This window comes from Corynebacterium occultum (genome assembly GCF_009734425.1).
GTDB lineage: Bacteria > Actinomycetota > Actinomycetes > Mycobacteriales > Mycobacteriaceae > Corynebacterium > Corynebacterium occultum.
In genome coordinates this window covers 2,406,669-2,464,339 of sequence record NZ_CP046455.1, presented here as the reverse complement: position 1 = coordinate 2,464,339, position 57,671 = coordinate 2,406,669, and the positions used below count along the sequence as shown (strand labels likewise).

At 62.5% G+C, this 57,671-nt stretch carries 44 protein-coding genes, 3 tRNA genes and 3 rRNA genes (1 of these 50 only partly in view); 37 read left to right on the top strand and 13 right to left on the bottom strand.

What is annotated here, in order from left to right:
- Positions 1-151: 151 nt before the first annotated feature.
- A complete protein-coding gene (gene cysK / locus COCCU_RS11315) occupies positions 152-1,087 on the bottom strand; it encodes a cysteine synthase A (RefSeq protein ID WP_156231593.1) in 936 nt (311 codons plus the stop codon).
- A gap of 573 nt (positions 1,088-1,660) precedes the next feature.
- Here cysK and ramA point away from each other — a divergent pair.
- The 5 genes from ramA (at position 1,661) to rrf (ending at position 9,730) form a co-directional block, all read left to right on the top strand.
- Positions 1,661-2,488, top strand: coding sequence for an acetate metabolism transcriptional regulator RamA (gene ramA / locus COCCU_RS11310; protein WP_407924141.1), 828 nt, complete (start codon positions 1,661-1,663; stop codon positions 2,486-2,488).
- Positions 2,489-2,604: 116 nt separating this feature from the next.
- Complete coding sequence (murA, locus tag COCCU_RS11305; RefSeq protein ID WP_156231591.1) at positions 2,605-3,864, top strand: UDP-N-acetylglucosamine 1-carboxyvinyltransferase; 1,260 nt, start codon at positions 2,605-2,607, stop codon at positions 3,862-3,864.
- A 655-nt stretch (positions 3,865-4,519) separates the two neighbouring features.
- Positions 4,520-6,036 (top strand): 16S ribosomal RNA (locus tag COCCU_RS11300).
- 359 nt (positions 6,037-6,395) lie between these two features.
- Positions 6,396-9,470: ribosomal RNA gene (locus COCCU_RS11295) — 23S ribosomal RNA — on the top strand.
- A 142-nt stretch (positions 9,471-9,612) separates the two neighbouring features.
- Positions 9,613-9,730, top strand: a 5S ribosomal RNA gene (rrf, locus tag COCCU_RS11290).
- The 16S, 23S and 5S rRNA genes sit together here, the layout of an rRNA operon.
- A 155-nt stretch (positions 9,731-9,885) precedes the next feature.
- Here rrf and ilvD read toward each other — a convergent pair.
- Positions 9,886-11,610 carry a dihydroxy-acid dehydratase gene (gene ilvD / locus COCCU_RS11285; protein WP_156231590.1) on the bottom strand — a complete coding sequence of 575 codons (1,725 nt, stop codon included), beginning with the start codon at positions 11,608-11,610 and terminating at the stop codon, positions 9,886-9,888.
- A 184-nt stretch (positions 11,611-11,794) separates the two neighbouring features.
- Between ilvD and COCCU_RS11280 the strand changes: the two genes are divergently transcribed.
- Together COCCU_RS11280 and COCCU_RS11275 are read left to right on the top strand one after the other, a co-directional pair.
- Positions 11,795-12,574, top strand: a complete 780-nt coding sequence (locus COCCU_RS11280) for an ABC transporter ATP-binding protein (protein ID WP_156231589.1) — start codon at positions 11,795-11,797, stop codon at positions 12,572-12,574.
- Positions 12,575-12,591: 17 nt separating this feature from the next.
- A complete protein-coding gene (locus tag COCCU_RS11275; protein ID WP_231598758.1) occupies positions 12,592-15,144 on the top strand; it encodes an ABC transporter permease in 2,553 nt (850 codons plus the stop codon).
- 114 nt (positions 15,145-15,258) lie between these two features.
- On the opposite strand, the gene COCCU_RS11270 is transcribed toward COCCU_RS11275, so the two are convergent.
- Positions 15,259-16,263: an alpha/beta fold hydrolase gene (locus COCCU_RS11270; protein WP_156231587.1), complete on the bottom strand. Its 1,005-nt coding sequence runs from the start codon at positions 16,261-16,263 to the stop codon at positions 15,259-15,261.
- A 275-nt stretch (positions 16,264-16,538) separates the two neighbouring features.
- Complete coding sequence (locus COCCU_RS11265; RefSeq protein ID WP_156231586.1) at positions 16,539-17,960, bottom strand: alanine/glycine:cation symporter family protein; 1,422 nt, start codon at positions 17,958-17,960, stop codon at positions 16,539-16,541.
- A gap of 396 nt (positions 17,961-18,356) precedes the next feature.
- Here COCCU_RS11265 and pgm point away from each other — a divergent pair, with 396 nt between their 5' ends.
- The 4 genes from pgm (at position 18,357) to COCCU_RS11245 (ending at position 21,436) form a co-directional block, all read left to right on the top strand.
- Entirely contained in the window at positions 18,357-20,015 is a 1,659-nt protein-coding gene (pgm, locus tag COCCU_RS11260; RefSeq protein ID WP_156231585.1) for a phosphoglucomutase (alpha-D-glucose-1,6-bisphosphate-dependent), read from the top strand.
- 234 nt (positions 20,016-20,249) lie between these two features.
- Positions 20,250-20,975, top strand: a complete 726-nt coding sequence (locus COCCU_RS11255; protein ID WP_156231584.1) for a DsbA family protein — start codon at positions 20,250-20,252, stop codon at positions 20,973-20,975.
- 275 nt (positions 20,976-21,250) lie between these two features.
- Positions 21,251-21,323 (top strand) — tRNA-Ala (locus COCCU_RS11250).
- Between the two features lie 40 nt (positions 21,324-21,363).
- Positions 21,364-21,436 (top strand) — tRNA-Ala (locus COCCU_RS11245).
- Positions 21,437-21,590: 154 nt separating this feature from the next.
- Here the strand turns inward: COCCU_RS11245 and COCCU_RS11240 are convergent.
- On the bottom strand, positions 21,591-22,349 hold the full coding sequence (locus COCCU_RS11240; protein WP_156231583.1) for a DUF6882 domain-containing protein: 759 nt from the start codon (positions 22,347-22,349) through the stop codon (positions 21,591-21,593).
- A gap of 219 nt (positions 22,350-22,568) precedes the next feature.
- Between COCCU_RS11240 and COCCU_RS11235 the strand changes: the two genes are divergently transcribed.
- From COCCU_RS11235 to COCCU_RS11225, 3 genes are read left to right on the top strand one after another with little or no spacing between them, the layout of a single operon-like run.
- Entirely contained in the window at positions 22,569-22,994 is a 426-nt protein-coding gene (locus COCCU_RS11235; RefSeq protein WP_156231582.1) for a pyridoxamine 5'-phosphate oxidase family protein, read from the top strand.
- Between the two features lie 10 nt (positions 22,995-23,004).
- Positions 23,005-23,760 carry a fructosamine kinase family protein gene (locus tag COCCU_RS11230; RefSeq protein ID WP_156231581.1) on the top strand — a complete coding sequence of 252 codons (756 nt, stop codon included), beginning with the start codon at positions 23,005-23,007 and terminating at the stop codon, positions 23,758-23,760.
- 56 nt (positions 23,761-23,816) lie between these two features.
- Positions 23,817-24,095 (top strand): DUF7218 family protein, encoded by a 279-nt coding sequence (locus COCCU_RS11225; RefSeq protein ID WP_156231580.1) that lies wholly within the window; start codon positions 23,817-23,819, stop codon positions 24,093-24,095.
- Here the strand turns inward: COCCU_RS11225 and nadE are convergent.
- Positions 24,092-24,931, bottom strand: a complete 840-nt coding sequence (nadE, locus tag COCCU_RS11220) for an ammonia-dependent NAD(+) synthetase (protein ID WP_156231579.1) — start codon at positions 24,929-24,931, stop codon at positions 24,092-24,094. The two genes, COCCU_RS11225 and nadE, sit on opposite strands and share 4 nt — an antisense overlap.
- A 201-nt stretch (positions 24,932-25,132) precedes the next feature.
- Here nadE and ykgO point away from each other — a divergent pair, with 201 nt between their 5' ends.
- The 4 genes from ykgO (at position 25,133) to nrdE (ending at position 28,811) form a co-directional block, all read left to right on the top strand.
- Positions 25,133-25,255, top strand: a complete 123-nt coding sequence (gene ykgO / locus COCCU_RS11215) for a type B 50S ribosomal protein L36 (RefSeq protein WP_018341343.1) — start codon at positions 25,133-25,135, stop codon at positions 25,253-25,255.
- A gap of 458 nt (positions 25,256-25,713) precedes the next feature.
- Positions 25,714-25,947 (top strand): glutaredoxin-like protein NrdH, encoded by a 234-nt coding sequence (gene nrdH / locus COCCU_RS11210; RefSeq protein ID WP_156231578.1) that lies wholly within the window; start codon positions 25,714-25,716, stop codon positions 25,945-25,947.
- A 154-nt stretch (positions 25,948-26,101) separates the two neighbouring features.
- A complete protein-coding gene (nrdI, locus tag COCCU_RS11205) occupies positions 26,102-26,566 on the top strand; it encodes a class Ib ribonucleoside-diphosphate reductase assembly flavoprotein NrdI (RefSeq protein WP_156232825.1) in 465 nt (154 codons plus the stop codon).
- Positions 26,567-26,699: 133 nt separating this feature from the next.
- Entirely contained in the window at positions 26,700-28,811 is a 2,112-nt protein-coding gene (gene nrdE / locus COCCU_RS11200; RefSeq protein WP_156232823.1) for a class 1b ribonucleoside-diphosphate reductase subunit alpha, read from the top strand.
- Between the two features lie 248 nt (positions 28,812-29,059).
- Here the strand turns inward: nrdE and COCCU_RS11195 are convergent, their stop codons facing one another.
- Together COCCU_RS11195 and COCCU_RS11190 are read right to left on the bottom strand one after the other, a co-directional pair.
- Positions 29,060-29,782: a FadR/GntR family transcriptional regulator gene (locus COCCU_RS11195; protein WP_156231577.1), complete on the bottom strand. Its 723-nt coding sequence runs from the start codon at positions 29,780-29,782 to the stop codon at positions 29,060-29,062.
- A 202-nt stretch (positions 29,783-29,984) separates the two neighbouring features.
- Positions 29,985-30,473, bottom strand: coding sequence for a ferritin (locus COCCU_RS11190; RefSeq protein ID WP_156231576.1), 489 nt, complete (start codon positions 30,471-30,473; stop codon positions 29,985-29,987).
- A gap of 466 nt (positions 30,474-30,939) precedes the next feature.
- Between COCCU_RS11190 and nrdF the strand changes: the two genes are divergently transcribed.
- From nrdF to COCCU_RS11170, 4 genes are all read left to right on the top strand, one after another.
- The gene (nrdF, locus tag COCCU_RS11185) at positions 30,940-31,947 is read left to right on the top strand and encodes a class 1b ribonucleoside-diphosphate reductase subunit beta (RefSeq protein WP_156231575.1); all 1,008 of its coding nucleotides are present in this window, start codon (positions 30,940-30,942) and stop codon (positions 31,945-31,947) included.
- Between the two features lie 457 nt (positions 31,948-32,404).
- A complete protein-coding gene (gene ctaD / locus COCCU_RS11180; RefSeq protein ID WP_156231574.1) occupies positions 32,405-34,156 on the top strand; it encodes an aa3-type cytochrome oxidase subunit I in 1,752 nt (583 codons plus the stop codon).
- Between the two features lie 98 nt (positions 34,157-34,254).
- Positions 34,255-35,544, top strand: coding sequence for a phosphoserine phosphatase SerB (gene serB, locus COCCU_RS11175; protein WP_407924140.1), 1,290 nt, complete (start codon positions 34,255-34,257; stop codon positions 35,542-35,544).
- A complete protein-coding gene (locus COCCU_RS11170) occupies positions 35,545-36,291 on the top strand; it encodes an aminoacyl-tRNA hydrolase (protein WP_156231572.1) in 747 nt (248 codons plus the stop codon).
- Between the two features lie 40 nt (positions 36,292-36,331).
- Here the strand turns inward: COCCU_RS11170 and COCCU_RS11165 are convergent, their stop codons facing one another.
- Positions 36,332-38,308, bottom strand: coding sequence for an ATP-dependent DNA helicase (locus tag COCCU_RS11165; RefSeq protein ID WP_231598757.1), 1,977 nt, complete (start codon positions 38,306-38,308; stop codon positions 36,332-36,334).
- A gap of 214 nt (positions 38,309-38,522) precedes the next feature.
- Between COCCU_RS11165 and COCCU_RS11160 the strand changes: the two genes are divergently transcribed.
- Both COCCU_RS11160 and COCCU_RS11155 read left to right on the top strand, forming a co-directional pair.
- Positions 38,523-38,765 (top strand): hypothetical protein, encoded by a 243-nt coding sequence (locus COCCU_RS11160; protein WP_156231571.1) that lies wholly within the window; start codon positions 38,523-38,525, stop codon positions 38,763-38,765.
- Between the two features lie 138 nt (positions 38,766-38,903).
- Complete coding sequence (locus tag COCCU_RS11155; protein WP_156231570.1) at positions 38,904-39,167, top strand: hypothetical protein; 264 nt, start codon at positions 38,904-38,906, stop codon at positions 39,165-39,167.
- 31 nt (positions 39,168-39,198) lie between these two features.
- On the opposite strand, the gene COCCU_RS11150 is transcribed toward COCCU_RS11155, so the two are convergent.
- Positions 39,199-40,551 (bottom strand): nicotinate phosphoribosyltransferase, encoded by a 1,353-nt coding sequence (locus tag COCCU_RS11150; RefSeq protein WP_156231569.1) that lies wholly within the window; start codon positions 40,549-40,551, stop codon positions 39,199-39,201.
- A 186-nt stretch (positions 40,552-40,737) separates the two neighbouring features.
- Between COCCU_RS11150 and clpS the strand changes: the two genes are divergently transcribed.
- The 5 genes from clpS to COCCU_RS11125 all read left to right on the top strand — a co-directional run bounded on the left by clpS (position 40,738) and on the right by COCCU_RS11125 (position 44,235).
- Positions 40,738-41,037, top strand: a complete 300-nt coding sequence (clpS, locus tag COCCU_RS11145; protein ID WP_231598756.1) for an ATP-dependent Clp protease adapter ClpS — start codon at positions 40,738-40,740, stop codon at positions 41,035-41,037.
- A 6-nt stretch (positions 41,038-41,043) separates the two neighbouring features.
- Positions 41,044-41,586 carry a DUF2017 domain-containing protein gene (locus tag COCCU_RS11140; protein ID WP_156232818.1) on the top strand — a complete coding sequence of 181 codons (543 nt, stop codon included), beginning with the start codon at positions 41,044-41,046 and terminating at the stop codon, positions 41,584-41,586.
- A 1-nt stretch (position 41,587) separates the two neighbouring features.
- The gene (locus COCCU_RS11135; RefSeq protein ID WP_156231568.1) at positions 41,588-42,529 is read left to right on the top strand and encodes a P1 family peptidase; all 942 of its coding nucleotides are present in this window, start codon (positions 41,588-41,590) and stop codon (positions 42,527-42,529) included.
- A gap of 111 nt (positions 42,530-42,640) precedes the next feature.
- Positions 42,641-43,489, top strand: coding sequence for a serine hydrolase (locus COCCU_RS11130; protein WP_156231567.1), 849 nt, complete (start codon positions 42,641-42,643; stop codon positions 43,487-43,489).
- Between the two features lie 62 nt (positions 43,490-43,551).
- On the top strand, positions 43,552-44,235 hold the full coding sequence (locus tag COCCU_RS11125) for a rhomboid family intramembrane serine protease (RefSeq protein ID WP_156231566.1): 684 nt from the start codon (positions 43,552-43,554) through the stop codon (positions 44,233-44,235).
- A gap of 25 nt (positions 44,236-44,260) precedes the next feature.
- Here COCCU_RS11125 and COCCU_RS11120 read toward each other — a convergent pair whose 3' ends face one another.
- Entirely contained in the window at positions 44,261-45,211 is a 951-nt protein-coding gene (locus tag COCCU_RS11120; protein ID WP_156231565.1) for an aldo/keto reductase, read from the bottom strand.
- A 199-nt stretch (positions 45,212-45,410) separates the two neighbouring features.
- On the opposite strand from COCCU_RS11120, the gene COCCU_RS11115 reads away from it, so the two are divergent.
- The 5 genes from COCCU_RS11115 (at position 45,411) to rdgB (ending at position 49,057) form a co-directional block, all read left to right on the top strand.
- Positions 45,411-45,890 (top strand): MarR family winged helix-turn-helix transcriptional regulator, encoded by a 480-nt coding sequence (locus tag COCCU_RS11115; protein ID WP_156231564.1) that lies wholly within the window; start codon positions 45,411-45,413, stop codon positions 45,888-45,890.
- A complete protein-coding gene (gene murI / locus COCCU_RS11110) occupies positions 45,883-46,731 on the top strand; it encodes a glutamate racemase (RefSeq protein WP_231598755.1) in 849 nt (282 codons plus the stop codon). The genes COCCU_RS11115 and murI overlap by 8 nt, the downstream gene beginning before the upstream one ends.
- A gap of 109 nt (positions 46,732-46,840) precedes the next feature.
- Positions 46,841-47,608, top strand: a complete 768-nt coding sequence (locus COCCU_RS11105) for an MBL fold metallo-hydrolase (protein ID WP_156231562.1) — start codon at positions 46,841-46,843, stop codon at positions 47,606-47,608.
- A gap of 79 nt (positions 47,609-47,687) precedes the next feature.
- Complete coding sequence (gene rph / locus COCCU_RS11100) at positions 47,688-48,434, top strand: ribonuclease PH (RefSeq protein ID WP_156231561.1); 747 nt, start codon at positions 47,688-47,690, stop codon at positions 48,432-48,434.
- A complete protein-coding gene (gene rdgB / locus COCCU_RS11095; protein ID WP_156231560.1) occupies positions 48,434-49,057 on the top strand; it encodes an RdgB/HAM1 family non-canonical purine NTP pyrophosphatase in 624 nt (207 codons plus the stop codon). Before rph ends, rdgB begins: the two co-directional genes overlap by 1 nt.
- A 52-nt stretch (positions 49,058-49,109) precedes the next feature.
- On the opposite strand, the gene COCCU_RS11090 is transcribed toward rdgB, so the two are convergent.
- Both COCCU_RS11090 and COCCU_RS11085 read right to left on the bottom strand, forming a co-directional pair.
- A complete protein-coding gene (locus COCCU_RS11090; protein ID WP_156231559.1) occupies positions 49,110-49,484 on the bottom strand; it encodes a DUF3817 domain-containing protein in 375 nt (124 codons plus the stop codon).
- Positions 49,484-49,933: a hypothetical protein gene (locus tag COCCU_RS11085; protein WP_156231558.1), complete on the bottom strand. Its 450-nt coding sequence runs from the start codon at positions 49,931-49,933 to the stop codon at positions 49,484-49,486. The genes COCCU_RS11090 and COCCU_RS11085 overlap by 1 nt, the downstream gene beginning before the upstream one ends.
- A 72-nt stretch (positions 49,934-50,005) precedes the next feature.
- Between COCCU_RS11085 and COCCU_RS11080 the strand changes: the two genes are divergently transcribed.
- From COCCU_RS11080 to COCCU_RS11070, 3 genes are all read left to right on the top strand, one after another.
- Positions 50,006-50,087 (top strand) — tRNA-Leu (locus tag COCCU_RS11080).
- Between the two features lie 123 nt (positions 50,088-50,210).
- Positions 50,211-50,408 carry a hypothetical protein gene (locus COCCU_RS11075; RefSeq protein ID WP_156231557.1) on the top strand — a complete coding sequence of 66 codons (198 nt, stop codon included), beginning with the start codon at positions 50,211-50,213 and terminating at the stop codon, positions 50,406-50,408.
- Between the two features lie 237 nt (positions 50,409-50,645).
- Positions 50,646-57,671, top strand: the 5' portion of a protein-coding gene (locus COCCU_RS11070) for a type I polyketide synthase (RefSeq protein ID WP_156231556.1). 2,061 nt of this gene lie beyond the right edge of the window; only the first 7,026 of its 9,087 coding nucleotides appear in the window; the start codon lies at positions 50,646-50,648; its stop codon lies beyond the right edge, outside the window.

The window sequence follows — 57,671 nt, the reverse complement described above, 5'->3', positions numbered from 1 at the left end:
TAGATTCAAAGCCCCGCTTATCGACGGCCCCCGCTGCCGGGGAGGGTGGGGAGGGCGCCGAGGACCAGGGATGCAGAAACGCCCGCCGTGCCAGCATGGGCTGACACGACGGGCGTTCATTTATCCCCGATGTGGGGGAGTTAACCGCAGACTAGTCGCGGATATCCTCGTAGAGGATGGTGGAGACGTAGCGCTCACCGTAGTCGCAGACGACAGTGACGATGGTCTTGCCCTCGTTCTCCGGGAGCTTGGCCAGTTCCAGGGCTGCCTTGACGTTGGCGCCGGTGGAGATGCCGCCCAGGATGCCGTCCTTGACGCCCAGCTCGCGGGAAGTGGCGATGGCGTCCTCGTTGGAGACCAGCAGGACGTCGTCGAGGATCTTGCGGTCCAGGACCTCCGGGATGAAGTTGGCGCCCAGGCCCTGGATCTTGTGCGGGCCAGCCTTGCCGGAAGTCAGCAGCGGGGAAGCTTCGGGCTCAACGGCGTAGATCTTCACGTCCGGCTTGCGCTCCTTGAGGACCTGGCCGACACCGGTGACGGTGCCGCCGGTGCCTACACCTGCGACAAAGAGGTCAATCTTGCCCTCGGTGTCCTCCCAGATCTCCTCAGCGGTGGTGGCGCGGTGGATGGCCGGGTTGGCCTCGTTCTCGAACTGGCGGGCCAGGATGGCCCCCTCACGCTCAGCGACGATCTCATCAGCCTTGTCCTTGGCGCCCTGCATGCCGGCGGCACCCGGGGTCAGGACGATCTCGGCACCATAGGCGCGCAGCATGACGCGACGCTCATTGGACATGGTTTCCGGCATGGTCAGCACGACGTTGTAACCGCGGGCAGCGCCGACGAGGGCCAGGGCGATACCGGTGTTACCGGAGGTGGCCTCGACGAGGGTGCCACCAGGCTTCAGCTCGCCGGACTCCTCAGCGGCGTTGATGATGGCCAGGCCGATGCGGTCCTTGACACTGTTGGCGGGGTTGAAGGATTCGATCTTAACCAGGACCTCTGCCTTGAGGCCCTCGGTGATCCCGTTCAGTCGAACCAGCGGGGTGCGGCCGATGGTTTCGGTGATGTTGCCGTAGATCTTGCCCATCTTGGTGATGCTCCTTTTATATCGGGTGTTGAGAATTCAACGGATTTTTCCTGGGGGACCACTGTTGCGCCCCGGGTCGAGGTGTCCCGGCCTACGGATCGCTCCTGTGATCTCACCCAACAAGGAGTCATAGTACACCACCAAACTAGACAGCATGGTATGAAACTGGCAGACTGACCGGGATAGGGGTGGGGTCTCTGGCCCGGTGTTGGTTTCCGGATGGGTTTTTGTGGAATCCGGGGTTGGCGGCCTAGATCCCAATTTGTGGAAACGTTTGCAGTCTGAACGGGGTGTCCGGCGGTTCCTGTAACCCTCATAACATTTCAACCTGCTAAAAAGCTGGGAGGGACTTGGGCGCTGGCTATCATTTGTGCCGGTGGGGGGCCTCAATTCCACATTTTGTGTATCTATTAATTAATTAGTTGGCCGACAACATGCCCGGTACCGGTTTCGCTTACCCCCGTTGAAGCTATATACTTCACACTTATTAGTGATTTCAGCTCCCAAAGGGGTGTAGCAGTGGTTACACCTAGAAGGGTGTAAAGCAGGATGGTAACGGTGGATTCTCAGCGCATGAATGAAGATGAAGAGGCTATCCGGGTGGCATTGACCTCCCTGAAGACCGCCACGGGTATTCCGGTGACCATGTACGCCAGCCTGTTGGCAGACAATCGTCTCCAGATCACTCAGTGGGTGGGTCTTCGTACCCCGGCTCTTCATAACCTGATCCTTGAACCGGGTGTGGGTGTCGGTGGGCGTGTGGTCTCAACCCGCCGTCCGGTGGGTGTCAGTGACTACACGCGTGCCAGCGTGATCAGTCACGAGTATGACCGAGCGATTCAGGATGAGGGACTTCACTCCATCGTCGCGGTGCCGGTGATCGTCCAGCGTGAGATTCGCGGCGTGCTCTATGTCGGTGTCCACTCTCCGGTGCGGCTCGGTGACAAGGTCATTGAGGAAGTCACCATGACAGCCCGCTCCCTTGAACAGGATCTGGCGGTGAACTCCGCGCTGCGTCGTACCGAAGGTGGCCGCGCCGGCGCGAATAAGCAGGGGCGTGTCATGAACGGCGCCGAGTGGGAGCAGGTTCGCTCCACCCACTCCAAGCTCCGCATGCTCGCTAACCGGGTTGACGATGAGTCCCTGCGTAAGGAACTTGAGGTTCTCTGTGACCAGATGGTCAGCCCGGTCCGGGTCAAGCAGTCAACCAAGCTCTCTGCCCGCGAACTCGATGTGCTCTCCTGTGTGGCCCTGGGGCACACCAATGTCGAGGCCGCCGAGGAAATGGGCATCGGTGCGGAGACCGTGAAGAGCTACCTGCGCTCGGTGATGCGCAAGCTTGGAGCACATACCCGCTATGAGGCGGTTAATGCAGCCCGGCGTATTGGCGCACTGCCCTGATCCTGGCTGATCAAAACCTGAAACGACCCGGAAAATTCTCCGGGTCGTTTTTTGTATTTCCGGGACATTGCGCTTCCGCTCCCTCCGCCGTGCCAAAACCGCTACGCTGAGGAACCGTGAAGGAAAGTTTTCTGGTTAAAGGCGGAGCCCGCCTGCAGGGCTCGGTGAAGGTCGACGGTGCCAAGAACAGCGTTCTCAAGCTGATGGCGGCGGCGCTCCTCGCTGAAGGAACCACCACACTGAGCAACTGTCCGGAGATCCTTGATGTCCCGCTGATGCAGAAAGTGCTCGAAGGGCTCGGCTGTGAGGTTGAGCTTGAGGGGCCGGTTGTCCGGATCACGGTGCCACAGACGATCAAGAGTGAAGCCGACTTCGATGCGGTCCGGCAGTTCCGCGCCTCGGTCTGTGTGCTTGGCCCACTCACTGCGCGCTGCGGCAGAGCGGTGGTGGCTCTCCCCGGTGGTGATGCCATCGGAACCCGGCCGCTGGATATGCACCAGACCGGTCTGGAGAAGCTCGGAGCCAGCACCCGGATCCAGCATGGTGCCGTGGTTGCGGAAGTTGATCAGCTGGTCGGTGCCAATATCTCCCTGGATTTCCCCTCGGTCGGCGCCACCGAGAATATTCTCACCGCCTCGGTCATGGCCCAGGGCACCACTGTCCTGGATAACGCTGCTCGCGAACCCGAGATCATCGACCTCTGCAACATGCTCAACTCCATGGGTGCCCAGGTGGAAGGGGCGGGTACCAGCACCATCACCATCACCGGTGTGGAAAAGCTGCACCCGACCGAACATGAGGTCATCGGGGATCGCATTGTGGCCGGCACCTGGGCCTATGCCGCAGCCATGACTCGTGGAGATATCACTGTCGGTGGAATCTCTCCGACCCATCTGCACCTGGCGCTGGAAAAGCTCAAGGTCGCCGGAGCTGAGGTGGAGACCTTCGCCAATGGTTTCCGTGTGCAGATGAACCAGCGTCCCCTGGCGGTGGACTATCAGACCCTGCCTTTCCCGGGATTTCCCACCGACCTGCAGCCCATGGCGATCGGTATCGCCTCCATTGCTGAGGGGATGAGCGTGATCACCGAGAATGTCTTCGAATCCCGCTTCCGTTTCGTGGATGAGATGGCACGGCTCGGTGCCGACGCCACCGTCGACGGCCACCATGTGGTCATCCGGGGAATAGAGGAGCTCTCCTCTACAGAGGTGTGGAGCTCTGATATTCGCGCCGGCGCTGGACTGGTGCTTGCCGCACTGGTCGCTGATGATGAAACTCGGGTGCACGATGTCTATCACATTGATCGTGGCTACCCGTACTTCGTGGAGAACCTCCAGAAGCTCGGTGCAGATATCCGACGAGTCACCCATAAGTAGATAGGGGAGCCGCTCCTTGCGGGCCCCTTGGGAATGCCAGAACTGCCCACAACGCATCCCCGTGATGATGACGTGAAAGTCATTGTCGCGGGGATTGATCCTTTGAGCAGTGGTTTTGTGTTTTCTCGGGTGGGTGTGTAACTTTATGTGAGTCAGCGAGACCGACAACGCCCCGGAGCACAGTGTGTTCCTCGTGTGGCGGTAGGAAAACATTCTTCGTTGGCGGGATAATTAACGAGCTGCAGGGATCCTCATTGACTGTCACTGTGTGGTGGTGGGTGTGGGTGGTGTGGTTGTGTTGTGTGAGAACTCAATAGTGTGCCATTTTATTTTTTGTTTGTCGTGGCCTGCCTGCATCCGGTTTGGGTGTGGTGGGTCGGGTCATACCGGGTGTGAGAGATCGTTGCTTGCACTGTAAATCATGGGCCGCATCTTTCGGGGTGGGGTCAGTCGGTATGGTTGACTAAGTTTTTATGTCGGATCCCCGTTTGTTTTTCCCCGTCAGGGAAGGGGGGGTCTGATGGTTGATCAGTAATTTTTTGGATGAATTGCCAGTGGCCTGTTCCTCTTTGTGGGGGGTGGGTCGTGGTTTGTTTGTCAGGTTGTCGGGCTTTTCAGTCTGATTGATCGGCGTCCTTCGGGGTGTTGGTTGTCTTTTATGGAGAGTTTGATCCTGGCTCAGGACGAACGCTGGCGGCGTGCTTAACACATGCAAGTCGAACGGAAAGGCTCCTTCGGGGGTACTCGAGTGGCGAACGGGTGAGTAACACGTGGGTGATCTGCCCCGCACTTCGGGATAAGCCTGGGAAACTGGGTCTAATACCGGATAGGACCGCATCGTGGAGGTGTGGTGGAAAGATTTTTCGGTGTGGGATGAGCTCGCGGCCTATCAGCTTGTTGGTGGGGTAATGGCCTACCAAGGCGTCGACGGGTAGCCGGCCTGAGAGGGTGGACGGCCACATTGGGACTGAGATACGGCCCAGACTCCTACGGGAGGCAGCAGTGGGGAATATTGCACAATGGGCGGAAGCCTGATGCAGCGACGCCGCGTGGGGGATGAAGGCCTTCGGGTTGTAAACTCCTTTCGCCAGGGACGAAGCCGCAAGGTGACGGTACCTGGATAAGAAGCACCGGCTAACTACGTGCCAGCAGCCGCGGTAATACGTAGGGTGCGAGCGTTGTCCGGAATTACTGGGCGTAAAGAGCTCGTAGGTGGTTTGTCGCGTCGTCTGTGAAATTCCGGGGCTTAACTCCGGGCGTGCAGGCGATACGGGCATAACTTGAGTGCTGTAGGGGAGACTGGAATTCCTGGTGTAGCGGTGATATGCGCAGATATCAGGAGGAACACCAATGGCGAAGGCAGGTCTCTGGGCAGTAACTGACGCTGAGGAGCGAAAGCATGGGTAGCGAACAGGATTAGATACCCTGGTAGTCCATGCCGTAAACGGTGGGCGCTAGGTGTAGGGGACTTCCACGTCTTCTGTGCCGTAGCTAACGCATTAAGCGCCCCGCCTGGGGAGTACGGCCGCAAGGCTAAAACTCAAAGGAATTGACGGGGGCCCGCACAAGCGGCGGAGCATGTGGATTAATTCGATGCAACGCGAAGAACCTTACCTGGGCTTGACATGGACCAGATCGGCGTAGAGATACGTCTTCCCTTGTGGCTGGTTCACAGGTGGTGCATGGTTGTCGTCAGCTCGTGTCGTGAGATGTTGGGTTAAGTCCCGCAACGAGCGCAACCCTTGTCTTATGTTGCCAGCACGTTATGGTGGGGACTCATGAGAAACTGCCGGGGTCAACTCGGAGGAAGGTGGGGATGACGTCAAATCATCATGCCCCTTATGTCCAGGGCTTCACACATGCTACAATGGTCGGTACAGCAGGTCGCGAACCCGTGAGGGTAAGCTAATCCTTCAAAGCCGGCCTCAGTTCGGATTGGGGTCTGCAACTCGACCCCATGAAGTCGGAGTCGCTAGTAATCGCAGATCAGCAACGCTGCGGTGAATACGTTCCCGGGCCTTGTACACACCGCCCGTCACGTCATGAAAGTTGGTAACACCCGAAGCCAGTGGCCCAACCGTAAGGGGGGAGCTGTCGAAGGTGGGATCGGCGATTGGGACGAAGTCGTAACAAGGTAGCCGTACCGGAAGGTGCGGCTGGATCACCTCCTTTCTAAGGAGCTTTAGAAAATCCTTTCATCCACTGTGTGGGTGGGGTACACCGGTTGGTGGTCACGTTTGTTGGCCCGCCGGCATTTTAATCGGGTGGATATGATTCCCCACGCTTGGATGCGTGGTCGATGAGCAAAAGATAACTCACTGTCTGACGGTGGTGGGGTGGCATGCTGTTGGGTGTCTGGGACAACATTTTTGTTCCGTGACTGATCATCTACGTATCAGGTGTCTCGTCTTCGGGTGGGGTGTGTGGTGGTGGGTGGTGTGTTGTGTGAGAACTGTATAGTGGACGCGAGCATCTTTATTCTTGTTGTAAGTAAGCAATTTCATCGCGACCTTGTCGTGATAGAAGTTTTGTGTGTGTTTTTTAAGGGCACACGGTGGATGCCTTGGCATACTGAGCCGATGAAGGACGTGAGAGGCTGCGTTATGCCTCGGGGAGTTGCCAACTAAGCGTTGATCCGAGGATGTCCGAATGGGGAAACCCGGCTGTCGTTATGGGCGGTCACCCTTCCATGAATTCATAGTGGTTGTGGGGGTTACGCGGGGAAGTGAAACATCTCAGTACCCGCAGGAAAAGAAAACAATAGTGATTCCGTGAGTAGCGGCGAGCGAAAATGGATTAGTGGCTAAACCTGTGATGTGTGATACCTGGTAGGGGTTGCATTGTGGGGGTTGTGGGATTTAAGCGTGTCTGGTCTACCAGCCGGGCGCAGGGTGCACGGTGTTAGCGGAAGTGGTTTGGGATGACCTGCCGGAGAGGGTGAGAGTCCCGTACGTGAAGACACTGTGTTTCTTGTTGTTTATGTCCCGAGTAGCAGCGGGCTCGTGGAATCTGCTGTGAATCTGCCGGGACCACCCGGTAAGCCTGAATACTCAGTATGACCGATAGCGGATTAGTACCGTGAGGGAATGGTGAAAAGTACCCCGGGAGGGGAGTGAAATAGTACCTGAAACCGTGTGCTTACAATCCGTCAGAGCTGTAATAGGTGATGGCGTGCCTTTTGAAGAATGAGCCTGCGAGTCAGCGGCATGTCGCGAGGTTAACCCGTTGAGTGGGGTAGTCGTAGCGAAAGCGAATACTAACTAGTGTGTTTTAGTGGCATGTCCTGGACCCGAAGCGGGGTGATCTACCCATGGCCAGTGTGAAGCGATGGTAAGACGTCGTGGAGGCGCGAACCCACTTAGGTTGAAAACTGAGGGGATGAGTTGTGGGTAGGGGTGAAAGGCCAATCAAACTCCGTGATAGCTGGTTCTCCCCGAAATGCATTTAGGTGCAGCGTTGTGTGGTGCTTGCCGGAGGTAGAGCTACTGGTTGGTTGAGCGGGACTACAATCTTAGCAATGTCAGCCAAACTCCGAATGCCGGTTTAAGTTAGCGCAGCAGTGAGACTGTGGGGGATAAGCTTCATAGTCGAGAGGGAAACAGCCCAGATCGCCGGTTAAGGCCCCTAAGGGTGTACTAAGTGGAAAAGGATGTGGGATCGCGAAGACAGCCAGGAGGTTGGCTTAGAAGCAGCCATCCTTGAAAGAGTGCGTAATAGCTCACTGGTCGAGTGGTTCTGCGCCGACAATGTAGTGGGGCTCAAGTACACCGCCGAAGCCGCGGCAATGATATTTATATTATTGGGTAGGGGAGCGTCGTGCACGGGGTGAAGCGCTTGGGTGACCGGGTGTGGACTGTGTGCGAGTGAGAATGCAGGCATGAGTAACGAATTGATGAGTGAGAATCTCATCCGCCGGATGACTAAGGGTTCCTGGGTCAAGTTCGTCTTCCCAGGGTGAGTCGGGGCCTAAGGCGAGGCCGTCAGGCGTAGTCGATGGATAACGGGTTGATATTCCCGTACCCGAGTGTGTGCGCCCATGGTGAATCAGTGATACTAACCACCCATAATCCTTCGGATGTCATCTTTGATGGTGTCTGTCGGGGCGTGCGTGGAGCCTGAGCTGGTAGTAGCTAAGTGATGGGGTGACGCAGTGAGGTAGCCGAGCCACTTATTGGATTGTGGTGTAAGCGTGTAGCACGGGTTGGTAGGTAAATCCGCCGGCCCAGGTGTGTGAGGCGTGATGCGTAGCCCTTCGGGGTGATGTTGGTGATCCTGTACTGTCGAGAAAAGCCTCTAGCGAGTGCACATTCGGCCCGTACCCTAAACCGACACAGGTAGTCAGGTAGAGAATACTAAGGCGTTCGGGTGAACTGTGGTTAAGGAACTCGGCAAAATGCCCCCGTAACTTCGGGAGAAGGGGGGCCATGGCTGGTGACGGGTTTTACACCTTGAGCTGGTTGTGGTCGCAGAGAATAGAGGGAAGCGACTGTTTATTAAAAACACAGGTCCGTGCGAAAACGTTTAAGTTGAGGTATACGGACTGACGCCTGCCCGGTGCTGGAAGGTTAAGAGGACCGGTTAGCTCATTTATGGGCGAAGCTGAGAATTTAAGCCCCAGTAAACGGCGGTGGTAACTATAACCATCCTAAGGTAGCGAAATTCCTTGTCGGGTAAGTTCCGACCTGCACGAATGGCGTAACGACTTCCCTGCTGTCTCAACCACAGGCCCGGTGAAATTGCAGTACGAGTAAAGATGCTCGTTACGCGCGGCAGGACGAAAAGACCCCGGGACCTTCACTATAGCTTGGTATTGGTGTTCGGTTCGGTTTGTGTAGGATAGGTGGGAGACTTAGATCACATGACGCTAGTTGTGTGGGAGTCGTTGTTGAAATACCACTCTGATCGGATTGAACATCTAACTTTGGCCCATGATCTGGGTTGGGGACAGTGCCTGGTGGGTAGTTTAACTGGGGCGGTTGCCTCCTAAATGGTAACGGAGGCGCCCAAAGGTTTCCTCAGCCTGGTTGGTAATCAGGTGGTGAGTGTAAGTGCACAAGGGAGCTTGACTGTGAGAGTGACAGCTCGAACAGGGACGAAAGTCGGGACTAGTGATCCGGCACCTACTTGTGGATGTGGTGTCGCTCAACGGATAAAAGGTACCCCGGGGATAACAGGCTGATCTTCCCCAAGAGTCCATATCGACGGGATGGTTTGGCACCTCGATGTCGGCTCGTCGCATCCTGGGGCTGGAGTAGGTCCCAAGGGTTGGGCTGTTCGCCCATTAAAGCGGCACGCGAGCTGGGTTTAGAACGTCGTGAGACAGTTCGGTCTCTATCCGCCGTGCGCGTTGAAACTTGAAGAAGGCTGTCCCTAGTACGAGAGGACCGGGACGGACGTACCTCTAGTGTGCCAGTTGTTCCGCCAGGGGCAGGGCTGGTTGGCTACGTACGGGAGGGATAACCGCTGAAAGCATCTAAGCGGGAAGCCTGTTTTGAGATGAGGTTTCTTTTGAGGTTCCCTATAGATTATGGGGTTGATAGGCCGGATCTGGACGCATCGTAAGGTGTGGAGGTGACCGGTACTAATTTACCGATAACACACATATATCTGCTGGCCCTTGGGGTTGGTGGTTGTGCGTAACTTGTAACGAGTGATCTTGAGGGTTGCTTCGCGTCCACTGTGCAGTGTCTGACACGACACGCATCCCCCTGTGTGGTGGGGTGTGGTTGGTTCGTGTTGTTTGAGTGTGTTGGTGGTTTATTGCGGCGGGGTCACGCCCGGTCCCTTTCCGAACCCGGAAGCTAAGCCCGTTCGCGCTGATGGTACTGCACCTGGGAGGGTGTGGGAGAGTAGGTCGCTGCCAACCTTTAACTTCATGCAAGAAAAAATAAGGGGTAGGCCCCGGGAAGAGAACATGGTTTCTCTTCCCGGGGCCTACCTCTTTTTTCGTATCCCACAAAAACCTGGGACACCCCCCACCAGGACGGGAAACTGACTTCCCGTCCTGGTGGGGGAGGGGGCCTAGGTGGTTACTGCGCCCAGGGAGGCGGACTGCACCAGCTTGGCGTACTTGCCGAGCACCCCGTGCAGACGGGGGTTCTCGGGGACCTGCCATGCCGCCCTGCGCTTCGCCATCTCTTCCTCAGAGATGTCGACGTTGATGCTGCGCTCCGGGATGCTGACCCGGATGGGGTCGCCATCCTGAACGAAGGCGATGGGACCGCCATCCACGGCCTCCGGGGAAACATGGCCGATGACCAGTCCGGTGGAGCCGCCGGAGAAGCGGCCGTCGGTGATCAGCAGAACATCCTTGCCGATGCCGGCACCCTTGATGGCGCCGGTGATCGCCAGCATCTCACGCATGCCGGGCCCACCTTTGGGCCCTTCATAGCGGATGATCACCACATCACCCTTCTTGAGTTCCCCATTCAGGACGGCATCCATGGCGGGCTGCTCGCGCTCGAAGACGCGGGCGGTGCCCTCGAAGACATCGGCGTCGAAACCGGCGGTCTTGACCACCGCGCCCTCCGGAGCGAGACTGCCCTTGAGGATGGAGAGTCCACCACTGCGGTGGATGGGGTTGTCCAGGGCACGCAGGATCTTGCCGTCCGGGTCCGGGGGGTTGATGCCCGCCAGGTTCTCGGCGACTGTCTTGCCGGTGACGGTGATGCAGTCCCCGTTGATGAGCCCGGCGTCGAGAAGCGCCTTCATGACCACCGGGATGCCACCGATCTTGAAGACGTCATTCATCACGTATTCGCCGAAGGGTTTGAGGTTGGCCAGGTGGGGAACCTTGTCGGAGACCTCGTTGAAGTCCTCCAGGCTCAGCTCCACCTCCGCCTCCTTGGCGATGGCCAGGAGGTGCAGCACGGCGTTGGTGGAGCCGCCCAGGGCCATCACCACGGCGACGGCGTTGAGCAGGGATTCACGGGTGATGATGTCCCGTGCGGTGATGCCCTTCTCCAGGAGACCGAAGACCGCCTCGCCGGACTTGCGGGCGTACTCGGTGCGGTTGCGGTGGATGGCGGGGGGAGCGGCAGAGCCCGGCAGGGACATGCCCATGGCTTCCGCGGCAGAAGCCATGGTGTTGGCGGTGTACATGCCACCACAGGCACCTTCACCGGGGCAGACGGCACGCTCGATGGCATCCACATCCTTTTCCGACATATTGCCGGCCCGGCACGCACCGACCGCCTCGAAGGCGTCGATAAGCGTGACCTCCTTCTCGCTGCCGTCCTCGAAGCGGGCGGTGCCGGGCATTGTGGAACCGTTGTAGAGGAAGACACTGGAGAGGTCGAGGCGGGCGGCGGCCATCAACATGCCGGGGATGGACTTATCGCAACCTGCCAGGAGCACGGAACCGTCGAGGCGCTCCGCGGACATGACCGTCTCCACGGAGTCGGCGATCACTTCACGGGAAACCAGGGAGTAATGCATGCCCTCATGTCCCATGGAAATGCCGTCAGAGACGGAGATGGTGCCGAACTCGAGGGGATAGCCACCGGCGGCGTGCACGCCTTGCTTGGCGAACTCAGCGAGTTTCTTCAGGGTCAGGTTGCAGGGGGTGATCTCATTCCAGGAGGAGGCCACGCCGATCTGAGGCTTGACCCAGTCCTCGTCACCCATGCCCACGGCGCGGAGCATGCCGCGGGAGGCGGTGGATTCAAGACCGTCGGTAACATCCCGGGAGCGGGGTTTGATATCAGGTGTGTCATCCCCGATAGGGGAGTTGGGCTGCTTAGTCATGTAGCCAGTCTATGGCAGAGCATGAGTATGTGATCGAAAATACAGGAACAGCCCTTCAGCTGCGCAAAGATCCGGGTATCCCCTGATATCCGAAATGTACACTGTGGGATAATTTAATAGGCAGCATTTCAGGTCCGAACCCAGCTGGACCCATCCAGACATCTTCCAAAGGAGACATCTTCACATGCCAGAGTCAGAGCAGCGCCCGAACACCGGAACAACCCCGCTCACCGGGGAGGCAGCTGCCCGCGCGGTGAACCTGCACAAGCAGTACGGTGCCGGAGATACCGGGGTCACGGCACTCAAGAGTGTGAATGTCGAATTCGTGCGTAATGAGTTTACCGCCATCATGGGGCCCTCCGGTTCCGGCAAATCCACCCTGATGCACTGCATGGCAGGTCTGGATTCCGCGACCTCCGGCCAGGCCTTCATCGGTGACACCGACCTGTCCACCCTGAAGGACCGTGAGATGACCAACCTCCGGCGTGACCGTCTGGGCTTCATCTTCCAGTCCTTCAACCTGGTGCCCACCCTCACCGCCCGGGAGAACATCACCCTGCCCACCGATATCGCCGGCCGCAAGGTCGATGCGGCATGGTTCGACTCCATCACGGATCGTCTGGGGCTGAGCCAGCGACTGACGCACCGCCCCGCGGAGCTGTCCGGTGGTCAGCAGCAACGTGTGGCCTGTGCCCGGGCCCTGGTGTCCCGCCCGGAGATCATCTTCGGCGATGAGCCCACCGGTAACCTCGACTCCAACTCCTCCCGTGAGGTGCTGAATATTCTGCGCACCGCCGTTGATGAGGACAATCAGACCGTGGTGATCGTCACCCACGACGCCAAGGCCGCCTCCTATGCGGACCGCGTCATCTTCCTGGCAGACGGGGAGATCGTCAATGAACTCCGCGACCCGGAGATCAACACCATCCTGGACACCATGGCCGGAATCGAGCGCAAGAACTGATGGCCAAGGACACCACCATGCGGAAAGTGAGCCTCCGCAGTCTCTCGGCCCATAAACTCAGGATGGCGCTCACCGTCATCGCGGTGGTATTGGGCACCGCCTTCATCTCGGGTGCCTTCATGTTCACCAACGCTCTCTCGAACACCTTCACCTCGGCGGTCTCCAGCGCCTATGAGGGAGTGGACGCGGTGGTCAGCCCGGACCGTGAGGCCGGCGTCATGGGCATCACCCCCGAGGTGCACCAGTCCCTGCTGGGCAATCCCGACATCGAGAAGCTCAACTTCTCCGCCTCTACCTCCGTGGTCCTGGCGGACACCGAGGGCAACACCATCCAGACCGCGGGCATCCCCTCCTCGGTCGGTATCTGGTACGACCCGGCAGACTCCGTGGTTGAGGGTGCCGGGATCCTCGAGGGCAACGCCCCACAGGGTGGGGATGAGATCCTGATCAATGATGTGGCGGCTGAGAAATTCGACATCAGCGTCGGCACCGAACTCCTGGTGGTTGACCCGGTCCAGCGCAACACGGTCACCGTCTCCGGTATCTTCCGTCCCGCCGTCGACTCCGGCCCGAGCATCAGCCTCGCCATGGCTGAGGCGGACTACCTGGAGCGCTACAGCGATGGGGCGAACCTGCCCGATATCGCGGTTGCGGCCGTGGCCGGTGTGGAACCGACCCAGCTGGTTGATCAGCTGCGCGGGGAGCTGGGGGGTGTCACCGTGGAGACCGGTGAGAAGCTCGCCGCGGATGCCAGCCAGATGATGGAGATGGCGCTGAGCTTCATCAACTACTTCCTGGTGGCCTTCGGACTGGTGGCCCTGCTGGTGGGCACCTTCCTCATCGCCAACACCTTCTCCATGATTGTCGCCCAGCGCACCAAGGAGTTCGCCTTGCTGCGCGCCCTGGGTGCCGCCCGCAAGCAGATCACCCGCTCGGTGGTTTTCGAGGCTCTGCTCGTCGGTGTCATCGGTTCCGCCATCGGCGTGGTGGTCGGTCTGGGCATGGTTCAGGGCATCAAGGCGGCACTCGCCTTCTTCGACCTGGAGCTGCCGGATTCCGGCCTGGGTCTGACCCCGACCTCCGTGATCGTGCCCATCCTGCTGGGCACCGTGGTCACCGTGCTCTCCGCTTGGGCCCCCGCCCGTCGGGCAGGTGCGGTGCAACCGGTGGAGGCCATGCGCACCACCGAAACCGCGGCCGGTTCCTCCCTCAAGGGACGCACCCTCATCGGTGTTCTGCTCATCCTGATCGGTGCGGCCGCCGCGATCGGCGCGGTCCTGATGGAGGAGGCCGCCACCGGCACCCGGGCAAGTCTGGTCGGGGTGGGTGCCCTCGGTGTGATCACCGGTTTCTTCCTGGCCGGCCCGGCCATGTCCCTGCCGGTGGTACCGGGCATCGGAAAGGTGATCGGCGCGCCCTTCGGGGCCGTCGGCAAGCTGGCTGCCACCAACTCCCGTCGCAGCCCGCGACGCACCGCCACCACCGCCTTCGCCCTGACCCTGGGGGTTGCCCTGGTGACCTCGATCGGCATGCTGGGTGACACCATGAAGTCCTCGATCTCCGACATGATCGAGGAGGACTACCAGGCGGATTATTTCCTGGCGGGTCCCACCAACGGTAGTTTCCCGGTGCCTCTGGAGGCCCTGGACGTGGTCCGTGAGACTGAAGGTGTGGGTGAGGTGGCCACCCTGGGCATGGCCCCGATCTACGTTGAGGATCAGGCCACCTACGGCCCCGGCGGGGTGGGTTCGACCAATGTGGTCGGGGGAGATATCTCCGCGATCATCCAGACCGTGCTCGTCGACGGTGAGCTCGACATGAACGGCACCGAAGGCGTGGCGGTGGACTCCAACTTCGCCGCCGAGAACGGCTGGGAGGTCGGTGACACCGTCTCGGTGACCTCCCCGGTCTCCCCGGATCCGGTGGAGACGCAGGTGCGCGCCATCTTCGAACCGAACTTCACCCTGGGCGGCATGTTCGTCAGCCAGAGCCTGGCGGACAGCATGTTGCCTGCGGAGGCCCAGCAGCTGATGAATATCGGTGTGCTCGGCGACGGCAGCGTGGACACTGAGCAGCTGCGGGAGAACCTGGAGAATGCGGTCAATGACTTCATCGTGGTGCAGGTGATGGACAGCCAGGAGATCTCCGGGCAGTCCACCCAGGCGATCGATCTGATGCTCAACATCCTCTACGCCCTGCTGGCCCTGGCGGTGATCATCGCGGTGCTCGGTATCGTCAACACCCTGACCCTGAATGTGATTGAACGACGTCAGGAGATCGGTATGCTCCGCGCGGTGGGCAGCCAGCGCGCGCAGGTGCGCACCATGATCACCCTGGAGGCGGTCCAGATCGCCCTCTTCGGCGCGCTCATGGGTGTATTGATCGGTCTCTTCCTCGGCTGGTCCTTCGTCACGGTGCTGGCCGGGGAGGGACTGAGCTCGGTGACCATCCCCTGGGACAACATCGGCTGGATCTTCCTCGGTTCCCTGGTGGTGGGTATCCTCGCCGCCATCTGGCCGGCGCAGCGCGCAGCCAGCACCCCACCGCTGGATGCCATCACCGACGAATAACAACCCCTGCCGCGACACTCCCCGTCGGGCCGCGCCTCCTTAAAGGTGCGGCTGGCGGGGAGTTTCGTTGTGTGCTGCCGTGCTTATCGACGCCCCCTCCCCGGGGATGTCGCCTCAGTCGTGCCGCTCCCAGAACTCCAGCAGCACGGGGCTGAGTGCCGCCCGCTCATCCATGGGCAGGGAATGGGTGGCCTCCGGCCAGTAACCGAACTCTCCCTCAGGGAGCAGGGCTTCCAGCCGTTCGAGGCCCTCCTGCCCACCCGCCAGGGAGGAGGTCCCGGCGATATCCACCCGCAGCGGCACCTGGATGCTGCGCCACTGCTCATCAGAGAGCCTGCCCGGGGTGGGTAGTGCGGTGCGGTAACCACTGGCGGCGGCATCGATCATCTCTGACATGGGGGTTCTTTTCTGCACCTCTTCCACGGTGGTGCCGCCAATTTCAGCCAGGGCACGGTCCCGCCAGGACTGGGGCACGGGAAGTTGGGTGAGGGTGGCCCAGAAGAAAGCCGAGACAGGCAGCCTCTCGATGATCATCACCGGTTCCAGCAAGGTCAGCGAGGCGATCTGTTCGGGATGCTGTAGCGCGAAGTGTGCGGCGTTGGCACCCCCGAAACTATGCCCCAGGACATGCACCTCTTCCACCGTCATGGCCTGGAGCACCTGGCTGATCCAGATTCCCTGATCCGCCGGGGAGTTCAGGGGGAGTTTCTGGCTGGAGAAACCGGCATCCCCCAGCGGGTCAGGGGCGATGATGCTGCGCTGGCCGATGAAATCAGGCAGGTTCTCCGCCCACATCGGGGCCCCGGAACTGTGCCCGGGCAGGAGCAGCAACGGGGGAGCGGGGTTCTCGCTCTCCCAGACCAGGACATGGACCGCACCGAAATCGGTGTCCACCAGACGGGACTCCGCTTCCGGCAGCCCCGCGAGCAGTTCGCGGTAGGAGCTTTCATAGTCCTGCTGTGCCTCAGGCGAGGACCAGTGGCCCACCTGTGGTGGCGGGAAGAAGAGAACTCGGCCCTTGTCCACCAGGAGCAGCACCAGCAGCAGGCTGAGCAGGATGACACCCAGGCGGAGGCGGCGACGGGGACGGCGAGGTGTGGGCGGATGGGGTTGGGACATGGCGGGGAATCCTCCTGGGATCGCTGCGGCGTCCTTGCCACCCCAACCCTATCCCCGGTTCAGACCCCAACCCAGAAGAGTGCCGAGACAGATAGCCAGGGGGTGTACACCGCGGCGTCGATAAGCGCCGGCCTGATCTCCCCAGGGGGTGACCAGACCAGGGGACACCGCTCCCGCACCTTCACACCCCCGGCAAAACAAATCGGGCCCGGTGCCGCCCCATATGCGGCACCGGACCCGATGTTCAGGACTTCCCGGATCATTCCCGACAGAGATTATTGCCAGACCATCTGCTGTTGTTCACGGAAGCGGATGACCTCGGCCTCGCTGGCGCGAAGCTTCGGATCGAACTTGAGGTAGGCCTTGGTTTCCTTGGCGACGAAGCCGGAGAGGATCAGCAGGCCGATCAGGTTCGGCAGGGCCATCAGGCCGTTGGCCAGGTCCGAGAAGTTCCAGACCATGGTCAGCTCGGTGGTGGCGCCGATGAACACGAAGATGGTGAAGAGGATGCGGTAGGGCAGCGACCAGCGTCGACCCAGGAGGGAGACCACATTGCGTTCCCCGTAGTAGGACCAGCCGATGATGGTGGAGAAGGCGAAGAAGACCACGGAGAGGGCGACGATGGTGCCACCCCATTCTCCGGGCAGCCCCTGGCTGAAGGCCACGGCGGTCATGCCACCCGCGCGGTCCGGACCCAGGTCCCAGACGCCGGTGGTGATGATCACCAGACCGGTGATGGAGACGACGATGATGGTGTCGATGAAGGTCTGGGTCATCGAGACCAGGCCCTGACGCACCGGGTGGGAAGTCTTCGCGGCGGCGGCGGCGATGGCGGCGGAACCCATGCCGGACTCATTGGAGAAGATACCGCGGGCGACACCGAACTGGATCGCCATCATGATGCCGGAGCCGATGAAACCACCGGTGGCGGCGGTGCCGGTGAAGGCATCGGTGAAGATCAGTGCCAGGGCAGCGGGGATGTCCTCGGCCAGGATGATCAGGACGACGATGCCGGAGACCACGTAGATGACGATCATCATCGGGACGAAAGCGGCGGTGACCTTACCGATCGCCTTGATACCACCCAGCAGCACGGCACCGATACCGACGAAGAGGATCGAGCCGGTGAGGAAGGGGCTGACACCGAAGGTGGTCTCCATGCCGGAGGAGACCGCGTTGGACTGGGTCATGTTGCCGATGCCGAAGGAGGCGATGATGGCGGCGATGGTGAAGAAGTAGGCCAGGAACTTACCCAGGGGGCCCTTGATGCCCCGCTTGAGGTACTCCTGGGGGCCGCCGACCTGCTCACCCTTTGAGTCGGTGGTGCGGAAGCGGACACCCAGGTAGGCCTCGGTGTACTTCGAGGCCATGCCCAGCAGGCCGGTCACCCAGATCCAGAAGAGGGCACCCGGGCCACCGATGCTCAGCGCGGTGGCCACACCGACGATATTGCCCACACCCACGGTGGCGGCCAAGGCGGTGGTCAGGGCCTGGTAGTTGGAGATGTCGCCCTTGGATTCCTCGCCTTCACTGCCGTCAAAGAAGGCATGGCGCATGGCGCGGCCGAGAGTGCGGAACTGGAGGAAACCGAGCCGGAACGTCAGATAGGCGCCGGTGCCGAGCAACAGGGGAATGAGGAGAAAAGGTCCCCAAACAATGGAGGCCAAATCGCCAAAGAGATCGGATAACGCTTGCATCCGCTTATACCTTTCCGTGTGAGGGGAAATGCCCTGGGGAAATCGAGGGAAGCTACTCCGCAGCGATGCTGCTCCAGCGGTGATTTTTCTGTTCCTCAGGCAGTTACTGTGACTTAAGATACACAATCGTTTGCACAGTGTCCCGCTAATCGGGAGGCAATTAACAGTCTCTTTAAATTCATTTGCAGGATGTCCCTCCCACTGCGCCGGGATCCCAGGGAGAGACTTCCTTGCAGCTGCGGACACGTCCCCTGCGCCAGGTGTCCGAAGGGTCCGGGCGGTGGGGGTGCCGGTTGCCCCCGATGCCGCCTGCGGAAAGGTCCATTTCGGGGAATGATGGGGAAGGAAACTAGGACCCATTGTTCTACCGCAGCACCTGTATTGAAGGAGAGTTCCATGGCTCATGACCGCGCCGGCCAGCCCGCCCGCCCCGAGGACCTGATTGACATCGCCGAACTGGTAACCGCGTACTACACCCGCACCCCGGATGTGGCGAACCCGGACCAGCAGGTGTCCTTCGGTACTTCCGGTCACCGCGGCTCCTCCCTGGACAGCGCCTTCAATGAGAACCACATCCTGGCCACCACCCAGGCCATCGTGGACTACCGTCGCGCACAGGGCATCGGCGGGCCGGTCTACATCGGCCGCGACACCCACGCCCTCTCTGAACCGGCCATGGTCTCCGCCCTCGAGGTCCTGCTGGCCAACGATGTTGAGGTGCTTGTCGACGCCGCGGGCCGCTACACCCCAACCCCGGCGATCTCCCACGCCATCCTCACCCACAACGCCGGCCTCAGCGGGGGCACCCACGGTGGGCCCGTCCGGCACGCCGACGGGATCGTCATCACCCCCTCCCACAACCCGCCCCGCGACGGTGGTTTCAAGTACAACCCCCCGAGCGGTGGGCCGGCTGACACCGACGCCACCGACTGGATCGCCGAGCGCGCCAATGAGCTGCTGCGGGAGGACCTCAAGGACATCCGCCGCACCTCCGTCTCCGGGGTGCTCGATGAGCGCGCCGGGCGCCATGACTTCCTGAACAACTACGTCAAGGACCTGCCCAGTGTCCTCAACCTGGATGTCATCCGGAATTCCGGCCTGTCCATCGGCGCTGACCCGATGGGTGGTGCCTCGGTGGATTACTGGGGTGCGATTGCCGAGACCCACGGCCTGAACCTGACGGTGGTCAACCCCCTGGTGGACGCCACCTTCCGTTTCATGACCCTGGACACTGACGGCAAGATCCGCATGGACTGCTCCTCCCCGAACGCCATGGCTTCCCTCATCGCCAACCGTGACAAGTACGATATCGCCACCGGCAATGATGCCGACGCCGACCGCCACGGCATCGTCACCCCGGATGCCGGTCTGATGAACCCGAACCACTACCTGGCCGTGGCCATCGAATACCTCTTCGCCAACCGCCCGAACTGGGGTTCCGACACCGCAGTGGGCAAGACCCTGGTCTCCTCCTCCATGATTGACCGCGTGGTGGCCAAGCTGGGTCGTCGCCTCAATGAGGTGCCGGTCGGATTCAAGTGGTTTGTTCCCGGTCTGGTCGACGGTTCCGTCGGTTTCGGTGGCGAGGAATCCGCCGGAGCCTCCTTCCTCCGTCATGACGGCACCGTCTGGTCCACCGACAAGGACGGGCTCATCCTCGACCTGCTGGCCGCGGAGATCACCGCCACCACCGGAAAGACCCCCTCACAGCGCTATGCCGAGCTGGCTGAGGAGTTCGGGGCCCCGGCTTATGCGCGTACCGACGCCCCCGCCAACCGGGAGCAGAAGGCGCTGCTGAAGAAGCTCTCCCCGGAGCAGGTCACCGCCACCGAGCTGGCCGGCGAGGCGATCACCGCCAAGCTGACCGAGGCACCGGGCAATGGTGCCGCCATCGGTGGGCTGAAGGTCACCACCGAAAACGCCTGGTTCGCGGCCCGTCCCTCCGGCACCGAGGACAAGTACAAGATCTACGCGGAGTCCTTCCGTGGGGAAGATCACCTCAAGCAGGTTCAGGCTGAGGCCCAGGCTGTGGTCTCCCAGGTGCTGGGCGGCTAGAACCCCCCGGCTCAGCTGGCCCGATGCCTCTGGTGTGAGGGGCCGGTCGAGGATGATGGTGGGATGGCGGATCCCGGTTACCCAGGTGGTGGCCGGGATTGCGTCTTTCTGATCTGTGACGTGGCCATTAAATCGGATAAAGTCGGAAACGTTGAATCATAAGGGGAGCAATTCCCCGGGGCAGGAAGGGAATTGAACCCCCACCCCCAGAACCGAGAGACAGCAAGGTGCACAGTGAGTAACAAGATCAAGTCGCCCAATGAGAAGAGCAACGGGTTCATCTGGGCGATCGTGGCCGTTCTGGTCATCGCGGTCATCGTCGTCGGCTATATCGTCTACTCCGGTAAGGATGCCAAGACGGAATGGATCGCTGAGCGTGAGTTCCAGGATGTGCAGTTCGAGGCGGAACTGGATGGTGATGCAGTCATCCTCAAGGCGGACTCCGCCACTGAGGGCACCCCTTCCGCCAACCTCTTCGAGGACTTCAGCTGCTCCTACTGCTCCCAGCTGGCGATCGCCACTGACGGGCAGATGAAGGATGCTGTCGAGGGTGGTGAGCTGGTGGTTCATGTCCAGCCGCTGCACTTCCTGGATCGTGACAATGCCAGCGGTAACTCCCACCGCGCCTTGGCTGCTTCCCTGGCCACCCTGGAGTACGGTGACGCCGACCTCTACTGGAACTACCGCAGCCTCCTGCTGGAGGAGCAGAGCGAGATCGCCAACCAGTGGAGCGATGAGGATTATGCTGCTGCGGCCGGCGCCATGGGTGCCTCCGAGGAGGTTGTCAGCGCCATCGAGAACGGTGAGTTCATGGAGCAGGCCGCCACCATCGGTGATGCCAACGGCACCTACCTGCAGGAGGAGACCGGATCGCTCTCCTCCCCGCGGGTCCTCCAGGATGGCAAGGACATTGCCGAGGACAACATTCAGGCCTGGGTGGAGATCGCCAAGCAGGGTTAATTCCCACCTCTCGGGGAGATACCGGGGGTCCTCGGGTCGGCGACAGCTGGTGCAGGGACCCCCGGTTTTTCTGCTCGGGTCGTCATTGGTGAGGGTCTGGGGGAGGGCCCCCGGGGAGAGTCGAAAATCTCCGCGAAAAGTTTCGGAGCCAGCGGTGGGGGCAGGGGTTGTTCGCCCTCCCCGGAGCATTCCGGCCCCTACTCACCGGCAGGACTTCTACCAGCGGATTTGGTGTGTATTGAAGTCTACGTGTATCTTCATAGGAGTTGTTTCAAGGGGCTATGGCGCAGCTGGTAGCGCACCACACTGGCAGTGTGGGGGTCAGGGGTTCGAATCCCCTTAGCTCCACTGTGATCTCCATTCATGGTGGGTCACACAAATTAAATAAGGGGCTATGGCGCAGCTGGTAGCGCACCACACTGGCAGTGTGGGGGTCAGGGGTTCGAATCCCCTTAGCTCCACGGATAGGGAAAACCTCCACTCCGGATCTTAGAGAGATCCAGGGGTGGAGGTTTTCTCATTGTCAGGCCCTTCGACCCGGCCCCATTCACGCTGCCGCCACTCGAAGTGAGGGCAGCATGAACGTCTCAGATATGGCTCAGCAGCTGAACCGGCTCAGGATTTCAGCTGAATATTGTTCAGCTGGCCCTGCTCGTCATACTCCACCCCGATCTGCAGAAGCTGAGCATCCTCGCTGACCAGCAACCAGGTGTCGGGGGAGGGGAGCGCCTCGAAACGCCAGCCCAACAGATGCGACAGCCCCGCCAGGGACCAGCCGATGTCATCACAGTCGGGGAGCAGCCGGGGCAGCCTGGTAACCACATCCCCGAACTCGGTGCCCGGCGGGTTCTGGGAGAAGTTGCTGTGCAGATAAACCGCGCAGGAACCGGCGGTGCCGGTGGGAACCACGGAATAGAGAATGGCTGGACCGAAGATCTCCACCGCGCCCTGCCCCAGATCATCGCCCAGGGCGCTCAGCTGCGCCTTCAGTTCCTCCGGATCCGAAGACTTAGAAGTGAGCTCATGTGAGAATTCCGGGGTGCTGAAAGCCTCGAGATTCTGCTGCAGGCCGAATTGGCGGATCCCCCGGGCCGCCGGGTTCGGCCCGGTCTCCGACTCATGCGCCTCAGCGAAACCCCAGCGCAGGGTGGGCGGATCCACGGCGATGGTGGCCAGGAGGAAAGGCTCGCTGAGGATCTCGGTGGTGCCGGTGGGGCTGTGCTCCTTACTGTTGAAGGAGCAGGCCTGCTGGTCCAGGTCGATGAAGTAGTTGTAGTCACCCAGCTGCTCAGTGAGCCATTCCTGGAAGATTTCCTGACGGATCTGGGAGAAGAGGGTGGCGCGCTGTGCGACGCGACGGATCTGCGCAATCATGTGGCCAGGTTAAGGGAAAAAGGGCGGGTGGGTAATTCCTGCCCCGATCCCGCTGCAACCCGCGGTGAAGATGAGGTGCCCAAAACCACCCCGAACCTTCCGTGAACTCCCTCACCTTTTCCCCTGCAACGGGGAGATCTGCCCTGCAGTGACCCTCAGGCCGGTGGGTGGTGTTCCGGAAATCTCCCCCAGACCTGCGGAAAGGGGGATAATAGAGGTATGACTACCAATGACGCTGTTTTCCAGAAGCTGACCCCCGAAGAATGCCGTGCGAAGTTGGGCTCCGTGGAGCTGGGCCGCATCGTGGTGCGCCGCAGCGAGGACATGGACATCTTCCCGGTGAACTACGTCCTCGATGATGAGGGACGCATCTACCTGCGTACCGCCGAGGGCAATAAGCTCTTCACCGTCAACCTCAACCCCGATGTGCTCTTCGAGGCAGATGAGGTCAAGGATGGTTTCGCCTGGTCCGTGGTGGTCAAGGGTAAGGCTGAGATCCTCACCTCCGCAGCGGACATCCACTTCGCGGACTCCCTTCCGCTGAAGCCCTGGGCACCGACCCTGAAGTACAACTACGTGCGTATCAGCGCCACGGAGATCAGCGGTCGTTCCTTCCCCATCGCCGAGGAGCCGGAGCGCTACTAAAGTTCTCCCCATGGTCGAGACCTTCCGCAAATGTCCAGCTGAGCCCCACTCAGCTGAAGCTGAGGCCGCCGGACTGCGCTGGCTGAGGGAAGCCAGTGAAGCGGTGGCCAGGGTTCATGCGGTGACCGGAAACTGCCTGGAGACCATCAATATCCATACGGTGCGCCCCAGCCCAGAGGCCGCCCGCCGGGCAGGCCGGGAACTGGCCCTGATCCACCGCGCCGGGGCGCCTGCCTTCGGTAGCCCACCCGCCGGCTGGGAGGGGCCGAACTATATCGGCACTCAACGCCAGGAGTGCACCCCCACCGCACACTGGGGGCAGTTCTATGCGCAGCAGCGCGTGCTGCCCTTCGCCCGGGCCGCGCAGCGGCGCGGCAACCTCAGCCCAGCCGGGCTGGAGCTGGTGGAGCGGGCTGCGACGTCGATAAGCACGGGGGAGTGGGACATCACCCCGGCCCGGATCCACGGTGACCTCTGGGCCGGCAACCTGCTCTTCGGGGAACAGGGGCCGGTGTTCATCGACCCGGCCGCGCACGGCGGGCACCCCCAGACCGACCTGGCGATGCTCGACCTCTTCGGCGCACCTCATCTGGCTGAGATCCGCGCCGGGTATCAGGAGATCACCGCCCTGCCCGCGGGGTGGTTGGAGTTCACTGCGGTGCATCAGTTGCACCCCCTGGCGGTGCATACCCTGACCCACGGGGCGGGTTATGCCCCGGCGCTCATGAACGCGGCCCGGAAAACCCTGGAGTTGCTCCCTGGTTGAGGGGTATCCTCATCGTTAACGGGAACCCCCCAGATCTCCCAGTGAGGTGGAACAGCATGGCCGAGAAGAAGAAGGAAGATCCCGGACCGAGCGTCAAGGACAAGGAGCTCTACGAAGAGCTGCGGGAGGATGGTGCCAGCAAGGGCAAGGCCGCCAGGATAGCCAATGCGGCAGCCAAGACCTCCCGGGAGGAGGTGGGCCGCAAAGGCGGTGAGGCCGGCTCCTATGATGACTGGACTGTTGAGGAACTCAAGGAACGTGCCCGCGAGCTAGAGATCGAAAGCCGCTCCACGATGAACAAGCAGGAGCTTATCGACGCCCTGCGCAACAGCTAGGCGCGCCACCAGCTGTCCTGCGGGGCAGCTGGCAGGTGCCGCTTGTGCTGTCCGATCCGCCAGAGGTGCTCCAACCGCTCCCGGGCGGCGGGGGGCACCTCTCTGCCTTCGAGGTAGTCATCGATGTGCTCATAGGAGACCCCGAGGGCGACCTCATCGGGCAGGGCGGGGCGATCATCCTCCAGATCGGCGGTGGGCACCTTCTCCCAGAGCGGCGCCGGGGCACCGAGGTGGCGCAGCAACGCCACGCCCTGGCGCTTGTTCAGCCCGGCCAGGGGCGTCAGGTCCGCAGCGCCATCGCCATGTTTGGTGAAGAATCCGGTGAGGTTCTCGGCGGCATGATCGGTGCCGATCACCAGCAGTCCCTTTTCCCCGGCCAGGGCGTACTGGGCGATCATCCGTTGGCGGGCCTTGACATTGCCCCGGTTGAAATCCCCCAGGGTCGGTTGGTCGAGGGTGGCGGCCACCTCGCCGGCGATGGCGGTGGTGGCGGTCTGGACATTGACCGTGGCCTCATGGTCGGGGTTGATGAACTTCAGAGCCTGACGGGCATCATCCTCATCAGCCTGCACCCCATGCGGCAGACGCGCCGCCCAGAACGCAGCCTGGCCGCCCTCCGCCCGGATCTGTTCCACCGCCAGCTGTGCCAGTCGGCCAGCCAGGGTCGAGTCCTGCCCACCGGAGATGCCCAGGACGAAGCCCTGCAGTCCGGTGCTGCGGAGATAGTCGGCGAGGAAGCGCACCCGGGTGGACACCTCCTCGCCCGGATCTATGTCAGGTCGGACGTGGAGGGCGGCGATGATCTGGGACTGGAGTGAGTCAGAGTGAGCAGACATGTACCCACTCTAGATGAGTATTTCCGGCGCTTCGCCGGGTGAAGGAAAAGGGCTTTTGTGGTTTTGGGGTGAGCTGGGGTAACATTTCCCCTCGTGTCATGGCTGTGAATTCGCCGGATTTATCCGGACTCGAGTCATAGGCCAATGAAAAGTTAACCCAGTCGCAAGATTCAACTTCGCGCAGAAAGAAAGGAGCGCCCGATGAAGGTTCGTAAGTCACTTCGGTCGCTGAAGAACAAGCCGGGCGCCCAGGTTGTGCGTCGCCACGGTAAGGTTTTCGTGATCAACAAGAAGGAGCCGCGTTTCAAGGCCCGTCAGGGTTAAGATAACGGTTTCCCCCTAAGCCATCCATCCCTTTTTGGGGTGGGTGGCTTTCGGCTTGCCTGGGGGTCCTCAGGGGTTCACACTCCGCACTCCTGTGCGCTTGGCAATGCCTTATCGACAGGGGGGTTGGCGGGGTAATATAACGATTGGATAACGGGAAATCCGCGTTCCTGCGGAAATGACAGGATTGTTATTTCAAGGCTCCGGGGAGGTCTCTGAGGCAGGGGCTAGATGTAGTCCCGGGCCGGCTGTCATCCTGGGAATTCCATCGGTGTAACTACTACATGTAGTGTCGTTTGCGGTAACTGGGCACAAAGTATAGTGTCGGATGTGTCGCCAGGAAGGTACGGCAGAACCTGCGGAATAGCCGCTGAACTTGAAGTCTGCCGATACCACTCAAACATTTCCTGGCCGGAATTACTCAGTGCCCCAGCGCTAACCAGAGGACGGAATCACCCATGGCAATCACTCTCTACACCAAGCCCGCCTGCATGCAGTGCAACGCCACCAAGAAGGCACTGGATCGCGCCGGCCTTGAGTACGAGGCCGTCGACATCAGCCTTGACGATGAGGCCCGTGACTATGTCCTGGCCCTCGGTTACCTCCAGGCCCCGGTCGTTGAGGTCAACGGCAAGCACTGGTCTGGCTTCCGCCCGGAGCGCATCCGCGAGCTGGCCACCCAGGCCGCCTAAAGTCACGCCACCCCGCGCCGGAGCCTGATCCGGACCCCGGGGACAGCTGCGGCAGCCGCGGGGCGTCGCCAAGCACCTGCTACCTGCTGTCCCCACCCCCCACGCCGCCGCTTGATTTTCGGGCGGTTTTCTCAGTTGAAGGGAAGTGATCGAAGTGTTGGTCGTGTACTTCTCCTCCGTAACGGAGAACACGCGGCGCTTCGTGGACAAATTGGATCTGCCCGCCGCGCGGATCCCCTTGTATCGGGAAGACGAACCCCTGGTGGTCAATGAACCCTATGTTCTTGTCTGCCCCACCTATGGTGGGGGAGCCGGTATGACCCACCAGAATTCCCGGCCGGTGCCGCCCCAGGTCATCCGTTTCCTCAATAACGAGCACAACCGCAGCTTCATCCGGGCGGTCGCCGCCGGTGGAAACACCAACTTCGGCTCTGATTACGGGCTGGCCGGGGAGATCATCTCCGCCAAGTGCAAGGTGCCCTATGTCTACCGTTTCGAGCTGATGGGCAATGACGAGGACGTCCGGGTCTTCCGCTCCGGCCTGGTTGACAACGCCGAAGCCCTCGGCCTGGAGCCCCTTGCGGACCCGGCTGTGGCAGAGTCGGTGAGTGGTTCCTAGAATTGCCGGAGTATCCCCCCGGAAACCCCGCCCCTGAGCCCTCATAACTTAAGCACTAAAAGTTCTAAAGCACATCGAAAGGTGCCAAAACGTGTCTCCCCAGGAAACCGCTGTTGTTGAGTCCATAAAGCCGATGGATCTGGACTATCACGCACTGAACGCCCTGCTCAACCTCTACGATGAGGACGGCCGGATTCAGTTCGACAAGGACCGGATGGCTGCCCGGCAGTACTTCCTGCAGCACGTCAACCAGAACACCGTGTTTTTCCACAACCTGCGGGAGAAGCTGAACTACCTGGTTGAGAACAACTACTACGAGCCTGAGGTCCTCGAGCCCTATGAGTTCGAGTTCATCAAGGCACTCTTCAAGCGCGCCTACGCACACAAGTTCCGTTTCAAGACTTTCCTGGGCGCCTACAAGTACTACACCTCCTACACCCTGAAGACCTTCGACGGCAGCCGCTACCTGGAGCGCTTCGAGGACCGCGTCTGCATGGTCGCACTGACCCTGGCCGCCGGCGATAAGGAGCTCGCCGAGAACCTCGTCGACGAGATCATGAGTGGGCGTTTCCAGCCCGCCACCCCGACCTTCCTGAACTCCGGTAAGGCACAGCGCGGCGAGCCCGTCTCCTGCTTCCTGCTGCGCATCGAGGACAACATGGAGTCCATCGGCCGCGCCATCAACTCCGCCCTGCAGCTGTCCAAGCGCGGCGGCGGTGTCGCCCTGCTGCTCTCCAACCTGCGTGAGGCCGGCGCCCCGATCAAGAAGATCGAGAACCAGTCCTCCGGTGTCATTCCGGTGATGAAGCTGCTGGAGGATTCCTTCTCCTACGCCAACCAGCTCGGTGCCCGCCAGGGTGCCGGCGCGGTCTACCTCAACGCCCACCACCCGGACATCATGTCCTTCCTGGACACCAAGCGTGAGAACGCCGATGAGAAGATCCGCATCAAGACCCTCTCCCTCGGTGTGGTCATCCCCGACATCACCTTCGATCTGGCACGTCGCAACGACGACATGTACCTCTTCTCGCCCTATGATGTCGAGCGCATCTACGGCAAGCCCTTCGGTGATATCTCGGTCACCGAGCTCTACGACGAGATGGTCGAGGACGACCGGATCCGCAAGACCAAGATCAACGCCCGACAGTTCTTCCAGACCCTGGCGGAGGTGCAGTTCGAGTCCGGTTACCCCTACATCATGTACGAGGACACCGTGAACCGCGCCAACCCGATCGAGGGCCGGATCAACATGTCCAACCTCTGCTCCGAGATCTTCCAGGTCAACACGCCCTCCACCTACCATGAGGACCTGACCTACGAGGAGATCGGTGAGGACATCTCCTGCAACCTGGGTTCCCTCAACATTGCCATGACGATGGACTCCCCGGACTTCGCCCAGACCATCGAGACCTCGATCCGTGGCCTGACCGCCGTGACCGAGCAGACCTCCATCGACTCCGTGCCCTCCATCCGGGTGGGCAATGAAGCCTCCCGCGCCATCGGCCTGGGCCAGATGAACCTGCACGGTTATCTCGGCCGCGAGCACATCTACTATGGCTCGGAGGAAGGCCTGGACTTCACCAACGCCTACTTCGCGGCAGTCATGTACCAGGCGATCCGTGCCTCCAACAAGATCGCCCGGGAACGTGGCACCACCTTCGGCGGCTTCGAGACCTCGGAATACGCCTCCGGGACCTTCTTCGACCGTTATGATCCGGCTGAGTTCGCCCCCACCACGGAGAAGGTCAAGCAGATCTTCGCTGAGTCCTCCATCGAGACCCCGAGTGCCGAGGACTGGGCACAGCTCAAGGCCGATGTCATGAAGTACGGCCTGTACAACCGCAACCTCCAGGCGGTCCCCCCGACCGGCTCGATCTCCTACATCAACAACTCGACCTCCTCGATCCACCCGATCGCCTCCCAGATCGAGATCCGCAAGGAAGGTAAGATCGGCCGCGTCTACTACCCGGCTCCGCACCTGGACAACGAGAACCGCGCCTACTTCCAGGACGCCTATGAGGTCGGCTACGAGAAGGTCATCGACACCTATGCGGTGGCCACCAAGTACGTCGATCAGGGTCTCTCCCTGACCCTCTTCTTCAAGGACACCGTCACCACCCGTGACATCAACCGGGCCCAGATCTACGCCTGGCGCAAGGGCATCAAGTCCCTGTACTACATCCGCCTGCGCCAGATGGCCCTGGAAGGCACCGAAATTGAGGGATGCGTCAGCTGCACCCTCTAAGCCCTCGGAACGGCTGAAACAGCCTTTCTGAAGGGTTGCCGGGCGGGGCTCTCCTCGGGGTCCGCCCGCCTGAACCACCAAGACATCCTCATCCCGGAACTGCCGGGGTGGGGGAGTGGCCGGCTGTGCTTAGCGACGCCCCCTCGGCACAACCCACAACGCCGCCCACATGATCCTGTTGATCATGTGGGCGGCGTTGTTTCTGCGTCCCCCGGGGTCCCGGGTTGCAGATAATCTACCGGGGCGGCTCAGTGGCTTTCCGGGGAGAGGAACTCACGAACTTCCTGGAGCAGCTTCTGAGAGAATTTCTCGGCAGCGGCCCCATCTCCGGATTGGATGGCCAGGGCTAGCCGGAGATGCAAGTCCAGGGTTTCCTCTTCCGGATTATCCGGTTGCAGGCCGAAGACGGTACGCCCCCGGAGCACACTGGTCACCGAGGGGATCAGCGCCATGAACATCTCATTGCCGGAGGCCTCCAGCAGCCTGCTGTGGAAGGCGATGTCCAATTCCAGGAACTCCTCGGAGGCGCCCTTTCCGGAGTGCCCCAGTTCGGCCAGTTCCTCGGCGATCTGCACCAGCCTGATCCGGTCAGCGGGGGATGCCTGCTCCGAACAAAGACGGGCGGCCACCGGCTCGATGCCGATTCTCAGCTCATTGAGAGAACGGAGCTGGCCGCGGCGTTCTGCCTCGCATTCCAGGCGCCAACCGATGATCGACTCATTGAACACGACCCAGCTGGACCGGGGCTGAACGGTGATGCCCACGCGCCGAGAGGAGGAGACGAGCCCCAGCTGCTCCAGGGCACGCATGGCTTCTCGGGCGACGGTGCGGGAGATGTCGAATCTTTGGCTGAGATCCTGAAGGGTGAAAGTCTTTCCTTCAGGAAGGACTCCCTGAATGATCTCCCGGCCCAGCCGATCCAGGACACTGTCCAGGAGTGGGACGGCAGAACCATGACGGGGGCTCGTCATAGGATTCTCCTCTACTAGAAAGAACCTGGATATTAGGGCTGACAGTCTGGAGTATTCCCCGGTATCTGCTGCGGCACAGCGGATACCTCGGAGTAATTCCAACTGTGAAATTTATCCAGGTTAGTTAATAACTATAATAGTACTCCCCTCGGGTAAGGCCCGAGGGGATTCAGGAAAATCGAGGGAGTACCATTGCCGGGCTTTAGCGGTCGCCGAGCTCGCTATCGATGCGCAGCAGGCCGGAGCCGGAGTTGCCGACAATCTTCAGGCGGTCGAGGATCTCATCGATGGTGGCCTCTTCCTGGATCTGCTCCTGGAGGAACCAGTCGATGAGCGGACGGGAATCGTAGTCCTTGTGGGTGATCTGAAGCTCGGCGAGACGACGGATGCGCTCGGAGATCATCTTCTCGTGGTTGAAGGCGGCCTCGAAAGCTTCGACGGCGGACTCGATCTTGATGATCGGGGCGGAGATGTTGCCGATCTGGGGCAGAACGTCGCGGTCGAGCAGGTGTTCGGCGAACCTGGCGGCGTGCTGCTGCTCCTCCTTGTACTGAGCCTTCATCCAGTCACGCATGCCGACCAGGCCAAGGTCGTCAAGAGCGTAGGAAAGCTGGAGGTAGACGAGGGAGGCTTCGAGCTCTGCACTGATCTGCTCGTTGAGGGCCTGCTGGAATTCTTCGTGGATGGTCATGCAATGAATTCTAGGGGAGAAAAGGTCAGGTGTCATCTAAGGTAAGGCCAGCTTAAGTGCCTTTTTTGACAGAATTATCGGGCAATGCTATCCAAACTTAGGTTTGGCTGTCCAATAGGATTTGCTCTACAGGGCTTCTGATGGGCAATTTTTGGGCACTCCAGAGCCGGTTTCGGACATTGGGTGTCATGATGTGGCTCATCTTTCTTAAAGCGTGAGCGGATTGATCACATTATGGAAAAGTTATCCGGAACACCCCACCTTCTCCTCTTTGGCAGTGATTCGGACCTGCGTGCCGAAGGGGGTTCAACGCCCAGGACTTGTTTCTGGCGGTCCCGAAACTGCGCTTTAGTGGGGCTTTCTGGGGCGGGAGTGGAACGCCTGGGGTTTCGGCTAGGATTTCAGGGAGTAATGGCCCCGGCATTTCGTCGGGCCACCACTTTTGTGAATAAGGGGAATAGATTTAATGTCCGATGATTCTGCCCCGCAGGATGGATACACGCCTTATCTCGAGGCCAACCCGAAGCCCGTTGAGGCCATCAACTGGAACGAGATCACCGATGAGAAGGACCTTGAGGTCTGGGATCGCCTGACCTCGAACTTCTGGCTCCCGGAAAAGGTTCCGGTCTCCAATGACGTCAAGACCTGGAAGACGTTGACCGAGGTCGAGAAGCGGGCCACGATGCGTGTCTTCACCGGCCTGACCCTGCTGGACACCATTCAGGGCACTGTCGGCGCGGTTGCGCTGCTCCCGGATGCCAAGACCATGCATGAGGAGGCGGTGTACACCAACATCGCCTTCATGGAGTCGGTGCACGCCAAGTCTTACTCCAATATCTTCATGACCCTGGCCGCCACCCCGGAGATCAATGACGCCTTCCGCTGGTCCGAGGAGAATGAGAACCTCCAGCGCAAGGCGAAGATCATCCTCTCCTACTATGAGGGTGAAGATCCGCAGAAGCGCAAGATCGCCTCCGTGCTGCTAGAGTCCTTCCTCTTCTACTCCGGTTTCTACCTGCCGATGTACTGGTCCTCGCATGCGAAGCTGACCAACACCGCCGACATCATCCGCCTTATCATCCGTGATGAGGCTGTGCACGGTTACTACGTGGGCTATAAGTATCAGAAGGCGCTGGAGAATGAGACTCCGGAGCGTCGCGAGGAGCTCAAGCAGTACGCCTTCGATCTGCTCTATGACCTCTACGAGAATGAGACCCAGTACTCCGAGGATCTCTATGATGAGCTCGGCTGGACTGAGGATGTCAAGCGCTTCCTGCGCTACAACGCCAACAAGGCGCTGAACAACCTCGGTTATGAGGGCCTCTTCCCGGCCGATGAGACCAAGGTGTCGCCGGCGATCCTCTCCGCACTCTCTCCGAATGCCGATGAGAACCACGACTTCTTCTCGGGCTCCGGCTCCTCCTATGTCATCGGCAAGGCTGAAAGCACCACCGATGATGACTGGGACTTCTAGTACCCCGAATTAGCTTCCTTTCAAGGCGCACCGCCCCAGCTGGGGTTGTGTGCCTTGAATCATTTCCGGCCGCTGCTTGTCCGGATGTCCCCTGGCCTTTCGGTGATGGGGGAGGGCCCCAACCTCAGGGGGTGTGCCGATGAGGCTGACCAGTCAACCTTTAGGTTGATACATACCGGGGGTATGTTGCTGCTGTTGCTCATGATGTTTTCCGGTGTTTTGGAAAAGTCCGGTGTGATGCCAATCACCTGAAGGGTGGGCGGGGCTCCGGAACCGCCAGTGGGAAGGCCGCTGGGGGTATGGTCAACTACCTGAACTCGGGATTCGCCGTTAGACTCGGTTCTGTCTCCGGCCCCCCGTGGCTGGAAAAAATTCTTACGCTTCCTTTAAGATAAGGCGGTGTAAAACTTGGACGGCCCTGATCTTCGCAGGGTTGTCTCGTAGTCAGGAGGAATCTATGACCGCTGTGGCGCCGAGGCTTGACGATTACGTCGAGCCGACAAGGCCTACACCGACTGGGCATGCGCGCAAGGGCTCGAAGGCTTGGCTCATGCTCACCACTACCGACCATAAACAGCTGGGCATCATGTACATCATCATGTCCTTCATGTTTTTCTTCATCGGTGGTCTGATGGCACTGCTGATCCGTGCGGAGCTTTTCACGCCGGGTCTGCAGTTCCTGTCCAATGAGCAGTTCAACCAGCTCTTCACCATGCACGGCACCATCATGCTTCTGGCGTATGGCACCCCGATCGTCTGGGGCTTCGCCAACTTCGTGCTGCCGCTGCAGATCGGTGCCCCGGATGTGGCTTTCCCACGTCTGAACTCCTTCGGTTTCTGGATCACCGGCGTCGGCGGACTTCTGATGCTGTCCGGTTTCCTGACTCCGGGCGGTGCCGCCGACTTCGGCTGGACCATGTACTCCCCGCTGTCCGATAAGATCCACACCCCGGGTGTGGGCGCGGACCTGTGGATCCTGGGCGTTGGCCTGGCCGGTATCGGTACTGTCGCTTCCGCGATCAACATGCTGACCACCATCCTGTGCCTGCGTGCTCCCGGTATGACCATGTTCCGCATGCCGATCTTCACCTGGAACATCTTCGTCACCTCCGTGATCGCCCTGCTGATCTTCCCGCTGCTGCTTGCCGCAGCTCTGGGTGTCCTTTATGACCGTAAGCTCGGTGGCCACATCTACGACCCCGCCAACGGTGGCGCCATCCTGTGGCAGCACCTGTTCTGGTTCTTCGGCCACCCCGAGGTTTATGTCCTGGCGCTGCCCTTCTTCGGCATCATCTCCGAGATCATCCCGGTCTTCTCCCGTAAGCCGATGTTCGGCTACATCGGCCTGGTCTTCGCAACCCTGGCAATCGGTGCACTGTCCATGGCGGTGTGGGCGCACCACATGTTCGTCACCGGCGCGGTGCTGCTGCCCTTCTTCTCCTTCATGACCTTCCTGATCGCCGTTCCGACCGGCGTGAAGTTCTTCAACTGGGTGGGCACCATGTGGAAGGGCCACATCTCCTGGGAGACCCCGATGATCTTCGCGGTCGGCTTCATGGGAACCTTCCTCTTCGGTGGTCTGACCGGCATCATGCTGGCCGCCCCGCCGCTGGACTTCCACCTGGCTGACTCCTACTTCCTGATTGCGCACTTCCACTACACCCTCTTCGGTACCGTGGTGTTCGCTTCCTACGCCGGTGTTTACTTCTGGTTCCCGAAGATGACCGGTCGTATGCTGGATGAGCGTCTGGGTAAGATCCACTTCTGGCTCACCTTCATCGGTTTCCACGGCACCTTCCTGATCCAGCACTGGCTGGGCAACATGGGTATGCCGCGTCGTTACGCCGACTACCTGGATTCCGACGGTTTCACCCTCTTCAACCAGATCTCCACGGTTGCCGCTTTCATCCTGGGACTGTCCGTCATTCCCTTCATCTGGAATGTCTTCAAGTCCTGGCGCTACGGCGAGGTTGTCACCGTCGACGATCCCTGGGGCTACGGCAACTCCCTGGAGTGGGCCACCTCCTGCCCGCCCCCGCGCCACAACTTCGTTTCCCTGCCGCGTATCCGCTCTGAGCGCCCCGCGTTCGAGCTGCACTACCCGCACATGGTGGAGCGCATGCGTACCGAGGCACACGTCACCAAGCACGATGCACGTGCCGAGAAGACGCAGTCGCCGACCCCTGCAGAGGTCCGCGGCGACGCCTAACAGGACTCTTGTTCCCTGACTAAGACACAACCCCTGGGTGTCCCTCACCCGGGGGTTTTGTCGTGCATATTTAACTCAACATGGAAGAATCTAAAAGCGTGACACTTAATGAGATAGTTGAACAGGATCATAGCGGCGAGTTCTCCGTCGCACTGCGTGAAGGACTGACCCCTGCGGTCATCACGGTGACGGGGCGTAACCGGCCCGGTGTCTCCGCCGCTTTCTTCAGGGTGCTCTCCGCCCATGATGTCCAGCTGCTCGATGTTGAGCAGTCCGTATTCCGGGGGCACATGTCCCTGGCCGCCTATGTCGGTGTCGACAGCACCCGGGTGGATCTCCTCACCGAGGGGGTGACCGAGACCCTCAAGGGCTATGGCCAGAAGGCGACCATTGAGCTGGAGGAGGAGATCATCTCCGCCCGCCCGCGTTCCAGCCACGTTCTGGTCATCCTGGGTAACCCGGTCAATGCGGAGGACGTGTCCCGCGTCGGCCAGGTGCTGGCGAACTATGACGCCAATATCGACAAGATCCGGGGCATCGCGGATTATCCGGTCACCGGCCTGGAACTGAAGATCACCGTGGCCAACACCGAGCCGGGTGGCGGCCAGGCACTGCGTAAGGCGCTTGCCGCGCTGACTCCGGAGCTGGGTGTGGACATCGCCATTGAGCGTGCCGGACTGCTGCGCCGTTCCAAGCGTCTGGTCTGCTTCGACTGTGACTCCACCCTGATCACCGGGGAGGTCATTGAGATGCTCGCCGCCTATGCCGGCCGTGAGGCTGAGGTCGCCGCGGTCACTGAGCGTGCGATGCGCGGCGAGCTGGATTTCGAGGAGTCCCTGCGGGAACGGGTTAAGGCGCTGGCGGGTCTGGATGAGTCCGTCATCGCGGAGGTCGCCAAGGAGATTGAGCTGACCCCGGGTGCCCGCACCACCATCCGTACCCTGAAGCGGATGGGTTACACCACCGCTGTGGTCTCGGGCGGTTTCATCCAGGTTCTGGATGGCCTGGTCGAGGACCTGCAGATCGACCATGCCCGGGCCAACACCCTGGAGATCGTCGACGGTAAGCTCACCGGCCGGGTCATCGGTGAGATTGTGGATCGTGCCGCCAAGGCCCGTCTCCTGGCCGAGTTCGCTGAGGAATCCGGCTTGAAGATGTTCCAGACCGTGGCTGTGGGGGATGGCGCCAACGACATCGACATGCTCTCCGCGGCGGGCTTGGGCATCGCCTTCAACGCCAAGCCGGCACTGAAGGAGATCGCCGACACCTCGGTGAACCACCCCTTCCTCGATGAGGTGCTCTACATGCTGGGTATCCCGCGTGAGGAGATCGAGGCCTCCGACCTGGAGGACGGCACCTACCGTCGGGTGTGGCTCGAGCAGAGCTAGATGATCGACGAACCCCAGCTGAAGCTGGCGCATTCTCTTCTCGCGGCGCGGGTCTCTGACCGCCCACGGGGTGAGGACCCGGATCGCCCGGAGACGGTGCAGGCGATGCAGATCGCATTGCACATCCCCAAGGCCACCCCACCCCAGCGGGATGAGTTGTTGGAAGCCGCAGCGGTCGCGGTGCTCAAGGTCTGTCTCGATCCCCGGGTCAGCACTGACCCGGAGTTCCGGGCCAGCCTGGAGAACTGGTACGACCACCTCATCCGGAAGGTCACCCGCCGCGCCCGGAACAAGAGCTGGGAGATGGTCCAGCAGTTACCCGGGGTGACCGTCGAGGTGGGCGGCGCCCAGGCCCGGGCCTTTGTGCCGAGTGCGGTGTCCGAGGTGCCCCCGGAGATCAGGAAACTGCAGATCTCAGGTACTGAGCTGCCAGCCACCGAACCAGTGGAGATGCCCGCCCACAGTGGTGATCTCCCGCGGATCTACATCGACGCCGGCCTGGCCATGACCACCGGCAAGGCGGCCGCCCAGGTGGGGCATGCCTCCATGCTGCTGGCAGCACACCGGGACTTCATGTGGGTGCGGCGCTGGGCGGAGCGGGACTTCGGGCTGCATGTGCTTGAGGTGGACACCGCTCTTTTTCACCGTCTTTCGGAACACCCGGATGCCGTGGCGGTCCATGATGCCGGTTTCACTGAGGTGGCACCGAACTCGAAGACGGTTTTCGCCCTCCCCGGGCGAATCTGACCCCCTGCCCCTTGTGGGAGCAGGGGGCGTCGATAAGCGATCAGCGGGCGGTGAGCCGCTTCAGGGCACCCCGGGTGACCTCACCATCGGTGGTGGTCCAGAAATTCGGCATCGAGGCCCGCAGGAAACTGCCATAACGCTTGGTCACCAGACGGTTGTCCAGGACGGCAACCACCCCGCGGTCATCCACACTGCGTAGCAGTCGGCCCGCACCCTGGGCCATGAGCAGGGCAGCGTGGGTGGCGGCGACCTCCATGAAACCATTGCGGCCCTCCGCGTCGGCGGCTTCCTTGCGGGCCTGGAGCAGGGGATCATCGGGGCGGGGGAAGGGGATGCGGTCGATCAGCACCAGGGAGAGGGAACGGCCCGGGACATCCACACCCTGCCAGAGGGTGAGGGTGCCGAAGAGGCAGGTGTTCTCGGACTGGGAGAATTTCTTCACCAGCGCACCGGTGGAATCATCACCCTGGCAGAGCACATCGAAGGGGAGCCGCTTGCGCATCTCCTCGGTGGCCTGGACCGCGGCCCGTTTAGAGGAGAAGAGCCCGAGGGTACGGCCCCCGGCGGCCATGACCAGATCATGGATCTCATCCAGGGTCTCCTGGGGTAGTCCATCCCGGCCGGGCTGGGGCAGATGCCGGGCGGTGTAGAGGATCCCGGACTTGCGGGGATCAAAGGGGGTTCCGGCATCCAGGGAATCCCAGGTTCCCTTGGACAACCCCCAGCTGGCGGCCATGGCATCGAAGTTGCCGCCGATGGTCAATGTGGCGGAGGCCAGAACCACGGTGTTCTCGGCGAAAAGTCGGGTGTTGAGCAGCCCGGCCACCGAAAGGGGAGCCACGGTCAGCGCGGTGAAACTCTCGCTGCGGCGTTCATCGCGGCGCAACCAGACCACGTCCTGCTGTTTGGCGGCATCTGATTCGGCGAAGACCTCCAGGATGCGCACGATGGCATCATGCTGCTCCTGCAGGTGGTTGCTCAGGTTCTGGCGTTCAGCGAACCTCTCCGGATCATTGGCGGCCTCACCCTCCACGGGGCGGCCGATGGTCTCACGCACCGACCACAGGCCATCCCGGACGGCCACCAACTGGGACTTGATGGACTCATCAAGGTCCTCCCAACGTCCCTCCGGCAGTGCCGCCAGGGTTTTCTCCCAGTCCTCGGCCAGCTCGGTGAGCCGCTCATCCCGACCCTCCGCACCGAGTTTCCCGGCGCGCTTGGCGGAGAGTTTGAGGGTGCTGGCGGAAATCTCGGCGGTGGCCACGGCGGTGATGCGGCCATCGAGTTCATGGGCCTCGTCAACGATGACCACATCATGCTCGGGGAGGATATTGGTGTCGGCCAGGGCGTCAATGGCCAGCAGTGCGTGGTTGGTGACCACCACATCGGCTTCCCGGGCCTTGGCCTTGGCCAGTTCGGCGAAGCATTCCTCGCCGTGGGGGCAGCGGGAGGCGCCGAGGCATTCCTGGGCGGTGACGGAAGCCTGTTTCCAGGCGAGGTCGGGGACCCCTGGTTCCAGGTCATCGCGGTCACCGGTGTCGGTGTCCTGGGCCCATTCGTTGATTCGGACCACGTGTTTGCCCAGCCAGGAGAGGTCCTCCTCGGGGATCAGGGAGTCTTCCGACTCGGTTTCGGCCCGGCCGATTTTGTTCAGGCAGACGTAGTTGGAACGGCCCTTCATGATGGCGAAGCTGGGTTTGTGCGGCAGGACCGGCTCCAGGGCTTCCGCGAGGCGGGGCAGGTCCCGGTTGACCAGCTGGCGTTGCAGCGCGATGGTGGCGGTGGAGACGATCACCGCTTCTTTATTGGCCTGGGCGTGTTTGATGGCGGGCACCAGGTAGGCCAGTGATTTGCCGGTGCCGGTGCCGGCCTGAACCGCCAGGTGGCGTTCGCTGTCCAGGGCTTTTGTCACGGCCTTGGCCATGGCGACCTGGCCCTCACGGCGGGCACCACCGAGTGCCGTCACGGCGGTGTTCAGTAGGGCTTCGGTGGATTGGGGGTCAGGTTGAGCGCTCACGGTGGCCCAGTCTATCGCCAGGATCGGACACCCCCTAAAACACTGCGTGGATGTGGAAGGGGGAAGGTCCGAAAGAGTAACAATCTGCTAAATCTTCCTTGCTGAGCGCCAGGGGAGGCAGGAGGGCCGGATAGCGTGAAGATCACCACCCCAGGGGTGGCGGCTGGCAGCAAACCGGTTCCGCCAAACCCCGAACAACGGAAAGGCCTTCAACATGAGGATCCCGAAGCAGATGCTGGCCGTGGGAATGGCCGCTGCCCTCTCTTTCTCAGCGCTCAGCACACCATCTGCGATGGCTCAGACCCGACAAGAGGTCGATGTCATGAACTCCTCAGGCTCTGGTGGGGTCACCCAGTTGCCGGCCATGAGTCTGATCACCGTGGCGATGCTGCCCTGGATGATCAGCTGCGCCATCAAGGGGCAGCTGGGCATTGAGGACCCTGGCTGCATCATCTGAGGTCCGGACTGGAAGACACCACCCCCTGGGAAACAATGAGGAGACCTCCAGCGATTGAAAAAATAGCGGTGGAAGTACTGGTACATCATGAATCTCAACTGCTTTCCCGGCCCGAACCCTACTTTGAAAGGCAAGACCATGAAACTCCGTAGTACCCTGCTCGCCCTTGGCGCAGCCACCGCGCTGAGCACCGCCGCTGCCGCACCTGCGCTGGCGCAGACCTCTGATGAGCTCTACTACCAGAGCGCAGTGACCAGCTCCGAGCTTTACCTGGATGCTTTCGAGAATCCCCTGACTCAGGGCAGCGTTGTATTCGCCACCGTCGGCTCAGGTGGGCTGTGGCTGATCGGTTGCATGATCCAGGATTTCATCGCGCCAGGCACCGCCAACTGCACTTTCTAGCATCGCCGAAAGACGCTCTCTGCCGGAGGGTTTATTCTGCCGGGAAGCCGAGGAAGCGGGTGTTCAGTGCCGGTTCATCCCGGGAGAGCGCGAGGCCTTCCCAGGGCAGGGTGACCAGCTGGGCGGCCAGATAGTCGCGTGATTCATCCAGGCTGGGCAGACCCTCGATGACTTCACCATCACGCATCAGGGGGATGCTGAGCTCGGTGTAGTTGAGCTTGCCGCAGTCGGGGCGTTCGCCTTTGAAGGGGTAGACGATCTCCTCGATGGCGGTGCCGGAGGTGCGGTGGGTACGCAGTGCCTTCTTCGCGCCCCCCTGCATGGCTTTGCCGCGGGAACGCTTGGCCACCGGTTTCTCATCCACCTCGACGAGTTTGTAGACCATGCTGGCGGTAGGGGCGCCGGAACCGGTCACCACCGAGGTGCCCACACCGTAGACATCCACCGGGTCGCCGCGCAGACCGGCGATGGCGAACTCATCCAGGTCGGAGGAGACGACGATCTTGGTGTTGTAGGCCCCGAGCCCATCCAGCTGCTTGCGCACCCTGCGGGTCAGCGCCCCCAGATCACCGGAGTCGATGCGGACCCCGCCGAGCTCGGGGCCGGCAACCTCGATGGCGGTCTCGACACCCTGGGTGATGTCATAGGTGTCCACCAACAAGGTGGTGTCAAGGCCGAGGGACTCAATCTGGGAACGGAAGGCAGCGGCCTCATTGGGTGTGCCGTCCTCGTTGATGTGCAGCAGGGTCCAGGCGTGGGCTGAGGTGCCGGAAGCCGGGATGCCATAACGGTAGGAGGCCTCCATATTGGAGGTGGCGGCAAAACCGGCGAGATAGGCGGCCCGGGCGGCGGTGACCGCAGCATATTCATGGGTGCGACGTGAGCCCATCTCGATGATGGGGCGACCATCAGCAGCGGTGACCATGCGGGCGGCTGCGGAAGCGACCGCCGAGTCGGCGTTCATGATCGACAGGATCACGGTCTCCAGGATCACGCATTCCGCGAAGGTGCCGCGGACGGTGAGGATGGGGGAGTAGGGGAAGTAGAGCTCGCCCTCCCGGTAGCCGTCGACCTGGCCGGAGAACCGGAAGTTGCGGAGATAATCAATGGTGCTTTCGCTGAGGAAGTCCAGGGTGGCCAGCTGCTCCTCGGTGAACACATAATCCTGGATCGCCCGGATCACCCGGGCGGTGCCGGCGACCACCCCATAACGGCGCTCATTGGGCAACCTTCGGGAGAACACCTCGAAGGTGCAGTTTCGCTGTGCGCTGCCGTCGGCCAGTGCGGCCTCCAGCATCGTCAACTCATACTTGTCCGTCAGGAAGGAGGTGGAGCGCTTCGACGGCAGGGAGGACTGGTCAGAGGAATTCACAACCTCCACCATAATGCAGGTGGGTGGGAGAACTCCCTCCAATCCCACATCGGAGTGTGCCCTGTTCCACAACTTCCTTTCGCCTTGACTAGGCTGAGGGGTATGAAAGGGCCAATAAACAGCAATTCGGAACAGCCTGCGACGGCCGGTCCGGGGCACACCCCCGGATCTGGGCGCAGGGCCCCCGAGGTTCACCTGATGGGTTCGCCGATGGCCACCCCCGAGCTGGATGAACAGCTTGAGGTCAATGTCGCTTCGGCGGAGAATCTGCCCTGGTTGTGCATCGTCTGGGATGATCCGGTCAACCTGATGAGCTATGTGACCTATGTCTTCCAGACGGTCCTGGGTTACAGCCGTAAACGGGCCAATGAACTGATGATGCAGGTACACAGTGAAGGTAAGGCGGTGGTCAGCTCCGGCGAGAAGGACAAGGTCGAGGGTGATGTGAAGAAGCTGCATACCGCTGGTCTCTGGGCCACCATGCAGCAGGCAGGATAGTTGAGTATGCAGGCGTGGAAGAAAAAGAAGGGGCTCATGCGGGCGGCGAAGTTCAGCTGCACCCTCGAGCCCATGGAACGCGAGGTGCTGGGGGATCTCTCCGCCACGGTCTCGGAGGCACTGATCCAGCGGGCGCAGGCCGTGCCCAAGGATGATCTCTCGGAACTCACCGGGATCCCCTCGGGCCACAAGGAGGCCCCCAAGGATCCCTCCCTGGCCCGGCTGTTGCCGGATTTCGAGCGGGATGGCGATGAGGAGTATGACGGGGATAATTCGCTGCTGCGTTCCCTCCACGAACATGACATCACCAAGGCTAAGCTGGCGAACCTCCAGGTGATCAACACCGCCCTGGGCCCGGATGGTGGGGTGGCCGTCACCCTCAACGAGGCGGAGGCGCAGGCCTGGGTCGCCGCGATCAATGACATCCGGCTCTTCGTCGCCGCCGGTGATGTCCGGGGTGGGGAGGCCGCTGAGCAGGACCGCGACACCCTGGTTGAATGGTTGGCCTTCAACCAGGATTCCCTGCTCACCGCCATGATGGGTAATTAATGTGAGCTCGCTTGTCGACGTCCCCGGTATCCGGCTCGGGCATCACAGCCGGGGCGACACCGGGGTCACCGTCATCGCCGCCCCCGACGGGGCGGTCGGGGCCGTGGATGTGCGGGGTGGGGGACCCGGTACCCGGGAAACTGATCTGCTTGAAGCCCACAACACCGTCGAAAGGGTGCATGCCATCGCGCTGTGCGGCGGTTCCGCCTTCGGGTTGGCCGCCGCTGATGGGGTGATGCAGGAACTGGAGCGGGAGGGGATCGGCTTCCCGGTTTTCGGCCCGGGACAACCTGGCCCCATCGTGCCGATTGTGCCGGCCGCGGTGATCTTCGACCTGGCGGTCGGTGACCCGGCCAACCGCCCCGGCGCGGCGGATGGGGTGGCAGCCACCCGGGCTGCGCTGCACTCCGGTGGGGCAGCGACCTGCGGTTCGATCGGTGCCGGTTGCGGCGCCACCGCGGGCCGGCTGCGGGGTGGTTTCGGCCAGGCCCTCGCTGAGGTGGGGGAGTGGAAGATCGGTGCCGGGGTGGTGGCCAACCCGGTGGGTGAGGTCATTGATCCGGAGAGCGGGCGCTTCTACGGTGATGCCACCCTGCCCGGGGTGGATCCGGAGAAGTTCTCCGGGTTGCCCGGAAAAATGGCACAGCTCAACACCACCATCGGGGTGATTGCCACGGATGCTCCCCTGAGTAAGGCACAGGCCAAACGGGTGGCCATCGCCGCCCATGACGGAATTGCCAGGGCGGTGCGCCCCTCCCATCTGCCGATGGACGGTGACACCCTTTTCGTGATGGCCACCGGTGATGGTTCCGGGGTGGAGGTGGCCGAGCTGGCGCGGCTCTGTGCCGCGGCCGCCGAGTTGGTCACGGCGTCGATAGTGAAGGCGGTGCGGGCGGCGGAACCTGGCCTGGGATTGAGCTCCTACCGAGAACTCAGCGCTTAGCCACCCAGTGTGCCGGAGGTTCGTGGAAACCTGGTCCGGGCTTGTAGATTAAGGAATTCATGAGACCCCGGTGCCGATATCCCAGGTTGGGGTGGAGTCTTGGAAGGAAGCATGCGTTCTCGTTTTAGCCGTGGCCTGGTTGCCCTCAGCGCGGTCCTGGCCACCACCGTGGCTGGTTGTTCCGCCTCAGCTCCGGCAGCCGACCCGGAGCCGCTGTCCCGGGAGGTGATCGAGTCGATCAAGGCGGAGCCGGTGACCTACCAGCTCGATGAGATTGCCACCCGGGTCGCCGCGGAGCTGGATGCGGAGGTCGGTATCGCCATCCACGACGCTGAGGGGGTGCAACAGGCGGGCACCCTGCTCTCCGGGGAGTCCTGGTCCACGGTGAAAGTGCCGCTCTCCCTGGCGGCGATCCGTCAGAATGAGGAAGCGCTTCCCCTGATGCAGGCCGCCATCGAGGAATCCGATAATGATGCTGCCACGCTGCTCTGGGAATCCCTCGGGGATGCGCACCGGGCGCGGGAACAGGTGGAGGCGGTGCTGCGCGAAACCGGGGATGAGATCACCGTCGTGGATGGTGACCACTGGGAGGAGAATTCCCGGGGTTATGGGGACACCGAATGGTTGCCTGCCGCCCAGGCGAAATTCGCCACCCAGCTCCGCTGCCTGGAGGGCAGTGAGCCCCTGCTGGAATCAATGGGAAATATCACCGAGGAACAGCGATATGGGATGGGGCAGGTGGCGGGCACCCACTTCAAGGGCGGTTGGGGGCCGGATGCGGTCACCGGGGACTACCTGGTCCGTCAATTCGGTCTGTTACCGGTCTCCGATGGTGAGGTCGGGGTGGCGTTGCTGGTTAAACCTGCTGACGGCACCTATGAAACCGGGCAGCTGGCCCTGACCAGACTGGCTGAGGCACTGTCTCAGGCACTGACGGAAGCGGCCCCGGTGAACTGCTGAGCAGCCAGCGGAGAGGCTGACACTGCCCAAGTCCACTATTGCTGGCTATTCTGGGAATCATTATGAGCCTCCCGAACCCGTACTCACCTGCGCCCACACCCCTGCCGGGAACCTCCCGTTCCTCAGCGCTGCGCACCCAGCTGAAGACCCACTTCGGTACCGGCCTCTTTTATGCCATCGCGTATGTGGTGGTGATCTGGGCGGTCCATCTGATCAACGCCGCCCTGGGTGGGCTGCCGACCTACTTCGGCATTCACCCCCTGGATCTTTCCTCCATCTGGCATATCTTCACCTCCCCTCTGCTCCACGCCAACTGGGAACACCTGATCTCCAACACGGTGCCCGGCGCGATCTTCTGTTTCCTGATCGGGCTATCCGGACATCGCGTGTTCTGGGAGGTCACCACCATCGTCATGCTGTTGGCGGGTGTGGGCACCTGGATCTTCGGTGGGATCGGCACCAACCACATCGGTGCCTCCGGCATGGTCTACGGTTGGCTGGCCTATCTGCTGATTCGTGGCATCTTCAACCGCAGCATCTCCCAGATCATCCTCGGGGTGTTGCTGGGCATGGCCTACTCCGGTTTCATCTACGGGGTGCTGCCAGGGACCCCGGGCATATCCTGGCAGGCGCACCTCTTCGGCGCGCTCGGTGGTCTGGGGGCAGGTAGCTTCATCACCTCCGATGATCCCAAGGCGCTCAAGGAGAAGCGGGTGCAGAAGGCTTTGCGGTCCCAGCGACGTTAAAGCCGGATCTTCCCTGGGGAGGTTCTCAGGCGGCGAAACCCGCGGAAACCTCGTCCAGGGCAGCGACCTCAGCTGCGGAGAGCCCCAGGGTGGGGGCTGCCAGCAGGGCCGGGAGCTGTTCCGGGGCGGAGACGGAGGCGATCGGGGCGGTGATGCCCTTGGCGATGATCCAGGCCAGGGCCACGGTGCTCGGTTCCACCTGGCGGGAATCGGCGATCTCGACCAGGGTGTCGATGACCCGGAAGGCGGCGTCATTGACATAGCCGCTCATGAAGCCTTCCCGCGCGGAGCCGGAGAGGTCCTCGGCTGTGCGGTATTTGCCGGTCAGCATGCCGGAGGCCAGGGAGAAGTAGGGCAGCAGTGCCGCCTCATACTCCTGGGCGAGGGGGCCGTAGCCCTTCTCCACCTCTGCCCGGTGCAGCAGGTTGTACTGGGGCTGCAGGGCGACGGGCTGGGCGGGGGTTCCCTGGGAGGCCTCGAAGAATTCGCGTGCCCGTTCTGGGGAGTGGTTGGACAGTGCCAGGTGGCGGATGCGGCCGGATTCGATCAGCTGGTGGGCGGTCGCGACCTGTTCCGGGATGGAGATGTTCTCATCGTCGTGGTGGTAGTAGTAGATGTCGATGGTCTCCAGCCCGAGACGTTCCCGGGAGGCGTCGACGGCGGCGAAGACGGCGACCCGCTCCAGCCCCTGGTTCGGTTCCAGGGCGCCGCCCTTGGTGGCGATGATGACCTTGTCGTAGGCGTCGCGTTCCTTGAGCCATTCACCGATGAGCGCCTCTGATTCACCACCGACGTGTCCCTCAACCCAGACGGAGTACATGTCGGCGGTGTCGATGAAGTTCCCGCCGGCGGCGAGGAAGGCGTCGAGCACCGCGAAGGTGGTCTCTCGGTCGGAGGTCCAGCCAAAGGGGTTGGCACCGAGATTGAGGGGGAAAACCTTGAAGTCGGTGCGCGGGATGGTGATATTGGTGCTCATGGGGGCGAAAGTCTCCTCAGGTTGGTCATGGGTTCTTGATTACACTGAAATAGCATAACCCGAAACACTTGACGCTGCAACTAAATTCTCGGGTCGGGGTGCTCGAATTCGGGGATTCGAAGCCTTTATGCGGCGGACATGCCGGGAACACGGCGGGAAAATGCGGCACATCCCACCTGAGCGGATATGATGCCCAGATATGAGTGAGGAACCGGTGAAGTGGTTAAACGAGGTTGAGGCGGCGGCCTGGCTGAATGTCTGGTCGCTGCATGTCTGGCTGCCGAACCGCCTTGATGCGCAGCTCAAGGAAGATTTCGGAATCAGCCACTATGATTATTTCGCCTTGGCGCAGATCTCCATGGCGCCGGAGAAGAAGCTGCGGATGAGCGAATTGGCGTCGGTGTCGGACATGACCCTCTCCCATCTCTCCCGGGTGGTCACCCGCTTGGAGAAACAGGGCTGGGTGCAGCGCATCCCCGACCCGGATGACGGCCGCTCCACCCTGGCGGAGCTGACCGACTCCGGCTGGGAGCTGGTGCAGGCCGCCGCCCCGGGGCATGTCGCCGAGGTTCGCAGCCGTATCTTCGACACCCTCAATGCGGAAGAGGTTGCCCAGCTCAACAACATCGCCGGCAAGATCGTCGATGCCCTCGACCCACCGAGGAAGGCCCGTGCCTGAGGGGCTGTACCCACCTGGTCTGGGGGCCGGTACCCCGGTTGAGCCGGAGGCGCCGATCGGCATCTTCGACTCCGGGGTCGGTGGACTGACCGTGGCACGCACCATCATGGACCAGCTGCCCCACGAGTCGATCATCTACCTCGGTGACACCGCGAACGGGCCCTATGGCCCCCTGCCCATCGCCGAGGTCAGGGCGCACGCCACCCGGATCGCCGATGAGCTGGTCGAACGGGGCTGCAAGATGCTGGTGATCGCCTGCAACACCGCCTCCGCCGCCTTCCTGCGGGACGCCCGGGAACGTTATGAGGTGCCCGTGGTCGAGGTGATCCAGCCGGCGGTGCGTCGCGCGGTGGCCACCACCCGCAACGGCAGGATCGGGGTGATCGGCACGGAGGGCACCATCAAGTCCGGGGCCTACCAGGACATGTTCGCCGCCAACCCCCATGTCCAGGTGCACGCCCGGGCCTGCCCCAGCTTCGTGGACTTCGTGGAGCGAGGTGTCACCTCCGGCCGCCAGATCCTCGGGGTGGCGGAGGCCTATGTGGAGCCCCTGCAGGCGGCCGGGGTGGACACCCTGGTGCTGGGCTGCACCCACTACCCCCTGCTGTCCGGTGTGATCCAGCTGGCGATCGGCGATAACGTCACCCTGGTGTCCTCCGCTGAGGAATCCGCAAAGGATGTGCTGCGGGAACTCAGCCTCCGCGACCTGCTCGCCGAACCCCGGGAAGAGGGGCCCAGCAGGGTGTTCGAGTCCACCGGGGATCCGGCGGTGTTCGAGAAGCTGGCCACCCGATTCCTGGGCCCCGGCGTGGATCATGCCGTGAAATCCCCGGTCCGCTGAGCCCCGGCAGGGGGTGTGATGGGACCCAAGATGACGGGCACCTGAATTTCCGGTCTCCTTTTGCTGCGTTTCGGTCGAGAAAAGTGAAAATTCGTGGCAAAGTGGGCGCATGAAGTTGACCATCATCGGCAGCTCCGGAAGTGTGGGCGCCCCGGATAACCCGGCCTCCGGGTATCTGCTTTCCGTGGATAATGCCCCTTCCATTCTCATCGACATCGGCCCCGGCACGCTGGCCGGTCTGCAACAGCTGCAGGATCCCACCGATTGTCACCTGGTGATCTCCCACCTCCACGCCGATCATTGTCTGGATTTCCCCTCCCTCCTGGTCTGGCGACGGTTTCACCCCACCAGTGCGGCGGATGGACGCAAACTCTTCTTCGGCCCCGCCGACTCCCCGAAGCGGCTCGGCCGGCTCAGCGCCGATGATCCGGAGGACGTCGATGATTTCTCCGACACCTTCGCCTTCAGCGCCTGGGAGCAGGGCCGCACCGAGATCCTTGACCGGGTGAGCATTACCCCCTATCCGGTGGTGCACCCCATCGAGGCCTTCGGTTTCCGCATCGTCGAGCACACCACCAATAAGGTGTTGGCCTACTCCGGTGACAGCGGCTACACCGACACCCTCATCGACTGCGCCCGCGACGCCGATGTCTTCCTCTGCGAGGCGACCTGGGGTGATGGCACCCAACCGCAGCCCCCGCAGATGCACATGTGTGGCGCGGAGGCCGGCCGTATCGCCCGGCTGGCCGGGGTGAAGAAGCTGGTGCTGGTCCACATCCCGCCCTGGGGTGACCCGGAGGGTGCGCTGCGTTCCGCCCGCAAGGAATTTGACGGCCCCATCGAGCTCGGTCCCGCCGGCATGGAGATCGATTTCTAGGTCCGCGCGCTTAACGACGCCCCCCTTGTGCCCCTGGCGGTGCGGGGCAGTGTCGGCTACTGCCACTAAGCTGACAGCCATGACTTCATCTTCTGCAGAATTCACCCGTGCGGACGGCCGCGCCCTCGACCAGATGCGCACCGTCAAAATCACCCGGGGCTTCACCTCCAACCCGGCCGGTTCCGTGCTCGTCGAGTTCGGCGACACCCGCGTCATGTGCACCGCCTCCGTCGAGCTGGGCGTCCCGCGTTTCAAGCGTGACTCCGGGGAAGGCTGGCTGACCGCCGAGTACGCCATGCTGCCGGCCGCCACCGCGGAGCGCAACCGCCGTGAGTCCATGGCCGGCAAGGTCAAGGGCCGCACCCACGAGATCTCCCGCCTGATCGGCCGCTCCCTGCGCGCCGCAGTGGACCTCTCCGAGCTGGGCGAGAACACCATCAACATCGACTGTGATGTCCTCCAGGCCGATGGTGGCACCCGCACCGCCTCCATCACCGGCGCCTATGTCGCCCTGGCTGACGCCATCGCCGTGCTCAAGGCCCGGGGTGTGGTCCCGGGTAACCCGCTGCTGCCGCCGGTCGCCGCGGTCTCCGTCGGTGTCGTCGAGGGCAATGTCTGCCTCGACCTGCCCTATGAGGAGGATGCACGCGCCGATGTGGACATGAACGTCGTCATGACCGAATCCGGTGAGTTCGTGGAGCTGCAGGGCACCGGTGAGAACAACACCTTCGACCGCGCCCAGCTCGGTGAGATCCTGGACTACGCGGAGAAGGGCTGCCGTGAGCTGATCGCCGCGCAGCGCGCCGCCCTGGCCCAGGATCTCTGATGCAGCTGCTGGTCGCCTCCAATAACGCCAAGAAACTGGGCGAACTGCAGCGCATCCTCGATGCCGCCGGCATCACCGGGGTGGAGCTGCTGCGGCTTGCCGACGCCCCCAGCTATCCCGAGCCGGTGGAAAATGGCCGCACCTTCGCGGACAACGCCCTGATCAAGGCCCGGGCCGGTGCCGCCGCCACCGGTCTGGTCACCATCGCCGATGATTCCGGTCTGGCGGTGGATGAGCTGAACGGCATGCCCGGTGTGCTCTCCGCCCGCTGGTCCGGTCGCCACGGTGATGACCAGGCCAATAATGAACTGCTGCTCGCCCAGCTGGGTGACGTCCCGGATGAACGCCGCGGCGCGGCCTTCGTCTCGGTCTGCGCCCTGGTCACCCCGGAAGGGGAGGAACACATGGCGGAAGGACAGTGGCGGGGCCACCTGCTGCGTGCAGAGCTCGGCGAGAACGGTTTCGGCTATGACCCCCTCTTCGTGCCTGCGGAGGAGTCCCGGGGCACCGGGCAGGGCCGTTCCTCGGCCCAGTTGAGCGCTGCGGAAAAGGATGCGCTCTCCCACCGTGGGAAGGCATTGGAGCAGCTGGTGTTCACGATCGAGAAGTTGGCTTCCCGCTGACGTCAAAGGCCAGGTGGGCCGGGATTAACCGTGCCACACCTGGCCTTCTTCTTTAAGCCTGGTTGAGCTGGAACTTCTCGTTGACTTCCTGGCGGCGCTTCTTCTCCACGTAGAAGGAGAGTAGGGGAACCACACCTGCGATCGCGGTGGTGAACCAGCGTTTCGGATCCCACCGGGCCTTCAAGCCCAGGTTGAGGGTGCTCAGTAAAAAGAGCATGTAGACCCAGCCATGAGCGATTGGAATGAATGTGGCCCAGCTGGGCAGCTCCATTTTCAGGATGTACTTCATTACCATCTCCACGACCAGCAGAATCAGGAAGACACCGGTGATCCAGGCGGTGCCGGAGAAAAGATTCAGTGCCAGACGCACCCGCTTCTTACGCTCCGGATGGATCTTCGGGGTGGTGGCGGTGGACTGTTGGGTCATCAGTTGCTTTCCTTAGGGCCGTTCGCGGCGGCGATGTCAGTACCGTCTACCGCGCCACGGCGCGGGGTGTTGAGTGCGTTGAAGGTGTCCACATCGATGGTGGGACGCGGCGGGAGGAAATCCTCGTCGATCTCGGTGGTCTTATCCTCGAAGATCAGCTTGTCAGCTTCATAGAGGGTGTCCATGTCACCGGCCTCATTCTGGGCATCGATCAGCTCATTCTCGTACTTCAGCCACAGGCGGTACGCGATGACGAAGAAGCCACCGAAGAGCGGCCACTGGAAGGCGTAGCCGAGGTTCTGGAAGGTACCCGAACCCGCCTGAAATCTTGTCCACTGCCAATATGCCAGAGAGACGCAGGCGACCACAGCGATCCCGAGAAAGACGATGTGGGAGACCCGCACCTTCTTTCTTTCCCTGAGGTTACCGTTGTTTTCGCTCACCCCCATAGGATACCCAAGCACCCCCGAAAAGCGGATTCGCCTATCACGGTGGTGACCAAGTACACTTTTCTCCGTTAAGCGCCCGTGGCGGAATTGGCAGACGCGCTGGATTTAGGTTCCAGTGTCTCAGGACGTGGGAGTTCAAGTCTCCCCGGGCGCACCGAAGAATCAACCCCGGTAGTTCATGATCTGAACTACCGGGGTTGATTCATTGGAATGGGGGAGTCACCGCGCTCGCTGAAGCAGTCACTCCTGAACCGCCGCTCCAGCTATCCTTGGCCCCATGAGTATCTCGCGCTACGTCGATGGCTGGTTCGAGGAAACGGGCGGATTACCCATTGCCGAGGTGGAACCAGACCATGCCTGTCAGGAATTTCTCCCCAGCGACGGTGTGATACTTGTCCCTAGTTACCCGGACAGTGGAAAATCCCACAGTTCACTTGGGGAGACTATCAATATGGTCAGGGACCTTCTGGCTTAAGCGCCCAGCCTGCGAAAAGTCTCACCGGGGTGGGGCGCGAAAGTGTTACATCCCCACTTCAGGCCCCTCATCCCAGCCTCGAAAAACACCCCTCAAGTGCCAGCGACACGTCTTCGCCGCACTCAAAAGATGACGCTTTCCTCATGATTTTGTGGCATATTTGGCAGACGAAACTTCAGGGCAGAATTGTGCCCTGGGTTAGTCATGAAACGTAGGAAACACAGGAGCGAGCTTCACGTGACCGAATACAGCACCAACCTCGGGCTGGACCGCCTGATCAACCGCTTCGACAGCGAGCCTTTCGCACTGGCCTTCGCCGGCCAGGGTTATGACTGGCTGAAGACACTGCGTGCCGCAGTCGCTGCCGGCAGCGGCTCCACTGTCGCAGCTGTGGTTGAGGAGGCAGCTCAGAAGCTTGACACCGTCGCCGATGAACTGGCTGGCACCCGCCCCCACGGTTTCGATCCCGTCACCTGGGCACGCGAGGAAGCGGACCCGGGCTTCGACACCGCCCAGGCCGCCATCAGCGTCCCCGGTATCTTCACCTCCCAGCTCGCCACCGGCGAGTCCCTCAAGCGCCAGGGCCTGGAGCTGACGCAGGCAGTCGCCGCCATCGGCCACTCCCAGGGCATCCTGGGTGCCGCCTGGGCCCAGGAGCGCGGTTCCGCCGCCGATATCCTGGCCATCGCCGAGCTCATCGGTGCCGCCATCACCCGCACCTCCCGCATCACCGGCCTGATCCAGCAGGGTGAGGCCGCCCCGATGATCGCCATCTCCGGCATCACCCGTGAGCAGCTGCAGATGGCCATCAACGCCGCCTGCGCCGAGGTGCCGGAGGAGATCCGCCCGGTCGTCGGCCTGCGCAATGACCGTGAGGCATTCGTCCTGGTCGGCCGCCCCCATGACAATGAGAATGTCATCGGCCTGCTGAAGAAGTTCGCCGCCAAGGACGCCAAGGCCATCGAGGAGAAGAAGAAGGGCGGCCAGCCCTTCGCCCCGAAGTTCTCCCCCCTGAAGGTGCAGACCGCCTTCCACCACCCGGCCATGGCTGCCGCAGTGGAGCAGACCGTCACCTGGGCCACCACTGCCGGTCTGGACACCGAGCTCGCCCGTTTCCTCGCCGAGAAGGTCCTGACCTCCTTCGTGGACTGGCCGGCCGAGGTCTCCTCCGCCACTGAGGCCGGTGCCCGCTGGATCCTGGATCTGGGCCCGGATGGCGGTGTTGACCCGCTGAGCGCCCGCATCGTCGCCGGCCAGGGTGTCGGCACCCTCGTCGTCTGTGACACCGAGGGCCAGGCGAAGCTTTTCGACGCCGGCCTCGCACCCGAGCTGCCCGCCGACTTCACCGATTTCGCCCCCCGCATCGAGGAGCGCGATGGCCAGATCCGTCTGGTCACCCGCTTCTCCGAGCTGACCGGCTACTCGCCGATGATGCTCGCCGGCATGACCCCGACCACCGTTGATCCGGGGATCGTCGCGGCTGCCGCCAACGCCGGCAACTGGGCTGAGCTCGCCGGTGGTGGCCAGGTCACCCCGGCCATCCTCGAGGAGAACCTCAACCGTCTGACCGAGATGCTGGACCCGGGCGTCAACGCCCAGTTCAACACCATGTTCCTCAACCCCGAGCTGTGGCGCATGCATGTCGAGGGTAAGCGACTGGTGCCCAAGGCCCGCGCCAACGGCGCCCCGATCGACGGCATCGTCATCTCCGCCGGCATGCCCTCCCACGAGGAGGCCGTGACCCTGGTCAAGGAACTGCGCGACGCCGGTTTCCCCTGGATCTCCTTCAAGCCGGGTGCGGTCAAGCACGTCCGCAACGTCCTGAAGCTGGCTGATGCGGTTCCGGAGATCCCGATCATCGCCCAGGTCGAGGGCGGTAAGGCCGGTGGCCACCACTCCTGGGAGGACCTGGATGAGCTGCTGATCGCCACCTACGCCGAGATCCGTGCCCGCCAGAACGTCATCCTGGCGGTCGGTGGCGGCATCGGCACCCCGGAGCGGGCCGCCGACTACATCACCGGTTCCTGGTCGCAGACCCATGGCCTGCCCGCCATGCCGGTCGACGCCATCATGATCGGCACCGCCGCCATGGCAACCAAGGAGTCCACCGCCTCCGAGGACGTCAAGCGTGCCCTGGTTGAGACCAAGGGCATCGAGGGCTGGGTCGGTGCCGGTGAGGCCGCAGAGGGCATGGCTTCCGGCCGTTCCCAGCTCGGTGCGGACCTCCATGAGATCGACAACTCCTTCGCCAAGGCCGGTCGCCTGCTTGATGAGGTCGCCGGCGATGAGGCTGCCGTGGCCGCCCGCCGCCAGGAGATCATCGAGGCGATCGCCAAGACCGCCAAGCCCTACTTCGGTGAGCTCGAGGAGTTCACCTACCAGCAGTGGCTGGAGCGCTACCTGGAACTCTCCGGCCCCCACAAGGGTGCGTGGACCGATGTCTCCTGGTTCAACCGTTTCACCACCATGCTCGACCGCGTCGAGGCCCGCCTGAGCGAAGTCGACCACGGCGAGTTCAGCCCGCTGGTCTCCCTGACCCTTGATCAGGATCCGACCGAGGCCATCAAGGCCATCGTCGAAAACTACCCCGTCGCAGCCACCGAGCTGCTGCACCCCGTCGACGCCTCCTGGTTCATCAACACCCTGCTGCGCAACCCCGGCAAGCCGGCCAACTTCGTGCCGGTCATCGACAAGGACATCCGTCGCTGGTGGCGTTCCGACTCGCTGTGGCAGGCCCATGATGAGCGTTACACCGCAGACCAGGTCTGCATCATCCCGGGTACCGCCGCCGTTGAGGGCATCACCCGCGCCAATGAGCCGGTCGCCGAACTGCTGGAACGTTTCAACCAGGCTTCCGTGGCGCGTCTCGAGGCCGCCGATGAAGCCCCGGTCGAGGTGGAGTCCACCGTCGTCGAGCGGGTTCTCTCCGCCCCCGGCACTTACTGGGCCGGCCGTCACGCCACCTCCTTCACCCAGCGTCTGGGTGCCCCGGAGGCATGGGTTCTGGCTGAGGACCGCAACTCCGCCACCCATGCCCCGACCGGTTCGGTGCTGGAGCACGAGGACGCCGAGCACGCGGTGCTCACCGTCCCCCTGGCCGGTTCCACCGCCTTCGGCACCACCACCGAACTCAAGGTCCGTTTCACCCTGCCTGCCGACGCCGTGATCAGCGCTGTCCCGCAGGTCACCCAGGCTGATGCCGAGGTCGCCATGGCAGAGCTGACCCGCGTGGCAGCCGGTGGCACCCTGGCGGAGGTCAAGGATGGCGTCGCCACCTGGACCACCACCCTGGATGCCGGTGTCGCCGCCGACTACGACAACGTGACCATCGGTCACCTGCCTTCCTCCATCACCGCCCGCCAGACCGCCCCGGATGTGCTGGTCGGCCGTGCCTGGCCGGCCGTGTTCGCCGCCGTGAACTCCGCCATCGTCCCGGGCACCGACTCGGCCTCCGTGGTTGAGGGCATGCTCTCCCTGGTGCACCTCGAGCACCACATCACCATGCTCGATGAGCTGCCGAACCTGAACAATGGTCCGGTCGAGCTGAAGGTCACCGCCACCGCCGATGAGGTCGCCGACACCGACATGGGTCGACTGGTCGTCGTCCGCGCCAAGATCGCCGTGGGCCGTTCCCAGCTGGCCACCCTTTCCGAGCGTTTCGCGATCGCCGGCCGCAAGGGGGACTCCGTCGCCCGCACCAACACCTCGGCGCTGCCGTCCGTGGTGGACACCCCGCGCAGCTTCCGCGCTTATGCCAAGGTCACCGCACCTTCGAGCATGCGCCCCTTCGCCGTGGTCTCCGGTGACCGCAACCCGATCCACGTCTCTGATGTCGCCGCCGGCCTGGCAGGTCTGCCGGGCGTCATCGTCCACGGCATGTGGACCTCCGCGATCGGCGAACTGATCGCTGCCGGTGGCTTCTCCGAGGAGGAGACCGGCACCACCGCCCCGGGCGAGGTTGTCGAGTACACCGCCACCATGCTCGCCCCGGTCCTGCCGGGCGAGGTCATCGAGTTCACCGTGGAACGCGGGGGTGTCGACGACCGACCGGGCCGCGGTGAGGTTCGTTCCGTCACCGCCGCCGTCAACGGCAACCTGGTCCTGACCGCCACCGCGGTCATGGCCGCCCCGAAGACCTTCTACGCCTTCCCGGGTCAGGGCATCCAGTCCCAGGGGATGGGCATGGACTCCCGCGCCTCCTCCGCCGCCGCCCGCGACGCGTGGGACCGTGCGGACCGCCACACCCGCCAGAAGCTGGGCTTCTCCGTCCTGGAGATCGTCCAGAACAACCCGACCGAGGTGTGGGTCAACGGGGAGCGCTTCCACCACCCGGACGGGGTGCTCTTCCTGACCCAGTTCACCCAGGTCGCCATGGCCACCCTCGGTGTCGCCCAGGTTGCTGAGATGGCGGAGTCCTCCGCCCTCAACCAGCGGGCCTTCTTCGCCGGCCACTCCGTCGGTGAGTACAACGCCCTGGCCGCCTACTCCGGTGTGCTGACCCTGGAGTCCGTCGTGGAGATCGTCTACCGCCGCGGCCTGACCATGCACCGCCTGGTCGAGCGCGATGAGAAGGGCAACTCCAACTACGGTCTGGGTGCGCTGCGCCCCCACAAGATCGGTATCCGGGTCAATGATGTCGCCGCCAAGGAGGTCCACGACTTCATCAACCAGGTCGCCGAAGCCTCCGGTGAGTTCCTCGAGATCGTCAACCACAACCTGCTGGGCAAGCAGTACGCCATCGCCGGCACCCGCAAGGGCCTGGCCGCACTGGCAGCCGAGGCCGAGAAGCGTGGCCCGGGCCAGCGTGCCCTGGTCATGATCCCGGGCATCGACGTGCCCTTCCACTCCTCCCACCTGCGTGATGGTGTGGATGACTTCCGCCAGCACCTGGATTCCCTGCTGCCGCATGAGTTCGACCTGGACGTCCTGCTCGGCCGCTACATCCCGAACCTGGTGGCCCGTCCCTTTGAGCTGAGCCGCGATTTCATCGAGGACATGCTCAAGGTTGCGGAGTCCCCGCTGCTGCGCGATATCCTGGACAACTTCAAGGAGCGTTCCCAGGATGAGCTGGCCCTGGCACGAGTCCTGCTGATTGAGTTGCTGGCCTGGCAGTTCGCCTCCCCGGTCCGCTGGATCGAGACCCAGGATCTGCTGATCCGCTCGGTCGAGAATGGTGGCCTGGGTGTCGAGCGCTTCGTCGAGGTCGGCGTCGGCGCCGCCCCGACCCTGGCCAACATGATGGGTGGCACCCTGGCACTGCCGAAGTACCACGATGCCGATATCGAGGTCCTCAACGTCGAGCGTGACCGTTCCACCGTCTTCGCCACCGATGAGATCGTGCGCGAGGTCGTTGAGGAAGCCGCACCGGTTGCCGATGAGGCTCCGGCGGCCGTCGCCGCCCCGGCACCCACCGAGACCGCGGCACCCACCCCTGCCCCGGCTGCCGGTGGTGCCCGTCCCGCGGACATCGAGTTCACCCCCTCGGACGCCACCGAGATGCTCATCGCCATCTGGACCAAGGTACGTCCCGACCAGATGGGTGCCACCGACTCCATCGAAACCCTCGTCGAGGGTGTCTCCTCCCGCCGTAACCAGCTGCTGCTGGACCTGGGTGTGGAGTTCGGCCTGGGCGCCATTGACGGTGCCGCCGACGCGGAGCTGGGTGACCTGAAGGTCACCGTCTCCAAGATGGCCAAGGGCTACAAGGCCTTCGGTCCGGTGCTGGGCGATTCCGCCGCCGACGCCCTGCGTCGCATCACCGGCCCGACCGGCAAGAAGCCGAACTACATCGCCGAGCGCGTCACCGGCACCTGGGAACTGGGCCAGGGCTGGGCCAACCATGTCGTCGCCGAGGTGGTCATCGGTTCCCGTGAAGGCGCTTCGCTGCGGGGTGGCGACCTGGCCTCCCTGGCACCGGCCTCCCCGGGCAGTGCCGCCGAGCTGGATCAGCTTATCGACGCCGCCGTGCAGGCCGTCGCCGCCAAGCAGGGTGTGGGTGTGTCCCTGCCCTCCGCAGGTGGCGCAGCAGGTGGGGTCGTCGATTCCGCCGCCCTGGGTGAGTTCGCCGAGCAGGTCACCGGCAAGGCAGGTGTGCTGGCGGAGACCGCCCGCACCATCCTGTCCCAGCTGGGTCTGGACACCGTCGACTACGCCGAGGACCTGGAGGATGAGGACGCCGACAACGCCCTCTACGACCTGGTTTCCCGTGAACTGGGCTCCGACTGGCCGCGTCAGGTCGCACCCTCCTTCGACGCGGAGCGCGCCGTGCTCATCGATGACCGCTGGGCCTCCGCACGTGAGGACCTCAGCCGCATCGCCCTGGGCGAGCTGGATGCCGCCGACGTCGATGTCAGCGGTGCCGGTGAGGCCGTCGCAAAGCAGGCTGAGTACCTCGGCCTGAAGGAACTGGCCGCCGCTGCCCGCGAGGTCCCGGAGCTGGAGTACACCGAGGATGTCGCCGTGGTCACCGGCGCCTCCCCGAACTCCATTGCCGCGGCTGTCACCGAGGAGCTGCTGGCCGGGGGTGCCACCGTCGTGGTCACCACCTCCAACCTGAACCACAAGCGCCTGAGCTTCTACAAGGAGCTCTACGCCACCTCCGCTCGAGGCAAGGCAGCCCTGTGGATCGTCCCGGCCAATCTCTCCTCCTACACCGATCTCGATGCCGTCATCGAGTGGATCGGGGCGGAGCAGTCCGCCACCGTCAACGGCCAGCGCAAGGTCACCAAGCCGGCGCTGATCCCGAGCCTGCTCTTCCCCTTCGCCGCACCCCGCGTCCAGGGCACCCTGGCTGACGCCGGACCGCAGGCCGAATCCCAGATGCGTCTGCTGCTCTGGGCCGTGGAACGCCTGATCTCCGGGCTTTCCACCCTGGGTGGGGACATCAACGTCGACCACCGTCTGCACGTGGTTCTGCCGGGCTCCCCGAACCGGGGCCGCTTCGGTGGCGACGGTGCCTACGGCGAGTCCAAGGCCGCCCTGGATGCCGTGGTCACCCGCTGGCATGCCGAAACCGTCTGGGGTGAGCGCACCTCCCTGGTGCACGCCCTGATCGGTTGGGTCCGCGGCACCGGCCTCATGGGCGGCAACGACCCCATGGTGGAGGCCGTCGAGGCAAAGGGTGTCCGCACCTACGCCACCAACGAGATCGCCGAGCTGCTGGTCAGCCAGGCCACCACGGAGGTTCGTGCCGAGGCCGCACAGTCCCCGGTCACCGTTGACTTCACCGGTGGTCTGGGCGAGGCCGACATCAACCTCGCCGAC

What these genes read in the sequence shown, in the direction of transcription:
- cysK (WP_156231593.1), bottom strand. Translation starts at nt 1,087, where the DNA reads ATGGGCAAGATCTACGGCAACATCACCGAAACCATCGGCCGCACCCCG.
- ramA (WP_407924141.1), top strand. Translation starts at nt 1,661, where the DNA reads ATGAATGAAGATGAAGAGGCTATCCGGGTGGCATTGACCTCCCTGAAG.
- ilvD (WP_156231590.1), bottom strand. Translation starts at nt 11,610, where the DNA reads ATGACTAAGCAGCCCAACTCCCCTATCGGGGATGACACACCTGATATC.
- COCCU_RS11280 (WP_156231589.1), top strand. Translation starts at nt 11,795, where the DNA reads ATGCCAGAGTCAGAGCAGCGCCCGAACACCGGAACAACCCCGCTCACC.
- COCCU_RS11275 (WP_231598758.1), top strand. Translation starts at nt 12,592, where the DNA reads ATGCGGAAAGTGAGCCTCCGCAGTCTCTCGGCCCATAAACTCAGGATG.
- COCCU_RS11270 (WP_156231587.1), bottom strand. Translation starts at nt 16,263, where the DNA reads ATGTCCCAACCCCATCCGCCCACACCTCGCCGTCCCCGTCGCCGCCTC.
- COCCU_RS11265 (WP_156231586.1), bottom strand. Translation starts at nt 17,960, where the DNA reads ATGCAAGCGTTATCCGATCTCTTTGGCGATTTGGCCTCCATTGTTTGG.
- pgm (WP_156231585.1), top strand. Translation starts at nt 18,357, where the DNA reads ATGGCTCATGACCGCGCCGGCCAGCCCGCCCGCCCCGAGGACCTGATT.
- COCCU_RS11240 (WP_156231583.1), bottom strand. Translation starts at nt 22,349, where the DNA reads ATGATTGCGCAGATCCGTCGCGTCGCACAGCGCGCCACCCTCTTCTCC.
- COCCU_RS11235 (WP_156231582.1), top strand. Translation starts at nt 22,569, where the DNA reads ATGACTACCAATGACGCTGTTTTCCAGAAGCTGACCCCCGAAGAATGC.
- COCCU_RS11230 (WP_156231581.1), top strand. Translation starts at nt 23,005, where the DNA reads ATGGTCGAGACCTTCCGCAAATGTCCAGCTGAGCCCCACTCAGCTGAA.
- COCCU_RS11225 (WP_156231580.1), top strand. Translation starts at nt 23,817, where the DNA reads ATGGCCGAGAAGAAGAAGGAAGATCCCGGACCGAGCGTCAAGGACAAG.
- nadE (WP_156231579.1), bottom strand. Translation starts at nt 24,931, where the DNA reads ATGTCTGCTCACTCTGACTCACTCCAGTCCCAGATCATCGCCGCCCTC.
- ykgO (WP_018341343.1), top strand. Translation starts at nt 25,133, where the DNA reads ATGAAGGTTCGTAAGTCACTTCGGTCGCTGAAGAACAAGCCGGGCGCC.
- nrdH (WP_156231578.1), top strand. Translation starts at nt 25,714, where the DNA reads ATGGCAATCACTCTCTACACCAAGCCCGCCTGCATGCAGTGCAACGCC.
- nrdE (WP_156232823.1), top strand. Translation starts at nt 26,700, where the DNA reads ATGGATCTGGACTATCACGCACTGAACGCCCTGCTCAACCTCTACGAT.
- COCCU_RS11195 (WP_156231577.1), bottom strand. Translation starts at nt 29,782, where the DNA reads ATGACGAGCCCCCGTCATGGTTCTGCCGTCCCACTCCTGGACAGTGTC.
- COCCU_RS11190 (WP_156231576.1), bottom strand. Translation starts at nt 30,473, where the DNA reads ATGACCATCCACGAAGAATTCCAGCAGGCCCTCAACGAGCAGATCAGT.
- nrdF (WP_156231575.1), top strand. Translation starts at nt 30,940, where the DNA reads ATGTCCGATGATTCTGCCCCGCAGGATGGATACACGCCTTATCTCGAG.
- ctaD (WP_156231574.1), top strand. Translation starts at nt 32,405, where the DNA reads ATGACCGCTGTGGCGCCGAGGCTTGACGATTACGTCGAGCCGACAAGG.
- COCCU_RS11170 (WP_156231572.1), top strand. Translation starts at nt 35,545, where the DNA reads ATGATCGACGAACCCCAGCTGAAGCTGGCGCATTCTCTTCTCGCGGCG.
- COCCU_RS11160 (WP_156231571.1), top strand. Translation starts at nt 38,523, where the DNA reads ATGAGGATCCCGAAGCAGATGCTGGCCGTGGGAATGGCCGCTGCCCTC.
- COCCU_RS11155 (WP_156231570.1), top strand. Translation starts at nt 38,904, where the DNA reads ATGAAACTCCGTAGTACCCTGCTCGCCCTTGGCGCAGCCACCGCGCTG.
- COCCU_RS11150 (WP_156231569.1), bottom strand. Translation starts at nt 40,551, where the DNA reads ATGGTGGAGGTTGTGAATTCCTCTGACCAGTCCTCCCTGCCGTCGAAG.
- clpS (WP_231598756.1), top strand. Translation starts at nt 40,738, where the DNA reads ATGGGTTCGCCGATGGCCACCCCCGAGCTGGATGAACAGCTTGAGGTC.
- COCCU_RS11140 (WP_156232818.1), top strand. Translation starts at nt 41,044, where the DNA reads ATGCAGGCGTGGAAGAAAAAGAAGGGGCTCATGCGGGCGGCGAAGTTC.
- COCCU_RS11130 (WP_156231567.1), top strand. Translation starts at nt 42,641, where the DNA reads ATGCGTTCTCGTTTTAGCCGTGGCCTGGTTGCCCTCAGCGCGGTCCTG.
- COCCU_RS11125 (WP_156231566.1), top strand. Translation starts at nt 43,552, where the DNA reads ATGAGCCTCCCGAACCCGTACTCACCTGCGCCCACACCCCTGCCGGGA.
- COCCU_RS11120 (WP_156231565.1), bottom strand. Translation starts at nt 45,211, where the DNA reads ATGAGCACCAATATCACCATCCCGCGCACCGACTTCAAGGTTTTCCCC.
- COCCU_RS11115 (WP_156231564.1), top strand. Translation starts at nt 45,411, where the DNA reads ATGAGTGAGGAACCGGTGAAGTGGTTAAACGAGGTTGAGGCGGCGGCC.
- COCCU_RS11105 (WP_156231562.1), top strand. Translation starts at nt 46,841, where the DNA reads ATGAAGTTGACCATCATCGGCAGCTCCGGAAGTGTGGGCGCCCCGGAT.
- rph (WP_156231561.1), top strand. Translation starts at nt 47,688, where the DNA reads ATGACTTCATCTTCTGCAGAATTCACCCGTGCGGACGGCCGCGCCCTC.
- rdgB (WP_156231560.1), top strand. Translation starts at nt 48,434, where the DNA reads ATGCAGCTGCTGGTCGCCTCCAATAACGCCAAGAAACTGGGCGAACTG.
- COCCU_RS11090 (WP_156231559.1), bottom strand. Translation starts at nt 49,484, where the DNA reads ATGACCCAACAGTCCACCGCCACCACCCCGAAGATCCATCCGGAGCGT.
- COCCU_RS11085 (WP_156231558.1), bottom strand. Translation starts at nt 49,933, where the DNA reads ATGGGGGTGAGCGAAAACAACGGTAACCTCAGGGAAAGAAAGAAGGTG.
- COCCU_RS11075 (WP_156231557.1), top strand. Translation starts at nt 50,211, where the DNA reads ATGAGTATCTCGCGCTACGTCGATGGCTGGTTCGAGGAAACGGGCGGA.